The sequence below is a fragment of the Paenibacillus sp. FSL E2-0151 genome, assembly GCF_037993015.1.
Lineage (GTDB): Bacteria > Bacillota > Bacilli > Paenibacillales > Paenibacillaceae > Paenibacillus > Paenibacillus amylolyticus.
Window position 1 is genome coordinate 6,857,910 of record NZ_CP150308.1, and the last position, 57,671, is coordinate 6,915,580.

48 protein-coding genes (2 of these 48 cut by a window edge) are annotated in these 57,671 nt (G+C 45.0%); 19 read left to right on the forward strand and 29 right to left on the reverse strand.

The window, feature by feature from the left end; genetic code table 11:
* Positions 1-361 carry the 3' portion of a VOC family protein gene (locus MHI55_RS30385; protein WP_340388083.1) on the forward strand. Its footprint begins 101 nt before the window's first position, so only the last 361 of its 462 coding nucleotides appear in the window; the start codon falls outside the window, past its left edge; it ends in the stop codon at positions 359-361.
* A gap of 91 nt (positions 362-452) precedes the next feature.
* On the opposite strand, the gene MHI55_RS30390 is transcribed toward MHI55_RS30385, so the two are convergent.
* Positions 453-1,007 (reverse strand): hypothetical protein, encoded by a 555-nt coding sequence (locus MHI55_RS30390; RefSeq protein ID WP_340388085.1) that lies wholly within the window; start codon positions 1,005-1,007, stop codon positions 453-455.
* A 96-nt stretch (positions 1,008-1,103) separates the two neighbouring features.
* Here MHI55_RS30390 and MHI55_RS30395 point away from each other — a divergent pair, with 96 nt between their 5' ends.
* Positions 1,104-2,021, forward strand: coding sequence for a phosphatidate cytidylyltransferase (locus MHI55_RS30395; RefSeq protein WP_076252010.1), 918 nt, complete (start codon positions 1,104-1,106; stop codon positions 2,019-2,021).
* A gap of 315 nt (positions 2,022-2,336) precedes the next feature.
* Here MHI55_RS30395 and MHI55_RS30400 read toward each other — a convergent pair whose 3' ends face one another.
* Positions 2,337-2,909, reverse strand: coding sequence for a hypothetical protein (locus tag MHI55_RS30400; protein WP_340388087.1), 573 nt, complete (start codon positions 2,907-2,909; stop codon positions 2,337-2,339).
* Positions 2,910-3,086: 177 nt separating this feature from the next.
* Positions 3,087-3,464 carry a LysM peptidoglycan-binding domain-containing protein gene (locus MHI55_RS30405; protein WP_340388089.1) on the reverse strand — a complete coding sequence of 126 codons (378 nt, stop codon included), beginning with the start codon at positions 3,462-3,464 and terminating at the stop codon, positions 3,087-3,089.
* A gap of 304 nt (positions 3,465-3,768) precedes the next feature.
* Here MHI55_RS30405 and MHI55_RS30410 point away from each other — a divergent pair, with 304 nt between their 5' ends.
* From MHI55_RS30410 to MHI55_RS30425, 4 genes are all read left to right on the forward strand, one after another.
* Positions 3,769-4,833 (forward strand): trifunctional transcriptional activator/DNA repair protein Ada/methylated-DNA--[protein]-cysteine S-methyltransferase, encoded by a 1,065-nt coding sequence (locus tag MHI55_RS30410; protein WP_340388091.1) that lies wholly within the window; start codon positions 3,769-3,771, stop codon positions 4,831-4,833.
* A 65-nt stretch (positions 4,834-4,898) separates the two neighbouring features.
* The gene (locus MHI55_RS30415; protein WP_340388093.1) at positions 4,899-5,066 is read left to right on the forward strand and encodes an isocitrate lyase/phosphoenolpyruvate mutase family protein; all 168 of its coding nucleotides are present in this window, start codon (positions 4,899-4,901) and stop codon (positions 5,064-5,066) included.
* Between the two features lie 16 nt (positions 5,067-5,082).
* Positions 5,083-5,673, forward strand: a complete 591-nt coding sequence (locus MHI55_RS30420; RefSeq protein ID WP_340390660.1) for an isocitrate lyase/phosphoenolpyruvate mutase family protein — start codon at positions 5,083-5,085, stop codon at positions 5,671-5,673.
* Between the two features lie 50 nt (positions 5,674-5,723).
* The gene (locus tag MHI55_RS30425; RefSeq protein WP_076329362.1) at positions 5,724-6,242 is read left to right on the forward strand and encodes a hypothetical protein; all 519 of its coding nucleotides are present in this window, start codon (positions 5,724-5,726) and stop codon (positions 6,240-6,242) included.
* Between the two features lie 161 nt (positions 6,243-6,403).
* On the opposite strand, the gene MHI55_RS30430 is transcribed toward MHI55_RS30425, so the two are convergent.
* The 7 genes from MHI55_RS30430 to MHI55_RS30460 form a co-directional block, all read right to left on the reverse strand.
* A complete protein-coding gene (locus MHI55_RS30430) occupies positions 6,404-7,102 on the reverse strand; it encodes a hypothetical protein (protein WP_340388097.1) in 699 nt (232 codons plus the stop codon).
* Positions 7,099-7,893, reverse strand: coding sequence for an ABC transporter ATP-binding protein (locus MHI55_RS30435; protein WP_340390661.1), 795 nt, complete (start codon positions 7,891-7,893; stop codon positions 7,099-7,101). Before MHI55_RS30435 ends, MHI55_RS30430 begins: the two co-directional genes overlap by 4 nt.
* A gap of 77 nt (positions 7,894-7,970) precedes the next feature.
* Positions 7,971-8,351, reverse strand: a complete 381-nt coding sequence (locus tag MHI55_RS30440; protein WP_036611682.1) for a GntR family transcriptional regulator — start codon at positions 8,349-8,351, stop codon at positions 7,971-7,973.
* 99 nt (positions 8,352-8,450) lie between these two features.
* On the reverse strand, positions 8,451-8,621 hold the full coding sequence (locus MHI55_RS30445; protein WP_340388099.1) for an aspartyl-phosphate phosphatase Spo0E family protein: 171 nt from the start codon (positions 8,619-8,621) through the stop codon (positions 8,451-8,453).
* 240 nt (positions 8,622-8,861) lie between these two features.
* Positions 8,862-10,244: a transcriptional regulator gene (locus MHI55_RS30450; RefSeq protein ID WP_340388101.1), complete on the reverse strand. Its 1,383-nt coding sequence runs from the start codon at positions 10,242-10,244 to the stop codon at positions 8,862-8,864.
* Positions 10,245-10,517: 273 nt separating this feature from the next.
* Positions 10,518-11,435, reverse strand: coding sequence for an aldo/keto reductase family oxidoreductase (locus MHI55_RS30455; RefSeq protein WP_076213731.1), 918 nt, complete (start codon positions 11,433-11,435; stop codon positions 10,518-10,520).
* A gap of 147 nt (positions 11,436-11,582) precedes the next feature.
* Positions 11,583-12,473 (reverse strand): diacylglycerol kinase family protein, encoded by an 891-nt coding sequence (locus MHI55_RS30460; protein ID WP_340390662.1) that lies wholly within the window; start codon positions 12,471-12,473, stop codon positions 11,583-11,585.
* A 381-nt stretch (positions 12,474-12,854) separates the two neighbouring features.
* Here MHI55_RS30460 and MHI55_RS30465 point away from each other — a divergent pair, with 381 nt between their 5' ends.
* The 3 genes from MHI55_RS30465 to MHI55_RS30475 all read left to right on the forward strand — a co-directional run bounded on the left by MHI55_RS30465 (position 12,855) and on the right by MHI55_RS30475 (position 17,495).
* Positions 12,855-14,372, forward strand: coding sequence for a leucine-rich repeat domain-containing protein (locus MHI55_RS30465; protein ID WP_340388103.1), 1,518 nt, complete (start codon positions 12,855-12,857; stop codon positions 14,370-14,372).
* A 309-nt stretch (positions 14,373-14,681) separates the two neighbouring features.
* Positions 14,682-16,022, forward strand: coding sequence for a glycoside hydrolase family 30 protein (locus MHI55_RS30470; RefSeq protein ID WP_340388105.1), 1,341 nt, complete (start codon positions 14,682-14,684; stop codon positions 16,020-16,022).
* 312 nt (positions 16,023-16,334) lie between these two features.
* Entirely contained in the window at positions 16,335-17,495 is a 1,161-nt protein-coding gene (locus MHI55_RS30475; protein ID WP_340388107.1) for an MFS transporter, read from the forward strand.
* 140 nt (positions 17,496-17,635) lie between these two features.
* On the opposite strand, the gene MHI55_RS30480 is transcribed toward MHI55_RS30475, so the two are convergent.
* Positions 17,636-18,598: an endo-1,4-beta-xylanase gene (locus MHI55_RS30480; protein ID WP_100526707.1), complete on the reverse strand. Its 963-nt coding sequence runs from the start codon at positions 18,596-18,598 to the stop codon at positions 17,636-17,638.
* Between the two features lie 261 nt (positions 18,599-18,859).
* Between MHI55_RS30480 and MHI55_RS30485 the strand changes: the two genes are divergently transcribed.
* Positions 18,860-21,154, forward strand: coding sequence for a 5'-nucleotidase C-terminal domain-containing protein (locus MHI55_RS30485; RefSeq protein WP_340388109.1), 2,295 nt, complete (start codon positions 18,860-18,862; stop codon positions 21,152-21,154).
* Positions 21,155-21,259: 105 nt separating this feature from the next.
* On the opposite strand, the gene MHI55_RS30490 is transcribed toward MHI55_RS30485, so the two are convergent.
* Positions 21,260-21,949, reverse strand: coding sequence for a hypothetical protein (locus MHI55_RS30490; RefSeq protein WP_340388111.1), 690 nt, complete (start codon positions 21,947-21,949; stop codon positions 21,260-21,262).
* 337 nt (positions 21,950-22,286) lie between these two features.
* On the opposite strand from MHI55_RS30490, the gene MHI55_RS30495 reads away from it, so the two are divergent.
* The 5 genes from MHI55_RS30495 (at position 22,287) to MHI55_RS30515 (ending at position 30,181) form a co-directional block, all read left to right on the forward strand.
* On the forward strand, positions 22,287-22,643 hold the full coding sequence (locus MHI55_RS30495; protein WP_340388113.1) for a hypothetical protein: 357 nt from the start codon (positions 22,287-22,289) through the stop codon (positions 22,641-22,643).
* A 223-nt stretch (positions 22,644-22,866) separates the two neighbouring features.
* Positions 22,867-24,312 (forward strand): DEAD/DEAH box helicase, encoded by a 1,446-nt coding sequence (locus MHI55_RS30500; protein WP_340388115.1) that lies wholly within the window; start codon positions 22,867-22,869, stop codon positions 24,310-24,312.
* Positions 24,313-24,552: 240 nt separating this feature from the next.
* Entirely contained in the window at positions 24,553-25,326 is a 774-nt protein-coding gene (locus MHI55_RS30505; protein ID WP_105406518.1) for an SUMF1/EgtB/PvdO family nonheme iron enzyme, read from the forward strand.
* A 289-nt stretch (positions 25,327-25,615) separates the two neighbouring features.
* On the forward strand, positions 25,616-28,717 hold the full coding sequence (locus tag MHI55_RS30510; RefSeq protein ID WP_340388117.1) for an AAA domain-containing protein: 3,102 nt from the start codon (positions 25,616-25,618) through the stop codon (positions 28,715-28,717).
* Positions 28,718-28,933: 216 nt separating this feature from the next.
* Entirely contained in the window at positions 28,934-30,181 is a 1,248-nt protein-coding gene (locus tag MHI55_RS30515) for a TerD family protein (protein WP_340388119.1), read from the forward strand.
* Between the two features lie 145 nt (positions 30,182-30,326).
* Here the strand turns inward: MHI55_RS30515 and MHI55_RS30520 are convergent, their stop codons facing one another.
* Positions 30,327-31,739 (reverse strand): DKNYY domain-containing protein, encoded by a 1,413-nt coding sequence (locus tag MHI55_RS30520; RefSeq protein WP_340388121.1) that lies wholly within the window; start codon positions 31,737-31,739, stop codon positions 30,327-30,329.
* Positions 31,740-31,984: 245 nt separating this feature from the next.
* Here MHI55_RS30520 and MHI55_RS30525 point away from each other — a divergent pair, with 245 nt between their 5' ends.
* Complete coding sequence (locus MHI55_RS30525; RefSeq protein ID WP_340388123.1) at positions 31,985-33,853, forward strand: AbfB domain-containing protein; 1,869 nt, start codon at positions 31,985-31,987, stop codon at positions 33,851-33,853.
* Between the two features lie 136 nt (positions 33,854-33,989).
* Here MHI55_RS30525 and MHI55_RS30530 read toward each other — a convergent pair whose 3' ends face one another.
* The gene (locus MHI55_RS30530; RefSeq protein ID WP_340028037.1) at positions 33,990-34,598 is read right to left on the reverse strand and encodes a flavin reductase family protein; all 609 of its coding nucleotides are present in this window, start codon (positions 34,596-34,598) and stop codon (positions 33,990-33,992) included.
* 153 nt (positions 34,599-34,751) lie between these two features.
* On the opposite strand from MHI55_RS30530, the gene MHI55_RS30535 reads away from it, so the two are divergent.
* The gene (locus MHI55_RS30535; RefSeq protein WP_340028036.1) at positions 34,752-35,105 is read left to right on the forward strand and encodes a helix-turn-helix domain-containing protein; all 354 of its coding nucleotides are present in this window, start codon (positions 34,752-34,754) and stop codon (positions 35,103-35,105) included.
* A 315-nt stretch (positions 35,106-35,420) separates the two neighbouring features.
* Here MHI55_RS30535 and MHI55_RS30540 read toward each other — a convergent pair whose 3' ends face one another.
* From MHI55_RS30540 to MHI55_RS30560, 5 genes are all read right to left on the reverse strand, one after another.
* On the reverse strand, positions 35,421-42,029 hold the full coding sequence (locus tag MHI55_RS30540) for an InlB B-repeat-containing protein (protein WP_340388125.1): 6,609 nt from the start codon (positions 42,027-42,029) through the stop codon (positions 35,421-35,423).
* A 458-nt stretch (positions 42,030-42,487) separates the two neighbouring features.
* The gene (gene minD / locus MHI55_RS30545) at positions 42,488-43,357 is read right to left on the reverse strand and encodes a septum site-determining protein MinD (protein WP_340388127.1); all 870 of its coding nucleotides are present in this window, start codon (positions 43,355-43,357) and stop codon (positions 42,488-42,490) included.
* Between the two features lie 349 nt (positions 43,358-43,706).
* A complete protein-coding gene (locus tag MHI55_RS30550; protein ID WP_076320246.1) occupies positions 43,707-44,405 on the reverse strand; it encodes a response regulator transcription factor in 699 nt (232 codons plus the stop codon).
* A gap of 4 nt (positions 44,406-44,409) precedes the next feature.
* Complete coding sequence (locus MHI55_RS30555; RefSeq protein ID WP_340388129.1) at positions 44,410-46,554, reverse strand: sensor histidine kinase; 2,145 nt, start codon at positions 46,552-46,554, stop codon at positions 44,410-44,412.
* A 268-nt stretch (positions 46,555-46,822) separates the two neighbouring features.
* A complete protein-coding gene (locus MHI55_RS30560; RefSeq protein ID WP_340388131.1) occupies positions 46,823-47,416 on the reverse strand; it encodes a hypothetical protein in 594 nt (197 codons plus the stop codon).
* A gap of 268 nt (positions 47,417-47,684) precedes the next feature.
* On the opposite strand from MHI55_RS30560, the gene MHI55_RS30565 reads away from it, so the two are divergent.
* Positions 47,685-48,545: a GNAT family N-acetyltransferase gene (locus tag MHI55_RS30565; RefSeq protein ID WP_340388133.1), complete on the forward strand. Its 861-nt coding sequence runs from the start codon at positions 47,685-47,687 to the stop codon at positions 48,543-48,545.
* 51 nt (positions 48,546-48,596) lie between these two features.
* Here the strand turns inward: MHI55_RS30565 and MHI55_RS30570 are convergent, their stop codons facing one another.
* The 4 genes from MHI55_RS30570 to MHI55_RS30585 all read right to left on the reverse strand — a co-directional run bounded on the left by MHI55_RS30570 (position 48,597) and on the right by MHI55_RS30585 (position 51,773).
* Positions 48,597-49,130 carry a hypothetical protein gene (locus MHI55_RS30570; protein ID WP_340388135.1) on the reverse strand — a complete coding sequence of 178 codons (534 nt, stop codon included), beginning with the start codon at positions 49,128-49,130 and terminating at the stop codon, positions 48,597-48,599.
* A gap of 206 nt (positions 49,131-49,336) precedes the next feature.
* On the reverse strand, positions 49,337-49,606 hold the full coding sequence (locus MHI55_RS30575) for a CD3324 family protein (RefSeq protein ID WP_036611734.1): 270 nt from the start codon (positions 49,604-49,606) through the stop codon (positions 49,337-49,339).
* Positions 49,607-49,877: 271 nt separating this feature from the next.
* Positions 49,878-50,804, reverse strand: coding sequence for an oxidoreductase (locus MHI55_RS30580; RefSeq protein ID WP_047840963.1), 927 nt, complete (start codon positions 50,802-50,804; stop codon positions 49,878-49,880).
* Between the two features lie 60 nt (positions 50,805-50,864).
* Positions 50,865-51,773 carry a YafY family protein gene (locus MHI55_RS30585; protein WP_340388137.1) on the reverse strand — a complete coding sequence of 303 codons (909 nt, stop codon included), beginning with the start codon at positions 51,771-51,773 and terminating at the stop codon, positions 50,865-50,867.
* 69 nt (positions 51,774-51,842) lie between these two features.
* On the opposite strand from MHI55_RS30585, the gene MHI55_RS30590 reads away from it, so the two are divergent.
* Positions 51,843-52,409: a dihydrofolate reductase family protein gene (locus MHI55_RS30590; protein ID WP_340031498.1), complete on the forward strand. Its 567-nt coding sequence runs from the start codon at positions 51,843-51,845 to the stop codon at positions 52,407-52,409.
* A 117-nt stretch (positions 52,410-52,526) separates the two neighbouring features.
* Here MHI55_RS30590 and MHI55_RS30595 read toward each other — a convergent pair whose 3' ends face one another.
* From MHI55_RS30595 to MHI55_RS30620, 6 genes are all read right to left on the reverse strand, one after another.
* Complete coding sequence (locus tag MHI55_RS30595; protein ID WP_340388139.1) at positions 52,527-53,651, reverse strand: SGNH/GDSL hydrolase family protein; 1,125 nt, start codon at positions 53,649-53,651, stop codon at positions 52,527-52,529.
* Positions 53,652-53,811: 160 nt separating this feature from the next.
* Positions 53,812-54,753 carry an ABC transporter substrate-binding protein gene (locus MHI55_RS30600; RefSeq protein ID WP_076320253.1) on the reverse strand — a complete coding sequence of 314 codons (942 nt, stop codon included), beginning with the start codon at positions 54,751-54,753 and terminating at the stop codon, positions 53,812-53,814.
* 23 nt (positions 54,754-54,776) lie between these two features.
* Complete coding sequence (locus MHI55_RS30605) at positions 54,777-55,802, reverse strand: iron ABC transporter permease (protein ID WP_076320254.1); 1,026 nt, start codon at positions 55,800-55,802, stop codon at positions 54,777-54,779.
* The gene (locus tag MHI55_RS30610; protein WP_340390663.1) at positions 55,799-56,773 is read right to left on the reverse strand and encodes an iron ABC transporter permease; all 975 of its coding nucleotides are present in this window, start codon (positions 56,771-56,773) and stop codon (positions 55,799-55,801) included. Before MHI55_RS30610 ends, MHI55_RS30605 begins: the two co-directional genes overlap by 4 nt.
* A 260-nt stretch (positions 56,774-57,033) precedes the next feature.
* Positions 57,034-57,198 (reverse strand): hypothetical protein, encoded by a 165-nt coding sequence (locus tag MHI55_RS30615; RefSeq protein WP_340388141.1) that lies wholly within the window; start codon positions 57,196-57,198, stop codon positions 57,034-57,036.
* Positions 57,170-57,671, reverse strand: partial view of an ATP-binding protein gene (locus tag MHI55_RS30620; RefSeq protein WP_340388143.1) — the end only. 818 nt of this gene lie beyond the right edge of the window; 502 of the gene's 1,320 nt are visible here — the last part of the coding sequence; its start codon lies off the right edge, out of view — the gene reads right to left on this strand; it ends in the stop codon at positions 57,170-57,172. Before MHI55_RS30620 ends, MHI55_RS30615 begins: the two co-directional genes overlap by 29 nt.

Consider the following 57,671-nt stretch of genomic DNA (forward strand, 5'->3'; position numbering starts at 1 on the left):
CTGGAGTTTGCCTTCCTTCCACATTACCGAGGCATGTATGCTGATCTCTCCGGATCAGCGCACCTGTATTGAGGTATTTGATCCAAAAGCCGTCATTCCCGCCGAGGGTGAACCTGCCACCTCGCCTGAAGCGGTCCGGCACGGCGCACTGTTACATTTCGCCTTTTACGTGCATGATGTAGAAGATATCTATCAGCGAGCGCTCGCCTATGGAGCCAAGGCCTACGTTGAACCGGATTGGATATCGCTTGGCGAACCTGCACTTCGGGTTAGAAATGCGCTCGTCCACAGTCCGAATGGTGAAGTGATCGAATTCCTTGAAGAGGTTAATTTCGACCGATCCTCACCATCATCTACATGAAGTACACAAACAGCCTGTTGCCTCGTTATCCGTGGCAGCAGGCTATTTCATGATTGGATTTGCTTGGCAAGCACCAGCACACACACCTACCCTACTCTTGCTCTGCATTCCCCAGCGTATACTCACTTAGTTTCCCTTCATAAACCAGTTGCAATCGTTCACTCTGGCGAAAATCATTCGGTGTCACCAGCGCAGGCAGCTTGTTCCACAGTTTGATTCCCGAACGCTGCAGAATCTCAGCTACAAATTGGGAGCAGAAGTAGGAGTTGCTGAACTCCACCGGTTCCTTGAGTGTAATGCCGATCACGCCGAGCAGATTGTACATATATTTCTGGCGGCTGCGGATGAAGATGTGCAGCACACGTTTCATCTTTTCCACTTCACGATCCGTCACCTGAAGCTTGTATATGACACATGTGGTATTGGGATACTTGCTGTATGTACCTGTCTGAATATTTTCCTTCACAAACCCGCCATTCAGCGGATTGCTCGGATGCTTGCGGCCGAAGCTGTACAGCTCGGTTAACTCCCGGTCAAATGAGATCGATGCGTGATTATATGGCGCTCGGGTATAGCTCTGAATAACCTTGGTAAACAGCGTTCCTGTATTCGTAAGCAGGATATAGATGGAGCGTTCATCTGTCATAGCAAAATTTCCCCTTATCAAGTTGGCACTATTCCTTCATAATAACATAGGTACCCTATAATGGAATCTTACTTTGAATAAGCAGGTGATCGGTACGTGAGCAGTTCACTCTTTACACTAACGTTAATCTTCACAGCTTTACTTGTGATACATATCGTGTACAAAATTATTGCAAAGCTTCAGCCAAGCAAAGACTATTCAGGCATCGGCCAAAAAATCAAAACCTGGTGGGGTATGTTTGTGATTTTCTGCCTCGCCACCCTTTTTAACCCCATTGTGTCCCTCATCTCCCTCATGGTGCTTGCATTCTTCTCACTCAAAGAATACTTCTCCATGATTCGCAGTACACGCAAAGCCGACCGCAGACTGTTCCTGTGGGCGTATCTGGCGATTCCGGTTCAGTTTTACTGGATCTACATTGGATGGTATGGCATGTTTATCGTGTTTATTCCCCTATATGTGTTCCTGGTGCTGCCCTTGCCACGCCTGATTAACAAAGGTACGGTCGGTTTCCTGCGCAGTGTCAGCTCCACACAATGGGGACTAATGCTGATGGTGTTTGGACTGAGCCACCTGGCCTATTTCCCATTTGCCTCACCGGAGTACGGCTCCAAGCTGGTGCTGTTCTTGGTCGTGCTAACACAGCTTAATGATGTGGTGCACTATCTGGTCTCTCTCTATCTGGGCAAACGAAAAGTGGTGCCTACCGCCAATCCATTTGTCACCTGGGAAGGGTTTGCGTGTGCGTTTATTGTAACGACAGCTACGTCTTATTTCATCCATCCCTACCTGACGCCATTTGATTGGAAATTCTCGCTGTTCATCGGAGTGTTGATCAGTCTGGCCGGATTCTTCGGTAGTCTGACGGTGTCTGTACTGAAGCGCGATCTGTTAATCGGGGATGACAACAAGTTCGATTCGCTCAAAAAAAGCTACCTGAGCCGAGTCGACAGCCTGACCTATACCTCGCCGGTTATGTTCCACGTGGTCCGTTATTTCTTTGACTTTATGTAGCAACTATATAAATTGAACTAAAAAACAATATTTACACTTGCCACTCCGATGACAAAACAACCTTCAGATCGCTGTTATCCTCCGATTTTTTTAATTACTTTTTAAAGGTGAAAATCAGGGTATAAAGGCGAACGCTTTGCTTCTTCTGGTTATTTCTGTCCTCTACGTTCTAGTGTAAATCTTCAGTTCAATCTTTATAGATGTAGCGACAGATAGATCGGCGAGCTTGTAATTATATATGTCAAAAAAAGCAGCCCAAGTGGCTGCTTTTCCTGTTCAACAGGCTCTAGATGGAGCCTTCATGATATGCCTACGCTACTTCAACGTAATTTCTTTCTCGGACATGATTTCGTTCCCCTCATCATTTGTGAAGACAAATGTCGCTTTGCCCCGCTCGCCCTTCATCTCATCCGAATAGATAAAGCCGGAGAATTGTCCATTGCCGCTAAAGTAAAACCCCTCTTCACCATTTCCACCATGTTCAATGGCTTCCTGTAGTGAATTCACAATCGTCACCGTGTTAGACGTCCACCGCATCTCCGTTAGTGTATACCCCTTCGGAACCTGTTTAATTCCGAAATCAAAGCTGTTACCCTCGCTCGGTTTCTCCGACTGGTCAATGACGATATCAATCTTCTCAGACGGTTCAGTGGATTCCGATTGAGCCGTAGGCTTGCCCTCATCACCACTGGCACTGCCTTGGCTATTGTTATTCTTCGCATCCGCATTCGGTACAGAGTTTTCTCCAGCTTCCTCTACAGGTTGCTTCGATTCCGGATAGGCATGTTCCTGAACCGATTCACCACTAGTGCCACAGGCACTGACGAATAGCGAAATACAGAGCACAGACATGCAAAGTGCAGATTTCTTTATATTTATTTTCATCATCTAATTCTCCCTTCATCTATCTACAGCACGTATATCCAACACACCACTTACTAATCACTACACCATATCGTCCCACATGAAGCTCCATTATATGTAAATGATTAATAAATTCAGTATGTAACTGCACCTCGATGAGTAAAAAAAGAACTCTGTTCATGACGTCATGCACTGTTTAATTTATCGATCAAACCCAGGCAAGACCAACACTTGTCCAATCTGAATGGCGTTATGCTCGATTTTGTTCACTTTCTTGATTACTTCTACATACACACGAGTGTCCATCTGCTGAGGTTTATGTGCCAATGAAATGCCCCACAGTGTATCTCCCTGAGATACAACGATCTGGTCCCCCGACAACAATTGCTCATCTCCGGCAAATGCAGTGAATACAGCACTACACCCTATGATTATAATTAGAGTTATAGTGACGATCTTCATTAGCCAGGTTGGCGTCTTCACACGCTGCATGAATTGACCTTTAACATACATGGTGCGAGACTCGGACGTTTTGGTATAAACGGATTCATAAATACTTTTGTACGTAGAATATCTCATTCTATTCGACCTCCAGACTTTCATTCCACTAATCTTTAATTTCATGTTTACCTATGTATTTTTCCTATAACAATGAATTATCAATAACTCACTTTTTCACTATATAGGTATCTTTGCCTAAGTAACCCTACCCTGATAGGTCTATACTACCAGTTCACTCTAAACAAATTCTGAACAACCGAATTTAAATGTTATATCAGATTCAATTTATCCAATATTCATGCCTGATTTTCGGCGATGCTTGCTGCAACGTTTTTCTATAATAGGTATAGATAAAGATTCTAATGAGTAAGGACGTGCCCCCATGATTTCTGCTGATCTGAAGGAACAATATTACGAGGCGCTTGTGGCCAAGGATTCGGAATACGAGGGTTTATTCTATGTTGGAGTCCGAACCACAGGTGTGTTCTGTCGTCCCACATGCCCTGCGCGAAAGCCAAAATTCGAAAACTGCGAATTCTATGAGACGGCTCAACAGGCACTTCTGGCCTCTTATCGCCCTTGCCAGCGCTGTCGCCCGCTCTCTCACCCCAACCAAGTATCCGATGTGGTTCGCATATTAGTGGAAGCTGTGGAGAAAAATCCGGAGAAACGCTGGAAAGGACAGGATTTCAAGGCCCTCTCCATCGACGAATCCACGGCGCGCCGACAATTCAAGAAGCGGTTCGGCATGACCTTTGTCGAATATGCTCGCGCTCGCCGCATGGGACTTGCCCTGAAAAATATTAGCTCCGGCCGCACCGTGATTGATAGCCAATTATCTACCGGATATGAATCAAGCAGCGGCTTCCGCGATGCCTTTTCACGGATCATGGGTGCCGCCCCTACACAAGTCGATGAAGGACATATCCTAAAAGCGTCCTGGATTGACACCCGCCTCGGCCCGATGATGGCCATTGCAGATGAGGAGTCGCTATATTTACTGGAATTTGTGGACCGCAGAGGTCTGGAACGCGAAGTTGAGCGTCTGCGCAAACGAACCAAATCAGCGATTGTACCCGGCACTACAGCTCCCATCCAGTCCATTGAGCGTGAACTAAACGAGTACTTTCAAGGTATTCGGACAGCATTTGACACACCGTTGTTCTGTTTAGGAACACCATTCCAAAAGCGTGTGTGGGATGAGTTGCTGGCCATTCCGGCTGGTGAAACGAGGTCATATCAAGAGATTGCAAATGCACTGGGAAAACCGACTGCTTGCCGAGCTGTGGCACAGGCGAATGGAGCCAATCAGCTTGCGATTGTGATTCCATGTCACCGTGTAATCAATGCCAGTGGTGAGTTGGGCGGATACGGCGGGGGATTAACTCGCAAAAACTGGCTTTTGACTCACGAGAAACAGAGGCAGGAACAGGATAGCTGCGAATAACGGAATGAAGTACGCATCAAATGTCCAAAGGAATGCATGATATAACAAAGGAGAGTCAACATAATATGAGTACCTTAGAAGAAAAAGCAGCGTTGTTCCAACAATACCATGTGAAAGGAAAACCACTTGTTCTGGTCAATGTATGGGATGCCGGAAGCGCACAAGCCATCCAATCCGCTGGAGCAACGGCCATTGCTACCGGAAGCCTGGTCCGTTGCTGCGGCCCACGGTGAACGCGATGGTGAAGCCATGCCATTCCATCTGGTGCTTGCCAATCTCGCACGGATTACAGCGAGCGTGGATCTGCCTGTAACGATCGATATAGAGGGAGGGTATGGGAGGTCTGTGTCAGAAGTGAAGCGAAATATCCTGCAAGTCATCGATCATGGTGCTGTAGGAATCAACATTGAAGATCAACTTCCCGCTGGCTTGGGATTGTACACTGTGGAGGAGCAATGCCCGAGATTGTCCGCCGCCCGGGAAGCTGCGCAGCAGGCAGGCATCCCGTTGTTCATTAACGCCCGCACAGATATTTTTCTGCAACATGCACCTGAACACCATAACCACTCTCTCCTGGAGGAAGCACTTATACGTTCGAGCCATTATGCAGATGCAGGAGCCAGTGGTCTGTTTGTACCCGGTTTGCAGGATCACCAACTGATTCAGGAATTGTGTGAGCGTTCACAGCTGCCAATTAACGTTATGGTTACGTCTCCTGAGCCTTCACCAAAACAGCTTGCCACACTGGGTGTAGCACGTGTAAGCTATGGGCCATATCCCTATCTGCAAGTTATGGAACACCTGAAAGAACTGGGGAGAAACATTTTATCGGGAAATTAACAGGAGGGCATGTTATAATCACCTCTATTGAACATTTACAGGAGGCAATTATGCTTAACGTGGAACAAAAGCTAGAAGTGCTACAATCGTATCCCCAACTGCAACGCAAAGATGTTTCTCTCGGTCGAGTTAATTTCCACTACGAGGATAGTGCGTATGATAAAAAAATTGTTGCTCTCCATATTCATCCTAACGGAAACGGTTATATCTATGCAGGGCTACTGCCTAACTATGAGACCGATGCTAAAGGATTCGTCAATATTCGTGATTACTCCGAAGCAGATCTGCGCACATTGTTAGATGAAACGATCCAAGCGATGTCTCACAATCCCAACGCAGTTGAATTCGAAGAGCCAGAACAAGTAAAAGCTACTGCTCCTGTATTGTCTACAACCTCTACGGGTGGCGGAACGTGGATCGATGAAGATGGACATACGCTGACTTTAAAATACGAAGATGACATGTGGTATGTATATTCCGGTGATAATCTGGATATGGCTTTTGAGTCACGTAGCGAAGCCGGCGAGTACCTCAAAGACGAAGGATTCAAACCGCAGGCTCAAGCTTAAGGGATGCACCTTCATTTGGAATTACGTATAAAGATTGTTGAATAGGTGAATCCAATGATTTAGGATGATACAAAAAACACGAGGCGTGTTCGCACTCGTGTTTTCTAATTTCGGAGATTTCGCTTAGATTCCTTGCCCAGTTCCTTTATAACTGTTTCCTGTCAGTCTTTTTTGGATTTCATAGTAAGCGGCGCATTCTTCATCATCGGGTACGTAGATAGAAGTAGCGCACCACCAATACATCCCAGAACGGTGAACAGTGTCATCATATTCACATTCGCAAACCACTTCATCCACTCCCCAAGATCTGCGAAGACAACGATCAGAGTGATCATTAGGCCTACCCCAAAGAACATAATGAAGAAGTTACGCATCCCCAAGCGCATCCAACAAACCGTTGGGAAGACAGAGATTCCCAGTACGAGAAAGCCGCTCATCAGATCGATCCACAGGTAGGATAAAAAATGATATTTGTTTGAATACAACATGCCTGGTTGATAAAGGGTTACGTCAACAATTCCTTTTTCCTGAAGCAGGTGTATGAGGAAATACGCCACATGCAGAATGACCATGGTGCCTGCAACCATCCATACCGAGTTCATATAGAAGGATTTCATGAATTGAATTCGTGTACTGCCCATACCAATCGCAACCGGAAACAGTGTAATCATTCCCCCGATGGCAAACGCACATATCCCTCCGTACATGGGACCAAACAGTTGCGTAGCATACGAGACATCAAATATGAAGCCAATGGCCAGATATACAACGGCGAGCATTAGAGCGATGGATGAAAATATGCTCAGAAACAAACGCATATCATCGCGAATCAGTCGGTTCGTACCTTTTACTGCGTTCATGGTTTAACCCCCTCTTGATTACGGGTCCTGTTAACCAAATAATCTTGTAATGTCGCTTTCTCAATGGAAAGCCCCTGTGAATGAGCGATATCCTTCCACATTTTCGAGTAGGGCTCATCAATCATCACTTTTACAGTTGATCCCATCTGGGAAGACTCTATAACTTTAACACCTGCTGTAACTCGGTTAATATCATCAATTCCCCCTGTTAGAAGAACTCCTTTTTCGCGTATCTCTTCCATCGGTTGATTTAACAACACCTCTCCGGCTTGCAAAACGATAAGGGACTCACATAAAGGCTGAATCTCCTCAATATGGTGGCTGGATATGAGAATCAGACGCGGGTTATCTTCATAACTTTCCAGTAGCGCATTATAGAAGAATTTACGCTTCTCAGCATCGAGTCCATTGGTGGGCTCATCCAGAATGGTTATCTTTGCATTACTGGCAAGACCCAATATAATCTGGGCAGCAGTCTTCATGCCTTTCGAAAATTTAATGATCTTTTTCTTCGTCGGTAGTTCGAACACATCGATTAAACGTTCCGCCAAATCCTGATTCCACTGCGGATGAAAATATTGTCCCATTTGAACCATGTCACTAACTGTCCAATTTTTCCCCAGGGGATGATTCTCCTGGATGTAACACAGATGCTCTTGGGCAGCCAGATTATTATAGGGGTCTTGACCCATGATCTGAACGGTTCCACTGTCCGGGCGGTTATGCCCTGCAAGTAAACTCATCATGGTTGTTTTACCCGCTCCATTTCTTCCCCAGATTGCACTAATGATTGGCTCACTCTCATGTAGCGTAACCTAGTTCAGCACGGGCGTCTTCTGGTAGCTGTAGTTGACCTGCTCCATATGAATCATAACTCACTCTCCTTATCCTTCTTGCCACGAATCAGATCAATGATCATGTCTTCATTCATGTGAATCCGTCTGGCTTCTTCAAGTAAAGGCTTGATGTATTCTTCATAAAAATCTTGCTTCCGTTCAACGAGCAATGCTTCTCTTGCTCCCTTTGCAACAAACATTCCAACACCTCGCTGTTTGTATATAATCCCCTTGTCCACGAGTTCCTGCAGTCCTTTGCGGGCTGTAGCCGGATTGATATTGTAGAAGCGTGACAGTTCATTGGTTGAGGGAACCTGTTCTTCCACCTTCAATCTGCCCTCCACAATATCGTCCATAATCATCGTAGCAATCTGATGAAAAATAGGCTGAGATTCATCCAAAGTCGATTTCATGTGCTTCCAACTTTCATACGTATTCATTGGTCAGTTAGTCGGTTAGTTACTCATGCAACTAACTATAGTATACAAAAACGAAAATGTAAATAGGCGAACTTAATTCATCTCCTTTCCTACCTTGACTCTGTTGTATTGATTAATAAGCCCGTCCAGGACTACGGATTGCTGGATCACTTCCGGATGAAGCAGACTGCCGTATTCCATATGCATGCGATATAACAACTGTCTGGCATCTTCGATCCGTGATATCAAATCCAGGCGATCCATAGTATCCCTCCTTTTTGTCATATTTTAGTGTATTATGCCAATCATAAGCGCATGTGAGATACGACATACTTATTCTTCCACTTTGATACACAAAAAAAGAACGCTTCTGAATAACTCAGAAGCGTTCTTTACTTTCATTAAGTTCCAAATCCATGATCAGCGGGTCTCATAATTTCGGGGTTCGGGATTTCCTTGCCTGGGACAGGTTCCGTAGCAGGGGCTACGATGAATACAACGATACTACAGGTAGCTATCAGCAAAGCCAACTTTCTCTTCATTGAGTTTCTGCACCTCACTAATTATCATTTTGTATTGCTGTTTCGCCGTCTCAGATGCAAATTCCCGATATTGCTCGAACAGTCCGACACCTCTAAGCATACCTCGTCCACTGCTAATTTCAATAGAAAATTTTAAACTATCTAGCACAAATTCTATACCTAAATGAAACTCGTCTTTCTTTAAATAATATGCACCCAAATCTGCTAAAAGTCTTAAATATCGATCATCCGTAACCTGACTGCTCACTTTGCCAATTCGGTTACTCTGTTCCTGATAAGTGAAGTACGATTCATACTGTTTGAGAACATGATCAATATCCTTATCATAACGATTAGCCGCTGTTACAATATCACACAGCGCTGGGAATATCTCATTTTCCTTCGTTGAGATATACGCCAGATAATCAGGTAACACCTCAAAATGACCGCCCATTAAATGATATATATATCGATTTGCTTCAGCCCATTCCTGAAACTGATTCATAACAACGATTTCATCTTTATCCGGGTTCCTCACCCAGCGATTATCCGAATATAAAGAAACATATTTAAGTGCCCCAGTGTAGTCTTTCAAATGATAACAGGCACTTCCTGCAGCTAGATCGGAGTACAGAATATAGAAGACAATTGGTCTTTTGGTCTCTTCTTGTTTCCTTCGGCCATTCATCTCATAATGGATGGACGCTTTTACTTTCAATTTTTCAGATAACTCCTGAACCTTGTTCCATCTATGCAATGCTCCAAATGCATTAATTAGTTCGTTAAGCGCATCCAATTGATAGCGCTCATCCAGCCGATCCACATAATATTCGAACCGGGCTGCGATAATCAGATTCCGCTGCTGATCATTGGTCAGTCCCAATCTGAACAGCCGATACTGACAGAGTGCAAGCCGCTCGGAATGTTGCATTTTCTCGCTTTCAGCAATGTTTTCATATAGAAGAATGGCCGGTTTGAATTTACCCGCTTGGAAGAATTCTTCAGCCACATCAAATAATAAAGGAATATAGGATAGATTATCCATCATCAGACGAATAACCTCTTCAATACAGTCCAACTTGTCCAACTCGGCACAGCGATGAAGGAAGGGTCCCAGTCTTCGCCAGTCCGGGGTCGCGTGTACGAAACACTCATCTATGTATAACTCATAGAAGTAACCTTCTTCCAGTCTCATGGCGGAAGTAATGCGATCCAACTGCTGCATGGCAATCGGCCGATTTTTATTCAAAATATTGCTGAGCGTACCCGAATTAATCCCTGACGTTTCCGAAAAATGACTAATGGACATCTGTTCACGCTTCAGATAACTTTCCAAGTGATCGCGTATCGTGGTTGTCGACTCCAAACGAACACCACCCTCCAAAATAAAAAAACACAAACAGGATTATCGGTATGCAAAAGTAATTATATGTAATTAGAAAGTATCGGTCAATATAATAATTTCAACTAATTTGTATTAAAACCATTTTAATCCTTTTATAAAACAGACACTCCTATCTTTATTTTATATCGAAAACGCGCCTGACATCAAACCTGAAAATAGACAAAAAACACGAGCCATCTACGGGCTCGTGTTCTCAACTGACTCAGCAGTCATCATGCTCACTATAACTTGGATTTAAGGCAGTATGTTACCTGCCGCACGGTAAATTTCATACCACTCTGGACGAGTGAGATGAACATCTCCTGCTTTTACACAGTCTTGCAGACGTTCAATATTCATCGTGCCTGTCACAGGTTGCATCTGCGCAGGGTGACGAAGCAACCATGCGATTGCAATCGTTGTATTGCTCACGTCATACTTCGCAGCAATCTCGTCAATCTTTGCATTCAATTCCGGGAACTTGTCGCTACCCAGGAATACACCTTCAAAGAATCCGTACTGGAACGGGGACCACGGCTGAATGGTGATATCATGCAGACGACAGTAATCAAGAATGCTACCGTCACGGTTAACCGCGGCATCGTTCTCCATGTTCACATTAATGCCACTGTCAATCATCGTGGTATTGGTAATACTCATCTGCAACTGGTTGGCTACCAGTGGCTGTTTCACGTATTTTTTCAACAATTCGATCTGGTTCGGATTCTGGTTAGATACCCCGAAGTGACGCACTTTACCTTCGCGCTCCAGTTGATCAAAGGCTTCCGCCACTTCCTCCGGCTCAACCAATGCATCAGGACGGTGCAACAGCAGAACGTCAAGATATTCCGTTTTCAGACGTTGCAGGATACCATCCACCGAATTCAGGATGTGCTCTTTGGAGAAATCAAACATGCCTTTGCGGATACCGCATTTGGATTGAAGAATCATATTTTCACGAACTTGGGGATTCATCTGTACTGCTTCGGCGAAGATCTCCTCACATGTTCCTGTACCATAAATGTCGGCATGGTCAAAGAAATTTGCGCCAACCTCCATTGCAGAACGAACAAAATGTTCGGCTTCCTTACCGTCTAGTGAATTAATCCGCATGCAGCCCACCGCGACTACAGGTACTTCTAGTGCACTGCTGCCCAATTTAATCGTTCTCAAGATGTTTTCCCTCCATATTCGAATATTATCGTGTATCTTACCTTTGATTGTGACATATATCTGCAATCGGTTTCAATAGCTTTATCCTACATTCATATGGAGAAATGATAGGTTCTTCATTTCAGCCTATAGATCCAAAAGAATAAACTATACTTCTTCCGGTACAATGACCTCAATATGCCTTGGCAGGACACGGATATGAATCGGCAGGGCAGGACCTTCTTCCCCATCTACATTAGTGCGAATGGCTTCGTCTGAGCGAACATGAACTTCTTTGGCTGTAAAATAGTCCACGTCCTTATGGTCTTTCAGACTACCAAATAACAGGGAGGTGCCCAGGGTCAGACTGTTGAACACACTGATATTACGAACAACAAAACAATGTATCAGACCATCGTCCACCTCTGCATCCGGGGACAACTTCTCGAATCCTCCGACCGAGTTGGTCAGCGCCGCCAGAAAAAGTGGCGATTCCCCCTCCCAGAGCTGTCCGTCATATTCGATGGTTAGATGATTGGCTGGTGTATTCACCAGGTCTTTCAAGCCTTCTTTGAGATATGCGAATGATCCCAACTTCGACTTTTCTTCCGAGGATACGGAGAACAAAGCTTCTGCCAAAGAACCTGCAGCCACAACGTTGGCAAACAGGCGATCATTGATTTTCCCCAGATCCACGATATGGGTCTGATTCGAACGTAACTGCCTAATGGCTTCTTCCGGGTCAAGCGAGATATTCAGCGCACGCGCAAAATCATTCACCGTACCTAGCGGTATAACGCCTAATCGGGGACGATGATCCTGATCCATCATGCCGTTAATCGTCTCATGCAGCGTACCGTCGCCTCCGATGGAGATGACCAGATCACAGCCGTCTTTGCAGGCGCTCAGACAGTAGTTGGTGGCATCACCTTCCCCGGCCGTCTCATTAACCACCACCTCATACTGCTGTGACTCCAGAATTTCTCTGACTTGGGACACATACTGCTCGGCCTCTTCCTTACCTGACGATGGATTACTAATGATCATGGCTTGGCGCATACTCACATCTTCCCCTCCAAAATGGCATCTTTACTTCATCTTTACCCGTTTCAAGGGTGGGTTGAATAGGGTCTGCGGGAGATGTTTTATTTTTTTTGATAAACATGTCTCTGAAGAGTGCAGAGCAGGGTTTGTTTCATATAGAATAGAAGTAGAGAAATACCCATTACGAAATTCCTTGTTCCTTTTTCCCGTTGACGGGTTAATAACTATAGATGTGCTTTGAGCCGAACCTGCATATGTTAAACTCTTCAACTCACACTGAACACTCCCGTGGGCAGAACAACCTTCCGGTCGCTGTTATCGTGTAGATACTATACTTAACTAACTCAATCTGTTCGGATTATTTTATAATTCTAAAAATCGGAGGGAATGCATGCAATGAGAAGAATGACGCTATTATTTCTAGTATTCATCCTGAGTCTCGGGGCATCGGGGCAAGCCATGGCTTACACCACTACAGACTTGGGCGAGGGAATCATTGAAGATCCCGCTTTGGAGGACGGACTGAAGTTAATCCTGAACAAACCTCTGGATGTGCCATTAACTTCAACGGATCTGGAGCAGCTTGAAGTGGTAGATCTAAGCAATGCGGGTATTCACAGCCTGTCCGGTCTCGAATATGCAACCAACCTGACACACCTCCGATTATATGGAAATGAGATTGAGGATCTCACACCGCTGGCGCACCTAACCCAGCTTCGCGAGATCGATGTTCGCAATAATTACATTACATCCATAGACGCACTTACTGAATTAAAAGACTTGGGACGGCTGTATATCAGCAACAATTCCATTTCTTCCATAGAGGTTGTACGTGGGTTCAACCGATTACATACGTTCCACGCCAGTGGTAACCAGATTGCCAGTCTTGCGGCCCTCTCGGATGCGGATGCACTGAAGTGGCTTGAGATCTCGAACAATACGATTAACGATCTGACACCGCTCATGGGTAAAACCCGGCTCCAACAACTCAATGTAGCAAACAACCAGATTCAGACGCTGGACGTACTGGCTGAATTGCCAAATACACTGCGGAATCTGAATGTGGCAGGTAATCAAATCACGGATCTGACACCACTGGAGCATATGACACGCCTTCGGACACTTGATATCTCTGGTAACCAAGTACAGCATCTCAAGGGGCTTGAGGAACTGACTGGGCTGACAGAGCTGAATGCAGAGTCCAATCAGATCTATGATCTGGAACCTTTACGGCAGCTTTCCAGCCTGGACGTGTTGAAATTATCCAACAACCGGGTGTGGGATCTGACACCAATCGCAGGTTTTACGTTTACCCGTGATCAGTCAGCGACAAATGTTATACAGGATATCTCGGCGTCTACCTCGTTATCCTCCGGTATTCAGACTTCTGTCTCAGAGGTTGAGCCTGCCGGACTCACGGCGCAGAACAATTATCTGGATGTTGTGAGTGGCAGTCATACGATGCAGCTTCTGAACCGGATGAATGTGCGGGAGCAGAAACGAACGCCCCAGGGCAGCTTTCAGCGTCTAATCGAAGGGTCTACCACCGCCTATGTTGGGGATCGTGCTTACGCACTGGATGCTGCACCTTTTATCGATGAAGGCCGGACCTATGTGCCTCTGCGTTTTGTCTCGGAGCAGTTAAATGCCCGTGTGAACTGGAACAGCGGTACGCGCGAAGCTGTGATCACACAGAATGACAAGACTATCCGCTGGAGCGTGGGCAACAAACAAGTTGTCGTGAATGACACACTTGCGATCAATGATGCTCCTCTTCTGATGAAAAATGGTAAAGCTTTTGTACCTGTTCGCTTCATCTCGGAGCAATTCAATGCCTCTGTTGGTTACATCGGAAGTAGCAAAACAATTCTGATTTTTGAAAATAAACAGCTTGGTGAGAGTGTACAGCCTTAAGTTGTGTCTCACGTTCATTTTCAGTCATAAGAGAATATGAGAAACATAGCAAAGTCCCCGTCTGAATAATCAGCGGGGATTTTGTTGTGTTATGACAGTTGTGTTAAGACATTGGATAATGGTATATGGACATCGCCGATCACAAGCAAATACAGCATACGTTCTGTCTATGCGAATACGAACTCGTGATACTCCATCTTCGATTAGGGTAAATTTCACACGGTTTAGCATATCTTCTTTTGCCGTGGGAGTTGTTATACTGAACGTAATATATATGACAACTGAGGTTCAAGCGAGGAGGAAATTCACATGACATTCACACTCACTGGTTATTCCACAACCCAAGACAGCCCGTGGAGAGAGCTATCTTTTGTGCCAACTAATGAAAGCGCTAACTTAAAACTGACGGGTGAACAGCACCAACTTGTGGAAGGGTTTGGCGGCTGTTTCAACGAGCTTGGTTATATGGCTCTGTCTCACTTGAATGAGGAGCAGCGCCATGAGGTATTTCACTCTCTTTTCCATCCGGAGGGCGAGCACAAGTTTAATATCTGTCGCCTGCCGATCGGCGCAAGTGATTATGCAGAGCAGTGGTACAGCCACAACGAGGTGGACGGCGACGTGGCCATGGAACATTTTTCGATCAATCGTGATTTCAAATACCTGATTCCTTACATCAAGGAAGCTCTAAGTTATAACCCGAACCTGCAATTCTTCGCCTCGCCATGGAGTCCACCAACGTGGATGAAGTCGCCCAAAGCCTATAACTACGGGACACTGCGCTGGGAGAAAGATATTCTGGAGGCCTACGCCCTGTATTTCGTAAAGTTTGTACAGGCTTACCGTGACGCAGGCATTACGATCCATCAGGTGCATGTGCAGAACGAAGTGATTGCAGATCAGAAATTTCCTTCTTGCATGTGGACAGGCGAGCAGCTTCGTGAGTTTATTGCCGATTATCTGGGCCCGGCTTTTGACCAACACGGTCTGGATACGGAGATCTGGCTGGGAACGATCAACGCCCCTGATCCATGGGAGGAATTAATCAAGAAAAAAACGAATGACTTCGATGAGTACGCCGGGCTTGTCCTGAGTGATCCAAAGGCCTATTCCTATATCAAAGGTGTTGGATATCAGTGGGCAGGCAAAAATGCGATTCAACGTACCTCGGCGAGTTATCCGGAGCTGCGTTATATGCAAACCGAGAACGAATGCGGTGATGGCAACAACTCATGGAACTACGCCAAATATGTATATAACCTCTACCAGCACTACTTCAGCAACGGAGTGAACGCGTACATCTACTGGAACATGGTTCTGGAACCCAAAGGCCGCAGCACATGGGGCTGGGAGCAGAACTCCATGATTACGATAGATCCAGACACGACGGAGGTTACTCGGAACCCGGAGTATTATGTGATGAAACACTTCGCGCATCATATTGTTCCTGGTGCTCGAAGAGTCGGCTTGTCTGGCGCGTGGAGCGGGAAATCCGTCGCTTTCCGCAACCCGGATAACAGTCTCGTGATTGTCATCAACAATCCATTCCAGGACCGTCGTGACCTGTATCTGACCATCGAGGAAGGGCAGACCCTTCATATTGAGCTGGAGGCTGATTCATTCAACAGCATGGTTATTCAACCGAAATAACTAATCCAACACATCGTTAAAAACGCGGACATCAATAGCGTCAGGCCCCAAGGATTCCCTGGGCCGTCGCTATTTTTTTATGGGCCAGACCATGCTTATTGTCAGCATAATTACTCCTGTAGAACACAAGCAGAAGACGACTTAAAGATATGACGTTTCACCTTTTATATTTACAAATCTATAAATCTAGATATAATGTAATCCAGAGAACTTACTCTCATGTCCATTATATTATAGGAGGCAAGGCAGGCTCATTTCAGCATAACATATCTACTTATCTGTATATTTAAATTTATTGGAGGTACGCTTTACATGAAATCACAACAGGTCAATCCACTGCTTATCTTGATGCTGGCACTCGGGGTATTCGGGATTATTACAACAGAAATGGGAATCGTGGGGGTACTTCCTCAGGTTGCGCATAAATTCGGCATCTCGGCTGCACAGGCAGGTTGGCTGGTCAGTATATTTGCGCTGGTTGTAGCCATAGCAGGCCCTTTTCTCACCTTACTGGCATCCGGGATGAATCGCAAAATTATCCTTTTAGCCGCTGTGCTGATGTTTGCCATTTCAAACGTGGTCTATGCCTACGCCACAACATTTGATACCATGCTGATCTTCCGTATCATTCCCGCGTTATTCCATCCCGTCTTCTTTTCCGTAGCCCTGGTCACCAGTGCCCAACTTGTTCCGGCAGAGAAAAGCAGTCAGGCCGTCGCCAAAGTATTCACCGGAGTTACCGCGGGCTTTGCCTTTGGCGTGCCACTGACATCGTATCTTGCTGAACGCCTATCCCTCGAAATCGCCTTCCTGTTTGGAGCGATGGTCAGTGTGGTCGCTTTAATCGGCATATGGATCTGGCTACCCTCGATGCCCGTGAAGGAAAAGATGTCCTATGGCCAGCAGCTCGGTATTCTGCGCAAACCTGGATTATGGCTGAATGTTGCCGCAGTCATTTTTATATTCGCCGCCATGTTCTCCGTGTACAGCTATTTCGCCGAGTATCTTGGACAGGTCACCCACATGAGCGGATCATGGATCAGTGTCGTGCTGACCGTCTTTGGTGTCGTCATGATCATCGGAAATTTGGGGTTTGGACAGTTTCTGCGTAAGAGCGTGGTCCGAACTGTCCTCATGTTCCCCCTGCTGTATGTAGCAGCTTACGCACTTGTTTATTGGGCCGGTCCCCACTTCATGTGGATGGTTATTGTAGTCATCCTCTGGGCATCCGTGCATTCAGGAGGATTAATTGTAAGCCAAACCTGGTTAACCGCTGAAGCGCAGGACGCGCCTGAATTCGGCAACAGCTTGTATGTATCCTTTTCCAACCTCGGTATTACCCTGGGTACTGCTATCGGCGGATGGTTCATCGCAAACCTGGGAATACATCAACTGATCTGGAGCGGAATGATATTTGCGCTGATCGCTTTTGTCTTGATTTGGATTAAAATTAAATGCTTCCCTGCACCATAAATTGCCGAACACTGTTGAGAGAAAGCACTAACACAAATAGCGCCATGTTCCCATGCTTAACATGTGGAACAGGCGCTATTTGGTGTTATATAATAGGCATCGGAATCACAAGGGAAGCTCAGATTCGTGCAAACGCACGCTTAAGGATTGTTCGCCAGGTAATTTCTCAGCCATTGCATAGCTGGACGTTCTGTACCGTTGCTATTAACCAGATGTGAACCATTTACCCACGTTTGCCCCTGATTGTAGCCCCACAGCGTCACACCTTTAACGGCAGAATGCTTCCAAAGTACAGGGAATTTTTGTTGATAACGCTGCAATTGTGTATTATCATCGCCCGTCATATCCAGCTCGGATACATAGATTGGTAGCCCCGTAGCCGCGAGCTTGTTCAGTACCGTGTTCATCGTGTTCACAGAGACGTTGTCCATATTGAAGTGATGCGCTTGAATACCAATACCATCAACTAGACCTCTGTTTTTCAAAAGGTTAATGATCTGAATATATTGATCTGCTTTAGCCGGATCTCCGATAATACCATATTCATTGATCAGCAATTTCGCGTTCGGGAAAGCTTGTCTCGCCTGCTGGAATGACCAGATTACCCAATCCCAGCCAGTGGCTCCATCTCCACCTATCGCGTTGCGATAAGAAGGCTTGGCATGCAACGGCTCATTGACGACATCCACATATGCTGCCTTGGAATAGCGCTGTCCTGCGGCTTTAATCCATTGTGTCACTTCAGCCTTCTGATCTGCGGCTGAAAGACTGTTAATCCAATTTGGCTGCTGACTTCCCCATACGAGGGTATGGAACTTGAACGGGAACCCGTTGTTGTTAGCATAGTTGTAGGCCATATCCGCCTGGCCCCAATTCATTACGTTGCGTGTGCCTTCAACAGCATCCCACTTGGTAGAGTTCTCCGGAGTTACCTGATTCCAATACGGGCTAAAATTCGAAGGAACCTGGTTGGCAATAATATTGCCCAGAAATTTGCTACCTTTCGCCAGACCAGCGCTCACACTACCAACCGCAACAGAAGCAGCGAGAATCCCTACCAATGCCAGTGAGCCGACTGTTTTGAACCACTTAGACTTAATCAATGATTTTCCTCCTTAGTATTCTTTTTTTGTAAAGCGCTTACAAACATCATTTTACTGGATAATTTTGGTTTTTAACACCTGTCAAATTATAGTATTTTATTGTAAAAAAATAGATTTAAATGCTTTTTCTGAAGTTATTTATAGATTCACTCACTTAAATCCAACATAACTCTTACATTGGAGTTTACATTCACCACATGTTTATCTAGTATGAAATGATACATATCTTTACACACACTAGATAACAAGGGAGATTACAACATGCGCAAAATTTCAACGAAACGTTTCGCCGGATGGCCTTTATCTTTCCTCTTATGTGCCTCCATTTTGTTCGCCCCTTTTGCTTCCACTCCGGTTCAGGCTGCTGAGGCAGACAAGGAGACCAAGATTACGTTGCTGGGTACATCGGATATACATGGTCGATTCATGCCGTGGGACTATGCTCTGGACGGTCCAAACCCAACCGGTAGCATGACACAGCTCTACACCATTGTGAAAAAAGTCCGTGCGGAGAATCCCAATACGATCCTGCTGGATGCAGGAGACATGATTCAGGATAACTCGGCTGAGTTGTTTAATGATCAACCTCAATCTCCCATGATGGTTGCAATGAACGAAATGAAATATGACGCATGGGTTATGGGTAACCATGAGTTTAACTTTGGACTGGACGTACTGGAGAAGATCTCTTCCCAATTCAATGGACAGCCTCTCGTGGGTAACATTTTCAAAGAAAACGGCGACCGCTACATGCCTGCCTATACGATTATCGAGAAAGACGGAATCAAAGTGGGTGTTATCGGAATGAACACACCTATGATTACCGAATTTGAAAAAGGCACGGATCACCTGGACGGCATCATCGTCAAAGATCCTGTGGAAGAGACCAAAAAGGCCATTGCTGAGCTGAAAGGCAAAGTCGATGTCATGGTTGGACTCATGCATATGGGATTGGACAACGAGAACGGTAATCCGGGAACCGGAGTGACGGATATCGCTAACGCCAACCCGGAGCTGGCTGCCATTTTTGCCGGACACATGCATACTTTGATTGAATCCCAAACGGTTAACGGCGTATTGATCTCCGAACCGAATAAATATGGCTCACATATTTCACGAATCGATCTGACATTTGAAAAAGACGGCGACAAAGTTGTGCTGAAAAGCAAAGAAGCTCAAGCACTCGCTGTAAAAGCAACAGACGGAACATATGAAGTCTCCGATCCTGCGCTGGAAGAGACTTTGCACCCATTCCACGAGTTCGCTCGTGCCGATGCCAACATTGAAGTGGCTGAACTGAAAGGAACAAACCTGGTGCCTGCCGATGAAATTAAGGGTATCCCTGCGGTGCAGATCCAGGAAACACCTTTGTCTGATTTTTTCACCGAAGTGATGTTGCATTACAGTGATGCCGATGTGGTCGCGCACCAGATTGATAACGATAAAGCCAAGCTGGATGTAGGCCCGATTAAGAAAAAGGATATTGCATTCAACTACCAATACACCTTTGGTGAAGTGACTGTATATGAAGTAACCGGACGTGATCTAATGGATTATATGGAGTGGTCTGCGGGGTACTTCAACTCCACACGCCCGGGTGATGTGACCGTGAGCTTTGATCCGAAACGACGTGCTTCCAAATACAGCACCGATGATTTCTTCGGCGGCGTAACATATGAGATTGACCTGACCAAGCCATACGGTAGTCGGATTACAAATCTCAAGTACAGCAATGGATCAGTTGTCAAAGAAGACGATACGCTGAAGCTCGGTATGAATGCCTACCGGATGGAAGCCCTGATTGCCAAAGGTGGCGCCATGGAAGGGCGTAAGTTCAAGCAGCTCTGGTCCTCCAAGGACGCCTCGGCATTTGGTGAGATTCAAGGTACGATTCGCAACCTGTCCATCGCCTATCTGAAAGATGTCATGAAAGGTGTCTACGAACCGAAGATTCAACACAACTGGAAAATCACTGGCGTAGACCTGACTGCACCGGAACGTGCAGATGTGGTGGAGTTAGTTAACGATGGCATCATGTCTGTGCCAACAACGGAAGATGGCAAGTACACCAACATTGCCTCCATTAACATTTTGGATGCAGTGACTCAAGAAGAGATTGATACATTATCTGCCAAAGCAGGTGTGAATGCAGCACAATTTGCAGGCGTGAAAACCAAGGGAGCGTTCTATCAACAGCTGAACAAAGCTCGCAAATCGTCAGGCAATGGCGAGGGAGCAACTACTCCTACACCTGAGAAGCCGACAACGCCAACAGTACCAAAACCAACACCAACTCCAGGCACGTCGAAACCTGGTAAACCATCCACACCAAGCACTGGTAAACCGGGAACTGTCATCAAAGGCAAACAAGCCAAGGTTACTGCGGCTTACCTGAACGTACGCGCTGGCGCTTCATCCAAAGCGAAGGTCGTTGCTGCGGTACCAAAGGGCACCCTGCTTGAGGTGATCAGTACAGACAAATATGGCTGGGTAAAAGTGAAGCTGGATGGACGTGTAGCATTTGTATACGGGAAATATGTGAGTATTTTGAAATAAGTAAAATCGTTACGCACTACGCTTAACGAAAAACAAAAGGGCGATCCCTCCCACGGATATCATGGTGGGGATCGCCCTTTGTTATGTTAACGGCGAAAGAAACCGCTAGCCTTTTGGCAGGTTCTTGATTTTATCCATAAAAACGTCCAACTGTATGCCATTCGTTTGTTCCGTAAAATCGAGTATTTCCTCCGACTCTCCCTCATACGCGGCAAGCACATAGTCATCATCGACAATAAAGTATGTGCCATAACGGGTGAATGAATAGCCTCCGATTTGTTCTCCTGTTGTCCCTTTTTTGACTACAGCGATAATCTTCATACCTGGTTTAAGTTCAGGCTCCACACCTGCAAAGTCAGCATTGTAAAAGAGAAACGTATCCTTTTCTACATCCTCACCTGTTACAACTTCATTTACCTTCACCTGATAAGAGATGAATTCAGGTTGGTAGGATGTGATTCCATTAGCCCTATCCTTATCAGCCACCTTTCGTTCAGGCGTACCGGGTTTAGTCGATAGCTCCACACGAAAACTCGGCAACACCTTCAAGACCTCCGCCACAACGACCCCATCCCCAAACGCCATGACCTCATTGAAGCTAACTTCTCTCATGTTAATCGTCGCGGGGACGCCAGTGGATAGCGGATATTCCTTGCGGAGTTCATTCATTCGATCAGAGGATAACCTGCTCCCTGCGGCATTAAACGATTCGTAAAAAGGGGACGAGCACCCGGATAGGCTGACCAGAGCCAGTACGATACTTAACAACCAACATGTCATCTTGACTCGCGGCATACCTTATCTCCCTTTTCCTGATAAAAAAATAAAACACAGACATCCATGTCTGTGCAGTCCATTAAAATTTCGGTTGTATTCGCTCCGGCCGGGTAATACGTAGTATATAAAAGTACCACTATTATAAAAATTCTCTCATGACTAGCGACATACATGTAATAAACGATTGATTATCCTATAGCTTTTTTACGGGTACCCATATGCTACCATATCCCATTTTTCAGTTCCAGCCTCAATGGAGTGATTTTTGTTCTTTATTCCATTGATGTAAAGGAACTTTGATGTCTCTAAGACCGTCCATACTTATAGATGTATTAAAAAGGAGGTGAGCAACTCGATGTCCATTTTACGAAGATTATTCGTATTCCCGTTTATCTTGCTTCTGCTAACGCTCGGATGCGCAGATAAATCCGAGGAACAAGGGAAAGAGAAGCCACATGTGCGAGGAATTATTACGGATTTTGAGGAAGAAAGAGGTCAGGTACTCATCGAGAATAAAGAAGATGGCGGTGTTGATTCAGGACCGATTTGGGTCTCGCTCAGCAAGGACGCCGAACTCATCGTCGGAGGAAAGATTGTCGTCTTCTCTTTGGATGAAACACTCGTTGGTCGAAGTGCAGAAGTATGGATCAATGGAGTTATTGATCAATCTTACCCTCCCCAAACCAAAGCTGTAAAAATGGTCATTCATTAACACCAAGCAAAATACGCCGATACATTTCGTTTCACGTGGAACGTTATGATACACATACGAACAGCAACGGGTGGTTGCTACTAAAATCGGAAATGATGAAAACAATTTACACACTTGAAGCATTTACTCCGTTAGCCTGCCTGCATATAGAGTATAATGAAGAGGTATACGATAAATGTACGGTGCAATAATTGTACAAAAACTAACGCAAAAGAGGTAAACGATGAGCGAGCAACAATTTAAAGATTATGGACTTGGTGAAGAGATCGTAAAAGCACTGGACAGTCTGGGCTATGAGACACCAACCGAGGTACAGACTAAAGTTATTCCGGTAGCACTGGAGAATCAGGATCTTGTGGTCAAATCACAGACAGGCAGTGGTAAAACAGCCGCCTACGGCATTCCGCTCTGCGAGCTGGTGGATTGGAATGAGAATAAGCCACAGGCTTTGATTCTTACACCAACCCGGGAACTGGCTTTGCAGGTTAACGAAGATATTACGAATATCGGCCGCTTTAAGCGTATTAAAGCAACCGCACTATACGGACAGTCCCCTTTTCATATCCAAAAAGCAGAGTTAAAACAAAGAACCCACGTGGCTGTTGGTACACCTGGTCGGGTACTGGATCATATCGAACGTGGCACGCTGCCACTCGAACGGATCGCGTATCTCGTCATTGACGAAGCCGATGAGATGCTGAATATGGGCTTTATTGAGACGGTACAAGCGATTATTCAGAAACTGCCGCAGGAGCGAGTAACGATGTTGTTCTCCGCTACATTCCCTGAAGATGTAGCTAAGCTGTCACTCAAATACATGAACAAACCGGTCGAGATCGAGATCAAAGCAAGTGGACTCACAACAGCCACGATTGAACATGCTGTGATTAACGTACCCGAGGTGAACAAAACCGCACTGCTTCAAGACTTGTTCATTGTGGAAAATCCGGATAGCTGCATTGTGTTCTGCCGTACGCAGGAGAATGTGGACAAACTGTTCCGAGTCATGGCTGACCTTGACTACCCAGCAGATCGTATCCATGGTGGTATGGAGCAGGATGAGCGGATCGAAGTAATGAACGCATTCCGACGCGGACAATTCCGCTATCTGATCGCGACGGATGTAGCCGCACGTGGTATTGATATCACGAATATTACCCATGTCATCAACTACGATATTCCTTTGGAAAAAGAGGGATATGTTCACCGTACAGGCCGTACGGGTCGCGCAGGCAAAACAGGTAAAGCCATTACGTTGATTACACCGAAAGATGGCAGACGTCTCGCCGAGATTGAATCCTATATTGGATTCGAAATCCCTGTTGTAAAAGCACCTTCTGAAGAAGCTGTAGATCGCCGCAGAGAAGATTTTGAGAAACGATTGAAGATTGTGCCTGAACGCAAAAAAGACAAGCGTGAACAGCTGAACCAACAGATCATGAAGCTGAACTTCAACGGAGGCAAGAAGAAGAAACTTCGCGCCGTAGACTTTGTAGGTACCATCGCCAAGCTTGAAGGTGTAACCGCAGACGACATCGGGATCATTACGATTCTGGATAATGTGACGGATGTAGAGATCCTGAACGGCAAAGGCCCCCTCGTACTGGAGCTCATGCAGAATACAACGATCAAAAAGATGCAGCTCAAGGTTCGCAAAGGTCACAAATAGTTTGAGAAATAGGATCGAATAGATAGGGTACAATTTAGTATATTTTTTTAAAATTGCTCCTCTTTTTATGTCAATCAAACTTATGTTTCCATGCCTTCCTAAACGCTCTAAACAAGACAAGCAGACCTGCTAACATGATGTTATGACAGGTCTGCTTGTGAATCGTTGTTATTGGATTGTGTATTTATTTCCATAAAGAATCATTCGAGTTCAACCGATACAGTGAACAGGGGGCTTCATATGACAATCGAAAAGTACGGAAATAACAGAGAACGATTTATAAATGATTTAATGAATTTGATGGTACCAATAGAAGGTGGGACCGTTGAATTACGCGATTATATTAATACGAATAAATGGCTGAGTTCTAATTATACATTATCAAACCCTGGAAGAGAAAGTGATAGAAAGGTTATTACTTGGACTGAAACGATTGAACCTTTCTATGTAATGAAGTATCCGGTAACACACCAGTTGTATCATTTTGTCATGCATCATGAAGAAGAAGTAGAACCGAATACGAATAGTCTGCCAATTACGGAAGTTTCTTGGGTAGATTCGCTTATCTTTTGTAACGAATTGTCCAGAATACATGGCAGGACTGAATGCTACTTAATCACAGGTGAAAGTCAGAACACTATATATAACCAAAAAGCGAATGGCTTTCGATTATTATCAGACGCAGAATGGCAGTATGCGTGTAAAGCGGGAACCAAGGGATATCGGTATGAAAGTATCGATAAGATTGCATGGCATCAAGAAAACGCTAATGGATCAGTTCAACAAGTCGGAAAACTGCTTCCTAATCCATGGGGGCTTTACGATATGATCGGAAACGTTTGGGAGTGGTGCTGGGATTTGTATGATGCTAAACGATATGGGGACTATAGAGTCTTCCGGGGAGGCAGTTGGGCTGAAGTGGAGAACAACTGTGGTTCTACGAGTAGAAGGAAAAGCATGCCCGATTTCAAGATAGATGACCTTGGCTTTAGAATAGCACTTACAAAACCATGAGAACACGCGTTGAGCATGAAGTGAATTGAAATGGACTCGATGCGACCTTCATTTAACTGACATCGTATGCCTTTACGTTTTCTTCGATTTTAACTTCTATTCCCGTTGCTTTACCACAGAATTGCTCTGAACCGTATTACAAGTAGGGCGAAATGACAAACAGAGGAATGTCCATGGTATTATTAGAAGAAGTCAAATCGTATATGAATGATTGGTACATTAGTGTAATGAAGCTCTCTAAGGTTGAAGAGCTTTTCTTTTTGTCTTCAGATGATAATGGGGGGAGAACATGAATAAAAAGAAAGATATTTTAAATGCTTGGATTACGATAGAGCAGCTATCCGAAGGATCTATTAAGAAAGAAAAACCGCTAAAGCTCTTACATACCATGGAAGAAGACTGGAATACGTTTTTTTCAGACTTTTTAATTAAACAAAAAAAACAACAAAATGTAGAAGATAAGATCTATAAAAATTCGGGTTTAGTATTATATTTTGATATTTTCGAATTTGAAGAGGTTGTTGAAATATTGAGGGAGAAGCACAAGATCGAAAAAACCCACGAAGAAGTTAGTAAATCTGACAAATTCACCTTCGCTATATATTTTGATAACCAATTAGAATTTATAGCAGACAAATTATTCTTTACCATGAGCGGTTATATCCGCCAACATGGTGATTTACCAGAAGATTTTTCGAAATTTGAAAACTCATTTAGAGAAGATTTGAACAGTAAATTTGAAGATGGATTTAATAGTGCCATTTCTGAACTTTTGCAAAAGTATAATGTTTCCACTAATAATTTTCGCTATGCATTTGTGAAAAACTTAGATAATGGAGAAGTAAATTTACATTCGTTTTTTATTGAAGATCTGAATAAAGCCAAGGTAATCACTACTAAAAATTTAGATCGTTATTTTAATGGTTTTTCGGGATTCAGGCAGAATTTAGATGGAAATAAAAAGTCACTTCATTTTAACTCACAAATTTTTGAGACAAACAGTTTACAACCTAAATATTACCCGTTAGGACGTTTTCCAAATAACCCTGCTTTTGCACTCTCATTCATGCAACAGGTTGCGGTGAATCTAGCATTACACGATAAAAATGAGATTCGTAGTGTCAATGGTCCTCCAGGAACAGGGAAAACAACTCTGTTAAAAGATATCTTCGCTGATTTGGTGGTTCAACAGGCAGTGGAAATGGTGCAACTTTCTGATAAAACGATAAAAAGAAGTTTGGTTTATTGGCAAAGTGCTAAAATTGGTATTTTACCATCCTCCATTTCAGATAAAAATATTGTTGTTGCAAGTTCAAACAATGGGGCAGTCCAAAACATTGTTAAGGAGTTACCAAAGAAAGAAACGATTGCTGACGATTTTCAAAAGCAATTGGATGAAGCAGATTATTTCAAAGATATATCTAATTCTAAACTAACCGGTGAAGGTTTCGGAAAAAATCGTGAGATTAAAAGGGAAACTTTAGACGAGGAGAATTGGGGTGTATTCTCGTTAGAGGGTGGCGCGTCAACAAATGTGAACAAGTTACTTTTAAGCATAGAAGCAATTGAGAAAGATCTAGAAGATAATTATCAATCCAGTACAGGTGAAGGTGTATATCAAGAATTCTCCCGTCTCTATAAGGAATTGAAAATTGGAAGAGAAAAAATGCAGGATTATAGCGAGAAAATACATTCACTTCAAAAATTAAAAACTAAGCATACCAAGCAAAATATTGCTTTTGAACAAGAAGAAAAAAAGAAACGAACAAGTTTAATCACACAAGAAGCAGAAGCGACGCGTGAATTTGAAAGACTGAGACAAGAAAGTTTAAATCTTCAAGATGATATATCGAGCGCTTCTATTGAGATAGAAAACCTAATCGATCCACAAGCTCAAGCTAAAAGAAATTATGATGTAGTCATTTCACAAAAACCAAGCCCTTTGTGGTTTCATAAAATATTTAATCGACCCAAAGTTGAGCAGTACTTCAAAAATCTGAATGATGCGAATGATCATTTAAATGATCTATCTAAACAAAAAACGAAATGGTTGAATGAGCGCATCCGACTCGAAAATAGGTTAAAAGAAACTGCTACAAAAAGTAAGCATATTCAAAAACAAACCCGGGACACAAAAGCAGACTTCGAACGTTGGATGACTACTCAATATAACGCTTTAGGAAAATTGGCACAAGAAATTGCAGTACTGGAAAACCTCAAATCTCAAAGTGGCATTAAGGAACTAGATTTTTCACTATCCTATGATGAACTTCAAAAGTCTAACCCATGGTTTACAATACAATTTCGTAAATTACAATCAGAGTTGTTTATTTCAGCTTTAAAAGTTAGAAAGCAATTTCTGTATAAAAACAGAAAGAGTTTGAAGGCCGCGAGGATTATCTGGAGCAAACCGTCTGAATACATTGGAAAAGAGAACGGACTTCAGTTAATTTCGGAATCATGGCAATGGTTGAATTTGGCTATCCCTGTTATCAGCACGACTTTTGCTAGTTTTGGGAGAATGTTTAAAAATCTTAATGAAAACTCAATAGGCAATCTATTCATAGACGAGGCTGGTCAAGCACTACCTCAAGCTAGTGTTGGCGCAATCTATAGAAGCAAAAAGGTTATGGTGGTCGGCGATCCATCACAAATACAACCAGTAATGACGTTAGATTCAAATGTGCTGACCTTGATCGGAAGAATTTACAAAATTGATGAAAAATTTGTCTCTGCTGATGCTTCTACTCAAACCATTGTAGATGCCACAAGTCAGTATGGTTTTCAAAAAAATGAGGATGAATGGATTGGTATACCTCTTTGGGTGCACAGACGTTCGGACTATCCGATGTTTACGATCTCAAATAAAATATCGTATGACGATTTGATGGTACAAGGTAAATCAGAAGATGAGTCACAAGGTAAATCACGGTGGTATGACTCAACGGGGAAAGCAAATGATAAATTTGTTAAAGAACAAGCTGATTTACTGAAAAGTCTAATTGATAAACGTTTGCAAGAAGACCCGAATTTAGCGGATGAAATTTATGTTATCACCCCATTTAGCAATGTGGCTAATAAACTTGTACAAGTATTAGATGGAATTAACTTCACAAAACGAGAAAATGGAAAAACAACGAACATTGGAACTGTTCATACTTTTCAAGGGAAAGAGGCCAAGATTGTCTACTTTGTTCTTGGGGCTGACTCTGATAGCAGTGGGGCGGCAAGATGGGCTGTCTCTGTTCCAAATATGATGAATGTTGCAGCTACACGAGCAAAAAAAGAATTTTATATTATTGGCGATAAGAAATTGTATGCCTCCCTCGGTAGTGAAGTAGCAAATAAAACGATTTCAATTATTGACGACTATAACAATGTTGTGGTCTGAAATGATCCTACGCTGTACCAAAAGTGACAGTATTTTTGTGGAACAGGGGTTTCCTTGAGTTACTTTCTATGAAAATGCCTGTTACCGTAGATAATATAACTTCAAAGCGGGCAGAGTACCTCACTCTGCCTAATAATTATTGAGTATGTATTGATTTAATGGCACTATTAAAGAGTCTATTTATATTAAGAACTGTTATAGAATGGAGTGGTTTAAATGAATCAGTTTCTTCAAATGGGAGCAAACACAACCCTGAGTGCTGCAAAAGGTAGCGTTATAATTAGCCATGAAATTTCTAATTTGATAGATATTTCTTTAACAGCATTCCTTTTAACGGATTCGGATAGAGTACAAGGTGATAGTGGAATCATATTTTATAATCAACCTACAACTTCATCAGGTGTAGCTACCCTCATGCCATCTGAGCTAGTAGGCAATACAAAAGTACATAAAATCAATTTTGATATGAGTAAAGTTCCTGAAGGTATTACCAAAATAGCTATAACCCTTACAAAGGATAACAGCACTGGATTTTCAAATGTAAAGAATTTAACAGCAGAGATCGATAGCGGAAAGACGATTATTCAGTTAACCCCATCCAGTTTCACCAATGAAAATGGAATTGTCGTATTGGAATTATATTTAAGGAATGGTCAGACAAAAGCAAAAGCAATCTGGCGTGGATTTGATTCCGGGCTTGAAGGGTTATGTAAACTTTACGGTGTTGAGGTTGACGCGGATGAGCAGAACAAAATTTCTGAACCCCAGACTACTCAAAATTCAATAACAACAGAACCTGATCCAACTGTAACAGTTTCTGAAAATAAGAATAATAAACAAACCGTATCGTCGATAAACCTCGAAAAGGTAAAGGGAAATATCAATCTGGTTAAAGGGCAGAAATCCGTTATTATTGATAAAACACCGGAAATTACAGCGACTGTATCTTGGCAGACTGGGACAGATTATGATATATACGCTTTAGTCTACACAAAGAATGGTGAGCAGATCGATGTAGCGATGTTTGGAGCGGCAGGAACCCCACCCCTCAAAAGTTATGGTAAAGGGATAGTTGAGCATATGGGTGATGTTGGAAGAAGCAGCCAATCAACGAAGACAGAAGTTATTAAATTAAGGTTAAACGATGATATTCTTGCAGTTGTTCCTGTGGTTTATTCAGCTCAGTCCAATGGATCAGGCTCATTCTACAGATACAAGGTGTCCATGAGTATAGATAATCTGAATGGAACCTCCGTTACGATATCCGCTAAGAATGCAAATAATAACGATCGGATTTATACCTGTGTGCCCGGAATTCTTCATAATACACCAGATGGAGTAATTATTAGCCCACTGGAGCTTTACAGTAAACTGGATTCAGAGTTTAGACCTAAGCTCAAGATGGGATCTTCAAAGATGGTAGAAGTTGAAATGGATAAAGGCCCCCTAAATAATTATAAATAGTTTATCTGGAGATACAGATTAGTAACAGTAGACTCACCCTAAAATGAAGACAGCCGCAGTTTATGACTTGAAGTAAAGTCTTAGACCGCGGCTGTTTTAGGTACTGAAAACCAGTCTTTTTGAACACGCAATCTTACCGTTCAATTCATCTTTTCTTTTTCCGCACTGTACCGCCTTCCACCGTATACCGAAATAGCGTATCTTCGGCGCCCCCGATATCATCCGTAACCATAAACGTCGCTGCATCTCCCGACTTATAAACCCCACCCGTCACAAAGCTGAACACCACACGCTCATCTTTACCCCAATATTGATTCAGCATGACAAATGTACTACCGCTCACACCCTTTACCGTGCGGTTGCCATTGGCATTATACAGACCATTCTGATCCATTGCCCAACTCTGGGGATCAGCATCGAATAGATGTGTAAAGCTGGCTCGATCGATATGTTTATTTGGTTTACCCCATAGATACACACGATTGGCATCCACCGCCCAACTGCCGGAAGGTGTTATTAACTCAAACGTTGCAGCATCAGCTCCCTTGATGATCTGAAGCACATCGTCTGGATGACCGAAGGGCTGACTTGTCCGAACAACCTCGGCACGATACACATGTTGCTGATCCATGGAAAGTCCAAGATGCTCCGTCCCGGCAAACGCTACAAAATGCTGAGCATCTGCCTCGTCGACACGGTATCCGTTGTAATACACATGATTGCGGTCACGACCAAAAGGTCCACCTAGCGGCTCGAACGTATCCGGGTCTGCTCCTTTTACAGTACGCCACTGAAAATAAACACGTTCCCGGTCCCGTGCAAACTGCTCATCAAGCGGTTCAAAGGTAGACCTGTCTGCTCCACGAACAAGGTTGAATACCGCTTTTGCTTCTCGATGTGGGGTACGGCCCCATTCTGTTCTATAAAAAATGGACGACGCCGTCTCATACCAATTGCCTCTGATTTGCATAGCGCCCTCTGCACTGTGGGCATAATTCGCATGCCACCAGCCATGTACGTCGGGATGATGTTCTTGCAGCCATGCCCTCACCTCATCCTTTTCCCCATTCGCATAACGAAGAGAACTGGACAGATGGAACAGATGGTCCTTGTCGGTGCAATAGTCGTGATGAGCAATCACAGCATTCGTATCAATATCCTCAAATAGATGAAAATGCGTGCTGCTCTTTACATATAAATAACGTTGGTCCTGAGCAAAGTAAGGCGTATCCGGCAACAGCCGAAAGCTGCTCGGATCGGAGTCAGGCACGACCTGATCTTCTAGATAGACATACTGAGAGTCGAAGCAGTAATCTTCATCGATCACACGAAAAGCTTCCGTATCCCGACTGAACAAACTCGCCTTATTCTTGCGGGCATTGAACCACCATATTCCCTGACGATCACGCAGATAGGCGAAGGTCAACCATCCCTTTTGATACGTAGAGATGACTTCAAAATCCTGAGCAGTAATACCTCCCTTAATCGGAGTGTTCGTTCCATCCTCGTCATTATGCAATATCACCTGAAGGTCCTCATCTACAATAAACTTGTTCATGACGGTCCACCCTCCAACCATGATGTGAATTCAGTCTAGCTTTATTTTAACGTGTGTACCTGATCCTCTCTACATCATCGTACATGACATTTAGGAACATTTCCTCCGCTCTCACCGCTCAGCCACGATGAAATGAAGGTTTGTTCAGCAATGGATGGATTGTTCACTTGAAAAAGAGTCTAGCCGAACTACAATATAAATGAAAGCGCTACATTTAATCTGATATCTTTCGGGAGGTGTATGTAATGGGTAACAGGAAAGCCGTCTGGTTTCTGGTCTTTGCACTCACGTTCACCCTGTTTGGACTTCATCCTGAACGAACAAGCGCAGCAAGTGTCACGATAACCAACGGTACCGACTGGCTCGATACCGCAGGCAACCCCATCCATGCGAACAGCGGCAACATTCTGCAGGTAGGCTCGACGTATTATCTGTACGGTGAACATGCAGTGGGTGGCAGGTTCGACAGCGTGAACGTCTACACCTCCACCGATCTGAAGAACTGGACTTTCAGCAACGCCATCCTGACGAAAGATTCCGCAACCGAGCTGGCCTCCAGTAAGATCGAACGCCCCAAAGTCATCTATAACGCCTCCACCAATCAGTATGTGCTCTGGGCACACTATGAGAACGGTACAGACTACAACCTCGGGCGTGTAGCGGTCGCAACAAGCAATACCCCGAATGGCAAATTCACCTATGAGGGCAGCTTCCGCCCGCTGAATTATGAATCCCGTGACATGACCGTCTTTGTTGATACAGATGGCACAGGTTATCTGGTTACTGCTTCACGCAAAAATGGCGGTGCCAATGATACGATGGCTATTTTTAAAATGAATGCAAGTTACACCGGAATACAGTCCTTCGAGGGCTGGCTGTTCGAGAACGCCTACCGTGAAGCACCTGCTGTTGTGAAAAAAGGAAACCGTTACTACCTCTTCACCTCTCAAGCCGCTGGCTGGTATCCGAATCAGGGCGCTTATGCTACAGCAACTTCCATGACGGGTCCATGGGCTGCGCTTACGCCATATGGCAATCCATCTGCCTTCGGTTCGCAGATTCACGATATTGCCACGATTACAGGCAGCAACACCACATCCTTCATCTACATGGCGGATCGCTGGAATCCGATGAACCTCGGAGAGCACAAACATATCTGGCTGCCACTAACCTTGAATGATTCGAACGGAACAGCATCACTGGAATGGTATACCACATGGAATATTGATGCAGTAACAGGTGTAGTAACACTGCCTGCTCTCGTCAATCATGCACAAGGCAAAACAGCTACCGCCAGCTCCACAGCCTCCGGTTCGTCTGCATCCAACGTCAATGATGGCAACTACCAGACTTCATGGGTGGCTTCCTCCAATAGCTGGCCTGCCTGGTGGCAGGTGGACTTCGGCGCACCAAAGACGATCACCGAGATCGACACGTCCTGGTTTATGTATAAAGGTTCCGAAGGGTACTACAAATACAAAATTGAAATTAGCAACGATGGAGTCAATTACTCCACCTTGGATCGCACCAACAATCTGACCTATGGCTTTACAACAGATGCTGTGCATTTCACAGCCCGTTATGTACGGATTAATATGGTGAACGCGGTCTTGTGGAATAATCCGGGTAACTGGTACACCCCAACCCTGCACGAGGTCAAAATGTTGGGTCCTGCAACACCGGAAGCCACAGGTTACAGTCGGTTCAGTTCACACAACGTTCCGGATCGATACATCCGTCATGCCAATTACACGGCTCGCGTGGATGCCAACGTCTCCCCTGTTCTGGATTCCCAGTTCCGCGTCGTACCGGGTCTTGCCAGCTCCACGGGAATATCACTGGAGTCCATCAACTTCCCGGGTTACTTTTTGAAGCGCAATACCAGCAACAAAATTGTACTTGAAGCATATGCGGACACTGCAGCCTATAAGGGAGATGCTACGTTCCTAAGCAGCCCTGGTTGGGCTGACAGCACCAAAGTATCCCTTCAATCGTACAGTCAGCCCGGATATTACATCCGGCATTATGATTATGTTTTGCAGTTGGATGCTGTAAATGCAGCCAGCAGCGCAACTGTGAAGAGTGATGCCACGTTTGGGCGAACCAATTTCTAAACACATAAATTGGAGATAAGATTAGCATCTACATCTCGGGTACATTTTGGAGAAGGCCGTTTTTTCAGGAGTATTAACTGAAAAAACGGCTCTTTCTGTTTTACACCTTTTCAGATATACATTTCGTACCTCCCTCTCATACTGAAAATGCAGGTTTCATTAGGGCGTAATCTCCAGCCAGACTGGCTAGTGGCTGCCAGCTCTCAATTACTATTTTATAACGGCCAGCATACGCCTCTGCATCCACTCGTACATGCTCTACTTTTCCAAGGACCAGATGATCTGTACCCACTTGAATGACCTGATCCAGCGTAAGTTCAAAAGCAATCGGAGATTCCAGCACGGAAGGTACATTTACACGTATGCCCGCTCTGGGTGTAACGCCTGTCAGTTCAAACTCATCTTCTTCCGACGCTACATCTGCTGACGAACGCTGCATGGACGCTGCAAGTACAGCGGGAACTACATTGATCACAAACTCTCCCGTCTCTCGTATATTGACGAGTGTATCCTTCACTGTTCCTTCTCTCTCACCTACACCAGGCCCAATGGATAGGAGCAGCGTCGCCGGATTGCGTGAAGCAACGGTAAAAAAACTAAATGGAGCGAGGTTAAGCACACCCTCCATACTTCGCGTAGAAACCCAGGCAATAGGCCGTGGTACCACGGAACCGATCATCAATTTATACATTTCATCGATGGTGATATCACCTGTTGCAAACTCAAATACATTGTTTTTTTCCAATGACACTCGCTCCTTTTCCCCATTCCAACAGAAGCTCCTTCGGTTTACAAAGCCCCATGGTAAACATATAGTTGGTATAAGAATATACACTTGTTCACCACAAAAAAAGTACGCACTTTGAAGTGCGTACCTGCATAAAGGAGCTTATTCGTGATGGATAACCCGAGTAAAAACCCAGCGGAAACACTCACCCCATTCGACTACACCCTATCCATTATCGGCGGGAAGTGGAAGATGAAGATCATGTACCAACTCGCCTTTCATGGGGTCACACGCTACGGAGAACTCAAGAGGCGTGTACCCGGAATCACGTACAAGGTATTAACCTCTCAACTGAACGATTTGGAACGTCAAGGCGTGATAAAACGAGTTGAGTACGATCAAACCCCGCCGAAGGTGGAGTATTCGTTAACCCCACGAGGGAGAAGTCTTATGCCCATTCTGGAAGAAATCTGCAAGTGGGGTGTGCATCATGTGCCGGAGACACAAACGCTGCATGAAATATAGTGAATTGGGTTGATAAGTGCGAAGGGCTTCATCCAGAACAATGCTTCCCAAGCAGGATTTCCACCTGCTAAACTTCGCAACCTAAGCTTGGTCGCACCAAAGGTTGAGTTATTAATAAAAAAAGCAGGTATAGAAAAACAATTTGTTTTTCTTCACCTGCTTTTTTAGTGCCATATAAGACAGTCTTGTTTCACATTCTGTGTTACCAAAATTTTCTACAAAATTGGAACATACGATCTAATGACGAATGATTTGATTTGTCTATCGGGATATATCATGTATGATCCCAAAACTCGCATATCGTGGGCTTTGACATCACTGGTATTTCATAAAGTTCATGGGAATCGTTCTCTTTTGGTCTGCATACCAACCATCATATATATAGGAATCCATTACTGATTTAAAAGCTAGCGAAACAACACTGTCTTCCGCCACCGTCTTATCATCTGTTAAAAAATTCATGTCATTATTGATGGTCTCATTATTGTCGAGAGGCAGCCACTTTGCATACAACGGCAAAGTAGTAGAACTGATTCCCAAATCTGAAATCTTCAATTCAAAATCATATGCTGTAGTAAATATTTTATTTCTATACCAACCTTCGAACACAAATCCTGGTTTCACTGGAGGTTCAGGTACTTTGACTTTATCTATACCTCCAAGGATCTGGGAAGCCACCGCTGAACCACCATTAGACTCGAAGTTCACCGTATAGGGACGTCCATAATATGCGTCTAACTCAAAGTTTCCTGTCACTGGCGTCTCGAAATTGTAAGCATCTGCCCAAGGCTTACCCTTTACGTACCACCAGTAGACTATCCATCCATCACTTCGTGGAGGAAAGGCCTCAGGTCTAGTAACCATATCGCCCTCTGCCACTGTCTGTCGGATCAATTCCTGTGATGAACTTAAAGATACTGTATATAAGACCTTCCATTTTGCATACAGCGTGATGTTCGTCGTCACCGGTGTTTCAAAATGATAAGCATTGGTCAAATCTTCATCGCTATACCAACCGATGAAGGTATAACCTTCTCGCTGTGGTGCGGCAGGTGCAGAAACCACTTCCCCTTCCAGCACCGGCTGCTGATCTGTCACCGCTGAACCATCCTTATGGTCGAAGATTACTGTGAAGACGGGTGTCCATTTCGCATACAACGTGAAATTTGTCGTTACCGGTGTCTCAAAATTATAGACACTGGTCAAACCTTCATCACTATACCAATTGCCGAATTTATAACCTGTCCGCTTCGGAGATGCAGGCACCGCAATTTTAGTATTATACTCCACTGTCCCGGCATTTACTGCTGAGCCGCCTTTACTATCAAATCTCACGGTGAACTCAGGCATCCACTTCGCATACAACGAAATCTCACTCGTCACCTGAGTCCTGAAATCGTAGAGTATCGTCAGATCACTGTCACTGTACCATCCTTTAAACACATAACCTGCGCGCGTTGGCCTTGAAGGCTCTTTAGCCGATTCTTGATGGTTAACGGACTGACCACTCAACTTCTTGCCGTCGCTTATGAAGCTTACCTCATAGTTATTCAGTATCCATGCCGTGTGTATCTCATAATTCCTCATTATTGGTGTTGTGAAATCAAATGCTTCATTCCGCTTCTCTTTATCTCTCCAGAACAAGAACGTATGATTTGGTTTTGTTAGTGGCTCAGGTGCCACTGCCACACCACCTTCAGTTACCAACTGATCGATTGGCTCAGTCTTTTGTTCATCAAAGAAGCGAACTCTATACTGCGTTTTTTGAGCAACTACCCATTTCACATACAAGGTGATATCACCCTTCACAATTTCGGTTGTGAAATTATATGCCTTTGTCAAATCTTTGTCGCTAAACCAACCTCCGAACACATATCCCTCACGCGTTGGTGGTTGAGGTGCCGCAGGTTTTGTTCCTTCGTAGACCGCCTGGTCGGATATCTCTGTCCCACCATTACTGTTGATGCTCATCGTATAACCACGCATCCACTTCGCATACAACGTAATGTTACTCGTCACTGACGTTGCAAAATTGTAGGTTTTTGTAAGATCACTGTCGCTGTACCAACCTCCGAACGCATGATCTTTCTTCGTTGGTGTTGCTGGTTCGATGGCAGTTTTTCCATAAGCTAATGTTTGATCAGGAACTTCTTCCACTCCACCATTACTGTTAAATTTGACAGTATGCTGGTCTATGTCCCACTGAGCGATATACTCGATATCTTGTGCAGGCATGGTTACCGCTGGGACAGATGACCACCCCTTGAATTCATGACCTGCCCAAGTTGGATCACCGAAATGTAATGAAGTCGTTGATCCGTATTGTACATCGATCTCCTTTGCAGGTGTATTCAGGTCATTGTAATCTATGGTCAACTTATACATATTACGCGTATAGTACACCCTTAGAACCGTTGTACCATCGCTCGCAATATCGGCATCTAACACAGTTCCCGGAAGAGCTGTATCTACCGTGAATCCTTCATAAGACCTGAGTGATTCTTTAGGCAGGATTGCCCTCGTATTGGTTATACCCCGATGCGTTTCTTCATCTACAACCGTATAGGTTGGATGCCCTATATTTTGCTGCAAGTATACGACTTTGTAAGGCGTATCATCCCTGACTGTCCAGTTTGCGGTATAGGTGGCGTTATCCGTTGGCATCGTATTTGGGACATTCGGTGACCAACCTGCAAACGTATATCCCGTTCTTGTCGGAACTGGAATTCGATTAACGATATTTTTATAAATTAGATCCGTTAGTTTACCCTCTGGTGCTCCCTCATAACCTAAATTAAAAGTTAATGTCCGACTTATCGGTTTGTAATAAATATTAACAACCGTCGAACCATCGCCCTTAATATAGATACCTTTTACTACAACTTCATTATAGCCACGATCCCTATATTTGTTAGAGGTTATACGAATCTCTGTATTTGTTGTTCCCGTCTGCGTTTCGGAATCCGTAAGCACAGATAATTTCTGTGAGTTTGCATCTATCAAATAATGATTGACTTTGTACGGTGTGTCTGTGTCCACAATCCAATGTGCATACAGTTTTGGAATACCTGTAGGCATCCGATTGGGAATGTCCACTTTTGTACCACCATAGGCAGAAGTATACCAGCCATCGAAAGTATATCCCGGATTTACTGGGACTTTGTTTTTCACTTGAATTGCTGCATTAAAGGCAGCAGTTACAATCTCAGATGGTTCTCCATTGCTTGGATCGAATTCGATCGTAAGATCACCATCCGCACTTTTAATCCAGTTCAGTGGGATCGTACGCTGAATCGGAGCTGACGTGAATGACATCGGCGCTCCCTTCCAAGTAATAACTAATTTAGCCGCACTCGATGGAATCGTCTTGTTTCTAACTTGTACCCCTTTTTTATCAAGCAAAAATCTGAAGTTATCACCGCTTAATTGAATATCAAATTGTGAACTATCATATGTTTCTTGCGTAGTTATACCTGTTTTCAAATCTAAAGTATCCATCTTGAAAAATGACTCTGGTAAATTGCGAGAGTCAGCATCTCCCCTGAAGAGCAACCCGAGCTCATCATCCTGTGGATAGGCGAAGTCGTAGACGTTCTTTTCTTCCCCTATCGTATACAGTGGCCACTCTTCATCGACCAGCTCTACGCCGCCGGAAAGCCCGCCATCACCTAATTGAGCGCCGAGTTCGACCTCCAAATAGATGCCAATCTCGACGAACAGGGCACCTAAAGACTGGGTGGACCGCACTCCGCTTATGTTTTTCATCTGGTAGTAGAAGTAGCCCCACAGATTCACATACACACCGGGTTCTACAGCAAGCCCGATACTATTCAACTTGACGCTTCCAATCCCCGCTTTGACCTCCATATGAATACCAGCTCGTAAACCGATCGTCCCCATTACATAGAAGGTAAATTGGTAATCTCCGTCTCCAGGCAAGCTGACCGTATTGCTCGAACCACTAAAACTCAATACGCGCAAGCTAACCGAGTAGCGCTTGGCCATCTTATAGTAGAAATCTGCTCCCACCGTCAGGTTCACTTGGGCGCTGACCACAAACTCCGCTTCAAATTTGACTTCCACAATACCTAAAGCCACGCGTACGCTCTTTTCAAAGAGCTCTTTCTTGATTAACGGAACCCACTCCGTGTCTTGCTCCAACATCTCTTGATACTTTTCCTTCAACGATTCCGCATCTACGGCAGTATCTTGCACACCCGCCATTACCGCTTTAATCTGTGTCGCAATGTCCTGAACCTTGCCCAACCTGCCAGCGTTCTTCTCGCCCACCCAGTCATTCAGTGCATCATTTAACTTATCGTGTTCAACGAGAGCTATCTCTGCCGTGATGTTCATCCCGGTATAGCTATAAGCATCCAGATTCGCCGTAATTACATAATCATCAATGCTGTACCAGTAAGGAATCCCCCACTTTTTCAGCCAGTGCCCTTTCATATCCCCATTGATACCGAGGTCCAGACTCATCTCCTGAACGAATGTACCCGTCATATGGATGACAAGATCGCTGTCTTCATTGATATTAACAACAATATCAGCACCCACTTGTAATGTAGCGCTTACGCCTGAGGTTCGGCCGTCAATATTCTTCAGCCTCGTGCCGAGTGAAGCAACAACGGTCAGCTTCTCCACACTTACCCGGCTCCCTTTACCGGACGCTAGGGAGGACTGAGCCTTGATCTCCTGAATTTCCTTTGTCTCCATGGCGATGTCAGACAGATAATCCGCGGCTTCATTGACGAATCCGCTGTCTCTCGCTTGCTGCTCAATTTGCTCTTCGAGCTGTGCAATCTGTTCTTCCGAAAACAGATCGTCGCCGTCAATTGCTTGCTTCTGATAGATGTTGAAGACATTCTCAATATCTTCAATGGTGGCATCGGTATACGTAATGACGTCCATCTCCGCCTCAGGCGTAATCGACGTAATGCGTCCATAACCGGTTACCTTAGAACCTTCTTCGGCGAATTCACCTTCATAGAACCCGATAAAGTCTCCCACATCGACCGTGGTCAGTTGATCCAAACCAAAGGGCTCGTACAGGCCGTCGCTGTAGTTCATCGCGGTATGATCTACCGTGATGGAGTGGTTACTGGGATCTCCATCCGTATCTGCCTCTACGCTCACCGGTAGCACATCTGGCTTGAGCAACACTTGTTTGGCATCTGCGTGATCATAGGTATAGACACTTCCATCTACCGACGTGATCTGGACATAGGCCACATCACCATCGTCTTCACCAGTCGTTTCGACTGTGCGCAGTTTGGGACTAATTCCCTCATAGATGGCTACGGTATCACCAACTTGAATCACCGTGCCAGTGCTTCCGGTGTACTTGAACGTTCCACTACTCGCATTCACTTCGGCGAGTGCATTTTCGCCGCCTACCGTCGTAGTAACGACTGAAATCGCGGGCGAATCGACATCTGCTCCATTTATCACCATATCCGTGACATCCGTGAACGGAATGTAGATCATGTTCGGATTGAGCGGAACATTCATGACTTCTTGTTTAGCAACGCTAAATACATAAATACTTGTCGTCGCGTCTTGGCCTTGGAAGGACAAACTGTCATCCGTCAACGTAAGTTGATATGTGTTACCTTCAACGAACTTGCCATTTTCGGCTGCTGACGATACCGTGAAAACTCCGTTCCCGCCAGAGACGGTAACCCCTTCGAATTCGGGATTCGCCGTATCCACGAAGTTCATCCCCTCTTTGACCTGGGATTCCGTTAGACTGCCCGATGAATCCTGCACCTTAATGGTGAAGTTCGGCGCGACATCCAGTACCGAATAGCTTGGTACGCTCTGTACGGCACGATCTATGCTATCCGTATACTTCGCATACAACTTCGTATCCGCAGTCAAGGTAGTGCCACTTGCGAAGATGAGTGAAAGATCACTATCCACAAACCACCCTTGAAATATATATCCTTCTTTTGTTGGAGCAGGTAGATTATTTAGCACCTGGCCTTTTCGTACCGTCTGCGCAGCAACTGCCGTGCCTCCGTTGCTCTCAAACGTGAGCGTATACGCAGTGGAACCGGCGCCAGGGCTACTTTCGTTGTCTCCAGGCGTTCCGCCACCGCTATTACTGCCGGGTGACGGTGTTGGCGTTGATGTCACCGGCGATGTCGGTGTTGGTGTCACTGGCGATGTCGGTGTCACCGGCTTTTGATTCTGATTTTTCCACGCCTCTACAACCGCGTTGTTGCGCATGAAGAGAACCGCTGCTTCCGCGCGAGTCGCTTGCGCACGCGGATTGAAGTTCCCCTTTTCGTCCCCGGTGAACACACCGGCTTGCCACAGCTTGATGACCGCGTCAGCCGCCCAAGGCGATACATCCGAGAGATCGCCCGGCTCTGTCGTGACCGGATTCTCGGTCTGATAAGGGATCTGTTCGCTTTCGAAATACCGCAACGTCATCGTCGCCATTTGCTCCCGAGATACGGTAGCATCCGGCGAATATTTCCGATCCCCCGTGCCATCGGTAATTCCCTTCTTAACCGCCCATTCGACATATGGCGCATACCAGCTGCCCGCCTGTACATCGGCAAAGCTCGAAGTGGAGTACGCCCCCACATCGACTCCGGCCATCCGTCCAAGTGCCGTTACATACATGGCACGTGTCATTGTCCCCTTAGGAGAGAAGCTACTCGCGTTCGTTCCGCTGAATATGCCCTTCTCCTGCACATGGACGACTGCATCATAGAACCAGTCGGTGTGACTCACATCCTGGAATCCAGTGGATGTGATTACTTTTGTCTTCTGCATCGGCAGTTCAGCCGCTACTGCCGATTGCGCTGGTAATAGGGGCACGGCAGAAACTATTAAGCTGATCACCAGCATCCACATTAGGATCTGCCGGCTCACCTTCCATCCCTGTCTTACTTTCTTCACTTTCATTCATCCCTTCTATGTATAGATCAAACTAAGACCATCCAAAATTGGTTTCTAATCAAGCTAATCAACAAAGCCAGACTAATAGCGGATACCACTGACCCAGATCGGGATCATTGGTCTCCTGCAAGTCAGTTCGCTCGACACGCGGAGATCAAGCGAAAAAAATTTACAGATTGAATTCGTTCACCGACCTTTCTGATCAGTTGCAGTCGAATTGTGACACCGACACAGCAAATTATGTCGTTTTTTCTTCCGTATTTTATCATGCGAGATAGGGGCGCTTGTGAATTATAAAGAAAACTTTAAGTAAGCAACCACTCGCAAGTGAGAACATCAATGACATCAAAAAATAGCGGCGTAGGGAAGGTAACTCCCACACCACTATTTTTCATGAATTCTTAAGCTAGTCTGCAATCCATTCCAGATGATTCTCTTCTCAACGATTCATCTACCAGAAGCGACTATAACGAACTGTTCTTCCCCCAACGCAGTCTTGGAGGAAGTGAAAAAACACTAATATGCCTCTTGGGTTTCAATGAGATAAACGGCTCCTGCTGATTCTTCGCCACATTGTGGGCGATATGCCTGAAGCGCAGCCCGCTTTCGAACTCGGGATTAAGCGCAATCGGGATGCCCTTATGTACGGAACGTATAATTTCTACATCGGCATGGATCACGCCAATCACACCGATATTGAGAATATCGATCATATCCTGCATCTTTACCGTTGCCGAACGGGCTTCCTGTCCGTCGGCCATATTAATGATGAGCTGTGGCGGAGCCGGAATCATATCTTCTAATAATCCGATTACGCGATCCGCGTCCTGAAGCGATGTACGATGAGGTGTAGTAACGACAATAGCCTCATCTGCTGCCAAAGCCGCATTCCAGAATCCATTTTCAATGCCTGCCGGCGAATCGATCAGCACATAATCATAGCCCTGGGCTATTTGCTGTACAACCTCGCCAAAAACTTGCGGATCATCGTGATGCACCGCGTCGTTACTACAGGAGATAAAGGACAAGGTACTGATTCGCTTATCTTTGACGATCACTTGATGTAAAGCACATTGACCCGTCAGAAAATCAGAAATATGATACCTTACCCTATTACTCAAACCAAGCGGAATATCCAGATTTCTCAATCCAAAATCAGCGTCGATCAGGCAAACGCTGCTCCCCGATAAGGCAAGGGCAGTCCCGAGATTAGCCGTGACCGTTGTCTTGCCAACTCCACCTTTCCCTGATGTGATACATATAACTCGTGCCATCGGAGCCACTTCCTTCTCTTCAAGTACTAATGCGGGACAGCAAGACAACCATTTCTTCACGTATTATCGTTTGATCCGGCTTGAATGTAACGTCCTCGTAGCTAATAATCAGTTGCAATTTGATGAAATATGTCGTTATATCGACCACAGTGATTTTATCATGATGGATTATCCTACTTGAGAAATCTAAAGAAAACTTTAAATCCGTGCGTATTGGAACGTTTAATTTTTCGGAGAGATGGCACATCATTTTGACGAGGATGGAAAAGCGCAGACTGGTGTTGAGGGATTCAATATCTTGAGTCGATTACGAAGCTATTGGAAAGAACAAAAAATGGGCCAATAGCGTCAGGTACTGCTCCAACGCCATTTTCCCATTTATAATAGACTACCACCCTTACTGCTATATTCATGCTTGTGACGTACTGTTAGAAACCAGCATATATCCGCTCCCCCGAACCGTAATGATTCGCTCGGGGTCGGCAGGGTCAGACTCAATTTTTTTGCGTAAATTACTGATATGTACAGCAACCGTTCTTGTATCCTCCAGACTTTCCATTCCCCAGATGATTTGAAACAACGTATCAACACTGACGACACGATTTACGTTTTGTGCCATATAGGACAGCAGACTGAATTCTTTTTTCGATAAAGAGATAGGTATGTTCCCCATGTTGACGGACTGCGTGTAGAAATCCAGTGTCAAACCCGGTAACTCCAGCAGTTGTTCCCTTCTACCCGTCGACACTCTGCGAAGGTGAGCCTTGATCTTGGCCATGAGTACTCCCGGACTGAACGGTTTGGTCACATAATCGTCCCCGCCATAGGATAATGCGCTAATTTTTATTTCGTCTTCCTCTTGACTGCTCAGAAACACAATCGGCGCACTGGTGAGATTACGCGCATTCCTGCACCAGTCAATACCGTTTTCATTAGCCAGCAATATATCCAGTATAATTAAATCCGGCTCAAACGATGCAAGCAGCTCCATCGCTTCTGACCCGCTATGACTGCAGGTGGAGACAAATCCCTCCCTATCACAATACACCTGCACAATCTCGCATATATGAGGATCATCATCAACGATCATGATTTTGTGCGTGTCCATCTCATCACCCCTTTCCTTCAATCACCGTACAAGGAAACGTTACATAGAATGTCGCCCCCATCTTGCCGTCGCTCTCCGCTCGAACCATGCCTCCGTGCGCTTGTACGATTTCCCTGCAAATTGCAAGCCCCAGTCCACTGCCCTCTATGCCCATTCCCGGCCGATCATATCTGTAATTACGTTCGAAGATTTGCTCAAGCTGATCCGGAGGAATCCCCATGCCAGAATCCTGTATGCTAATGGTCGCATAGCGAGCATGATTCATCACTTCCACAACTAGTGCAATACGCACCAGCCCCCCGCTGGAGGTGAACTTCATGGCGTTGGATACTAGATTAAATAAGGCCTGCTCTATTCTTTTCGCATCCATCTCGACAACTGGCAAAATAGATCGTCTATCCTCGGTATCTCCGATATCCAGTATGAAGTCTAATCCTGCGTCTCGCACTACCAACTCATATTGTTCAAAAAAACCATGCAAGAAAGGAATCATCTGAATCGGCTCCATTCGGTACGAGACCTGTCCGGTCTCCAAATGCGACAAGAAGGACAACTCCTCGATCATACGGTTAATCCTTATCGTGTTCTCTCGGATGTACTTCAGATATTGCTCATTGCGTTCCGGCTTGACCCTGTCCTGTATAGCTTCTACATATCCAAGCATGCTGGACAACGGCATACGCAGATCATGCGTAATATAAGCAAGAAGCTTCTTCCTCCCTTGCTCGGAGTGAAGCAGTCGGTCATACGAGGTTTGGAGATCATCATGCACTGTAGATAAGGCCTGTGTTCGCTCCTGAACGGTCTGTTCCAGATTCATATTCATTTCAATCAGCTTGTCATTAACGTCCTGTAATTCACGTGTAATTCTCTCTTCGTTCGATGCCGTCCTCGTAGATCGCGAAGACAGCAGAATCAGCTGCGCGATCGTAAATATCAATAAGCCAAGCGGAGATGTATTTCCAACTAGTGACCATCCGTTAAAATACAAAAAATCGTTGACAACCGTGACCAAAGTAACCACCGACACCAGCAGGAAGATCAGCGCTCCCTCCATACGTCGCACAGCCGCCTGAACCAGCCCGATCATCAGATAAATCATATGTAGAACTACCATCACACCGATTACCAGCAAAAATTTTGTATATATAATTGCAGGGGTTACCACTACAAGGATACAGAATGCACCAGTTACGATCCGGGTGCCAAGACGAAACCATCGCGACACATAATTCGGAAAAATACAATCAAAATACATGGTGATGATATAACCGCTGAGGCAAAGAATCAGATATTCGATCTTGAACTGCAATTCCCAAGGAAAATGAGGCAACCATTGTGTAAAGATAAGCTCGCCGTTGAACAAGGATCGAATACCAAGCAGTACAGTAAACAGGCCAAAATATAACGGAGCTTTATCCTTACGTCGCAGCATGAACAACAGCAGATTATACAAACCGATCACTAGCAAACTTGCCGTGATGAACATATCCCTGGCAAGACTCAGATTGGTCTGGGTCGTTAGTACGTCACTGCCACCCAGCTCGATATTCTTGGTAATGCCGCCCCGATGATGTTGGAAGTTGGAGACTTGCATGACCAGCTCTAACGTGTCGCTTTCAGGCTGAAAATACACCAGCTTTGTTTCCAGTTGCGGGGTCATGCTGTGCTTGTCCTGACCAACATCACCAACTTCTGCCAGCAGCTCGCCATTGACCCATAATTTGTACGCATTAAAAATGCTAGGGAGCCGCAGAGCAAGCATCTTATCTCGATCCTGTTCGCTTAGATGAACGACCAGTCCAAAGGTTGCATAGCCTGTACCGCTCAGCCGCTGACCTTCTAACGGGTAGCCCAGCCAGGAGCTTGGGATGTTAATCCAGTGGTCCTGATTTCCTTCCCTTGCCGAACGAACCCGCATATCCTCAGGCGACAGCAGTTCTTGCCAATAGAACGCCCACTTCCCTATTAATTTTTGCGGATTCGTACTGAGCTGAACCTGCCTTAAATCCAGAATACCTTTTTCACTTTGGAACTTAGGAGAATCCGGCTCAGAGAGGACGACATAGCCTGCAACCAAGCCAACAATAACGGCAACAACGATATAAAACCACACCTTACGAGAACCGACTCGGAGAATTCCCCTCATGATGAATCCAACCCCAATCTCTAAAAGCGCAATAAGTAAGTTTATTTATCCAAATGATATCATCATTACAGGAGAATGTACCCTGCAAATTTCTAGGAAGAGACAAGAACAATCATCACGATGAAGCCCTTTTGACGACGCACGCTTAGCTGGACACACCCACAAAAAAGTACGCACTTTAAAGTGCGTACTTAATATGAAAGAGCTTATTCGTAATGGATAATTCGAGCACAACCCCTATGTGCCGGAATCACAGACACTTCATGAACTATAGAGAATTATTAATGATGTCTGCGAATGCATCCCTGTTGTACGTATCATCCTGAATGCGCCATTCTCCCTGATCCTGCAAAAAGGTGATATCGCCCGATAGCGGAATGGACTTGAACTCCTTGCCGTTCTTGTCTGTAAATTTCAGATCAAGCGTGTATTCCACCAGAATCCAGTCGCTCTTGTTATCTTTGATCTTGGTTTGTATATTTTCAGGATGCAGTTTCGCTTGTTCGATGTGTGCAACCTGAAGAGGCAAGACAATATATCGATTAGCCATGTAAGCCTCATAATTCCTGGAGGTCAGGAACGGCTTCATCGTCTCTCCTTTGGCCAATAACCCTTCCATCTCTAACGTATCCTCATAGTCCTTGCCATCCACAGTGAGTTCTGTTGTCTTATACTCCAGCGACATTTCGAGCGCTTGTTGCTGCTCCTCCGCAGTCGCCTTCTGGTCCCCCGTATCACTTGGCTGTTCCGTTGCTGGTGGAGTGACGGGTTCAGTGCTTTCCGCTGGTTCAGATGATGTACATCCTATTAACATGGCGGCGGAAAGAAATAATATACCCATCACATATGCCAACTTGCGCATGGTTAACCCCTCCCTTTCTCGTCAGTATTACTCTCAATTATCCCTTCAATAGGATATAATGTCCAGTTATTAGGTGCATCTGAACAGACACCCAGTGAATTACATCCATTGGGTGTCATCTTCATCATAGATTGTGTTATAGTCATCGGGAAGTGATTTGGAGGAGATAATGATGATGATTAAAATTACTACTGGACCAACTCTCGAAGGATAGCGCCTGCGGGTCCAATAACTGCGTGTTTCCTTCAACAATGAAGGTGTGAAAGCTATGTCAACTTATCAAGTCGTTCCTATGATCTATGATTCCAAGGAACAGATTGAAGCTATTATTTTACTCGAACAACAATGTAAACAGCTTGATTCCATTCATCTGAAAGCAGACCTTGACCATATCAGCAAAAAAGACGGAGACCATGCACTCCTCTGTTATCGCCACGGTGATTTGGTAGGACTACTCAGTTGGTATCCATCCGACGGCGTAACGGGAAATATTAATGCCATCGTACACCCAGATTTTCGTCGCCAAGGTGTATTCAGCAGCCTACTGAACAAGGCCATCCTGGATATGAAACCACAAGGAATCAACCAACTCAGTTATCGCGTTCCTCAGGGCTTATCTCCGGGTGTTCATACCGCCCAATCCCTTGGAGCCATTTATGATCGTGCGGAGTACTCGATGCAACTTGTGAATGAAGTCCTTTCGGTTGTGGAGCCACCTGAACTAACGTTGTCCGTGGCAGAAACCGAGGATATGGAATTTATGGTCACTTGCTCCTCCCAAGCCTTTGGAGATTCGGAGGACTGGACACGCGAGTACTTTATGCAAACAAATGAACCCAGCCGAGTCACCTATATTGCGTGGCAGAATCAACTGCCTGTTGGGCTGGTACGGGTCAACTCCATTAATGCAACAACCGCATTTATTCATAACTTCTGTATCTTGCCTGCTTATCAGGGACAGAAACTGGGGCGCACTGCGCTTAGCATCCTGGTTGATCTCCTAAGGAAACAAAGTTACACAGATATTCGCTTATCCGTTGTTACCGAGAACAAACGTGCTTTGAATCTGTACCGCAGTGTTGGTTTTGAAGTGAATTCTGAGTATCACTATCTCAACGGCAATCTATAAAAGGCAAAGGAGAAAGAGATCGTTATCCTCTAAGGGAGACGGTCTCTCTTTTTATATATTGGAGAATTGAAAAATCAATTTATAACCATCGAACGTTTGCCCGTACATCTCACGATAGTTACCTTTGGTATAATTATTCACTGTTTTTCGCCAGAAAGATTGGCCAATCTTATTTTTCTCCGATGGATTGGTGAACAACTCCCAGTTTCCTCTAAACATGCCGAAGATCGTCGATGCCGCGTGTTCAGCAACGCCTACACCTCGAAACGGCTGCATCAGAAAGAAGTCATGTACAAAGAAATCCGTGCCTTGTGAGCAATATGGCGGAGTAGCCACAAACGCAAATCCTGCCGGTATGCCATCCACAATCATGAGGAACGGATAAAGACACTCCGGTTTTTCCCACCAAATGTTCTGTACATCATACTGATCCTGTAACGTTGTATAATCAGGACTTGGCTCAAAAATGCCATGTTCGTTCGGGGTATGCTCTCCACCCAGACCATAATGTCCGGATAGATCATGAAGGTATAGCGGGTACATATTTTTAATCACATACGCCTCGTCTTTATTCGTTAATTTCACTTCTATATTCATATTATTCATATTCACCAACCTTACCAGATGATTTAAGGAGTTATTTTCAAGAACTCTCAACGCATATCCTTGTACCGTCAAATGAATTGTACGCGTAATTAACAACCTCGAATATGTAAAAAAGCTTTAATAACTATTCTTTATTCTTACAGGAAAAAGCCACATTCGATTGCTCGAACATGGCTTTTATAGTTTCATCCCTTTTTGCAATACACAATTTTCTTGATGCTATCGATGGATAAACAGTATTGGTCCGCAAGCTGATCGATGGTTGTTCCGGCAGCAAAAAGCTGGCGGATCTCGTCGTTCCGCTCCCGGACAATCCTTCTGCCACCCGAATTCTCGCCCCACTTCTTGTGGGCATCCTTGGGCCTCGGAATATAGATCAAGCCACCAGAGATATGACGCTGTATTTCTTTGAGTAATTCTTCCGGGAAGATTGTATCCGCATTAATATATTTCACGTTGCTCCACTCCTTAAAAGTTAAAATCTTTAAGGCAGCAGAGTCGTACAATGAACACATTGGATATGCACTACAATGATATGGCGGAAAAGAATTTCAAGCTCTATGCAAACAACCGCCGTTGTTCATCACATGGACTCTGCATAGAGCGGATCGTGAAACTTCTTATGAAACGAATCATGGTAGCCCCCCATTCAGTTAATCTTATTCGTGCTGAAGAACTTTTAACTGTCTATACCATAATAAGGTTTACTTTCCCTAATGGCAAAATCTACACGTCGAATCTGTAATATACCCCTGTTAATTCTTCTGATACGCTCCATAGCTTGTTTGAAATGTTAGCGTCATATAATTTTTCGATGATCTTAGCGCTCTTGGGATAGCCCTTAGTGCCGCCCATACCGCTGGGAGCAATATACTCCCCTCCCGTGATCGTCGGATCTGCTGCAGCATATAAGGTAGGTAATGCCCCCATATGTGCCGGTTGACTAATGATTTTCAAAAGACTGCGCATGAATATATTGGTCTGTTTCCCCGAACCGAAGGAAAATAGGTTGGTATGCGAAATTCCTGGATGAGCGGCGATACTCATGGAATCAATATGGGCGGAATTAAATTTATTCTGCAGCTCTCTCGCAAACATCAGATTGGCTAGCTTGCTTTGACTGTAGAACTTCATAGGATTATATCCTTTGGAGCCATCTAAATTATTAAAATCAATCGCACCATTATGAGCTGCCATACTACTTACAGTGACTACTCTCGATTTCGGAGTAGAGATCAATCGAGGCAATAGTAGACCCGTAAGCGCAAAATGGCCTAGATGATTACTACCAAACTGCAATTCAAAGCCATCTTTCGTCAACTGGAATGGAGGGTTCATAATTCCTGCATTATTAACGAGAATGGACAAAGAATCGTATTGCTCAAGAAAAGCGGCTGCGAACTTACGAATACTAGCTAAATCGCTAAGGTCGAGCTGCATAACGATTACCTCTCCAGCTACATGCACAGACGACTTTATTTTATTAGCTGCCTTTTCACCTTTTTCCAGATTACGAACTGCAAGGATAACTTTTGCGCCTTTTTCAGCTAACGCTAATGCCGTTTCATACCCTAACCCGCCGTTCGAACCTGTCACAATCACTACTTTATCGGATACAGTCGGGATGATATCTTTAGTCCAAACTTTGCTCATTTGTCTACACACCTTTCTTATCTCTTCCTTGATACCCTAATATCCAGCGTTTGAAAGCTCTTATCCCCCACCATACTGGCTTAAACTCCGTTCCAGCATCCCTCTAACCTGCTGCTGTAGTTCGAGCGGAGACACCACCTTCACTTCCGGCCCATAGGAGAGTAACTTTCGTGCTGTAAAAGAGAACTCTTCAGGCGGAATCAGTCCGCGCCACTCATGGCCTTCAACTGACTTGAACAATACATCTGACGCAGCAATCCTCGCTCCAAATTCCGTGAAATGCAGCACCACTTCTACGCTTGCTCTATCTTCTTTGGCAGCTAACCATGCCTTTAGACTTGGAACAGATTTATCCACTGATTCCATAACCGTCAACTGCTGCATGCGATCCACCCGATACAATAATACGCGGTCCTTATTCCGGGCTGGCATGTACCAATGTCCCTGCTCATAGTAGATGCCATAGGGAAAGACCTGGACTTTTTTAGGACCACTGCGGGCATGATACATAAATTCGATTTCTCTCTTTTCTACCGCTGCACCCAATATCGCTGTTGTTAAAGGCTCGGAATGCCCACCGGGGTGCTGGACAAAGGTGATATGCTCTCTCATTCGCATAATGAGATCCTGTACATCTTCGGGTAAAGTAGAGAAGTATTGCTCAGCCAGATGCTCACGCATTGATCCATATGGAAAATCCGGTACTTGCTGTAGATATTCCAGCATCATAAACAGCCCTAATGCCTCCTGCTGTGTCAGTTGAAGGGGTGGCAAAATCCGATTGGGCAACACCCGGTATCCTCCGTTCACGCCAACTTCTGTGTACAAAGGGAAACCCAGCGCCTGCAATGCATCCAGATCTCGCTGGATCGTACGAATCGATACGTCGAACCGTTCTGCCAATTCCCGGGCAGTGAACTTTTGTCTGGAATCCATCAGGCGCATGATCGCCAATTTCCGATGATTCATTTATTCAACATCCTAACTACGTCAACTTTTGTCATAGTTAAAGTGTATCATACATTTTAGAAGGGAGCGATGAACATGTCTGATAACAAAACAATTTTGTACATTGCTATGAGTTTGGATGGATATATCGCAAGACTGGATGGTTCGGTCGATTGGTTATTTGATGTGGAGGGTGATGGTGGAGACAACGGGTATGCTGCATTTTATAAAACGATCGGTAGCGTTATTATGGGACGTTATACGTATGAAGAGGTGCTCACACTGTCTGAAGAATTCCCCTATGCGGATCGGCCAACATATGTGCTTTCTCGTTCGGAACAGCTGCTCGCTCCGCATGCACAGTTTACAACTGAGGGGGTAGAGACACTCATTCCCCGGCTAAAGCAAACTTCTGATGGAGACGTGTGGATTGTGGGTGGCGGCATATTGGTTCAAGCTGTGTTAGCAAAAAAATTACTGGACGAGATTGAAGTCGCCATCATTCCCAAAATTCTTGGCGAAGGCATTCCTTTATTCCCGACAGGCACTGTGCCAAGTCAATTTAAAATGCTCCGAACCCAGGCGCTCGGACAGATCATTTCGATTCGTTATGAGGTACAGAACAGCGGCCCAGCGGACACACCTTCGAATGTCTAGATAAGTAGAAAGGGAAAAGACCATTCTTATGATGAAGGGACCTCATAAAGTTAGACACCATCTAACCATTGGGGTACAGTTCATAAAAGAGTGGTCTTTCCATTACCATATTTCAAACTATCCTATCATTCCTCGTACATATTCCGCTAACACCTCTGCCGTCCTACGGTGAGATAAATCGCCAGGATGGGTACGCGCCCCTACCGTCTCTTCGGTTGTATCGGGAAGCTGGATAATCGTAACCTTGCGGTCTCCTGTCCCCTTTGTATACGTATCAACCGCGCGGTAGATGGCAGGCATCATGGGAAAACCAAGCATGCCATAAGCCCATACGAGTTGTGCATCTGGATTGTTTTTCCGAAGTTTGAACAGGAACTGTTCCACCGCTTTCTCAAAAGCAGCCAGATCCTCTTCATGATAAGTACCATCTTCATTCAAACGCTGCTTGTACACCTTGCCCGTGTCGGGGTCTTTCCATTCCGGTGACTGAAATGCACCCCCATCATTGCTACCCAGATTCATGACTACCACATCCGGCTGCCAGGAACTAAAATCATGCTGATCTCCTGCGCCTAGCGCATCGTTACGTTCACCAGTAAGCAAGCCACAGACCTGTTCGTAATACTCGGGGATGTTCCCTTTTGGATTGTTATCCCAACTTGTCAGCACACCCCAGCCACTTTGCGAGATGACCCGATATTCTGCATTCAATGCCTCTGCTGTCATAAACGTATAATTATGTATGGCGCTGAACCACATCGGAATCCAATCTTCCTCCGCTTTCGCTCCAATCGCACCTTCGCCAGATGTAATACTGTCACCAATGAACTCGATCTTGTACGGTTTTTCCTGCACAGGCAGGAACGCTCCATCGGATTTCAACGCATGAATCTGCAAGGCACAACCCGGGTCACCACTCATCGCTTGAACATCTTTGACGATCCGTACATTCTTCACCACATCTGCGTTCATACCTCGTAATACACAGACCCAGTACCTTCCCGCCGTTAACATCTGTCTGCTCACCGGAACACCGTTGATCAGAATGCTGATCCATGACTCATACATGTCATACTGCGACTCTACCTCAACCCATAGTTCGGAGCCCCGTACATTGAGTTCGACTGCACTCCCCGTCCAAAATAACGTCAGCGGTAACAATTGACCCGTTGTTCTCCCATGTACTTTGAGATGTTCAACCTCAGGCAGACTATATACCTGTAACGGCTCATTAGTCTTCACGGTGCATTCCTCCTATATCGTTAACTGATATCCTGTAAGCTTATTTTCGCTGAACATCCCATATTCCCTTTCCCTGGATGCAGAAAAACCACAACATTCCCATTCAGGCACAACAAAAACCCTGTGCTAATCGAATAGTCACAGGGTTTTCCAATTGATCTTATTGGGACAAGATGCGCTCCAGATCTTCCAGAGCCAGCTTATTGCCCGAAGCGGAATAATCGAGCCAAGGTTGTTCTGTAATGACATATACTTTATCATTCTGAACGGCCTTCAGTCCCATCCAGATCGGATCAGACTTCAGTTGTTCGAAAACTTCTTCGCTACCTTCATCTACGGAAGAAACCAGTACAAAGATGGCATCTGCGTTGAAATCAGGCAACACTTCTTTGGAGATATTCTCCCAGTTCTTCGTGATGGCTTCGACTCCCTTGGCTGGGGTTAAAGCCAGATCCTCAAACAGAATTGGTCCCAACGGACGTTCCATACCATATACGCGCAAACCTTTGGCCGAGATGCGGACTGCCATGACCGTTCCGTCTCCTATTGCCTGTTTGGCCAATGTAGATACTTCCTTCGCTTTAGCATCATACGATGCAATAAATTCCTCAGCCGTTTCTTCACGGTCAACGACCTTCGATATGTTACGGAGCTGATCCTTCCATGAACCTTCATCCAAATTGATCACATGAGTTGTAGCGATTTTCTCCAACTTTTCCAGACCCAATTTCTCAGCAAATTCTGCGTCTATGAAGATCTCCTCTGGTTGCAAACCAATCAAAGCCTCCATATCCGGGTCTTTTGTGAAGCCTAGGTATTCGATATTCTGATACCGCGCCTCTGTGATGGGCAGATAGTCACTCGTTGTTGTGCCATCCGGTTTAATTCCAAGAGCTATCAGGTCTCCCGTCAGGAAAATAGAGATGGAAGCAACCTTTTTGCCATAAACGCCCTTTGTAGTTTCAGTCGTACTTGCAGTTTGTGCTGTTTCCGTCTTTGCGGTTGTATCGTCTGTCACCTGCTTCAGATCTTTATCCGACCCGCAGGCCGTCAGAATAAATACCATACATAAGCTCATCACTATAGCTGTTAAATTTTTCATTTCATTTTTCCTCTCGGCATCTTCTAGATGGTTTTATTGGACTTGCGTAGTAAATATAAAAAATAGGGAGCACCTACAGCAGCCACTACAATTCCCGCCGGGATGGATTTGGGATCAAAGACTGCACGCGTTACCGTATCCGCCACAACAAGAATCAACATGCCTAGCAGAGCCGATATGGGGATAAGGTACTGAAACGCGGGGCCAACCAGCCTACGTGCCATATGCGGGGCCACCAGTCCGATAAATCCAATACCTCCAGCCATAGAAACACTCACCGAGGAGAGCGCAACGGCAATACATAAAATCTGAATTCGTTCTCTCTCCACCGGCGTACCGATGCTAACTGCGGACGAATCCTCAAGCGCTAGCGCATTTAAGCTTTTACTCTTGGCCCAAGCCAGTGGTATGAGCAGAACCATCCAAGGTAGCATTGCATAAACGTTAATCCAGTCTCTTCCCCAGATGTTCCCCAGTAGCCAACTTGCGGTAAACGAATACGTCTTCTCATCCAGTTGCAGTGATAGATAAAGGCTTGCCGCATTAAAGCCCGCAGCTACCGCAATCCCGATCAGGATCAAACGAGCTGGTATGAATCCCTTTTGCCGATCCCACACGAACAGAATGATAAGGGTTGCCGCCAGTACCCCTCCCACAAAAGTAAACAAGGGTATCATGAGCACTGGAAGTGTATTTAATGATTGAAAAAAGCTTACATAGATTAACAAACCAAAGGATGCTCCAGCGTGAATCCCGAGAATTCCCGGGTCTGCCAGTGCATTACGGGTGATACCCTGCAACATAGCGCCCGCAATACCGAGCCCCATTCCTGCAAGCATCGTAATAAGTATACGAGGTAAACGATAATCAAAGAGCACCATGTGATGCATATCCGTGCCTTTACCTAGCAACGTCAGAACAAGATCGGGCAATGCAATCTGCATAGAGCCTGTATTCAGTCCGATCGCAATTGAGGTCAATACGATAAGGACCAGAATTCCACCTGTTAACAGTGTGCGTTGGTAACGATGAATTGCTTTGTTTTTCATAAATTCCGCTGTTCCTTTCGGGCAACATAGAGGAAGAAAGGTACGCCGATCATGGCGACAATAACGCCAATAGCCAGTTCATTGGGAGGATCAGCAATTCTTGCACCCAAGTCAGCTAGAACAAGTAATATACTTCCCAGCACTGCTGAGATTGGAATGACATATGTATAGTTCACCCCTACAAGCTTTCTTGCAATATGCGGAATAACCAGTCCCACAAAGGCAATTGAACCCACGGCTGAAACGGATACTCCCGCTAGTACCAACGCAATTATGATGGCGTACACACGAATTCTTGCTATGCGAACGCCCAGATTGGATGCAACCTCTGCTCCCAAAGCCATAATCGAAATGGATCTGCCCAAGGTTATGGAGAGAATTAGTGCAGTCAGAATAACCGGCAATACGATACGAAGCTGCGCCCACGATACCCCAGCTACTCCTCCAGCATACCAGAACGCCAGATCCTGACTGAGTTCAAAATAGATAGCAATCCCTGAAGTCAACGAATGCAGCAAGGCCGCAACAACGGTACCTGCCAACGTGAGCTTCATAGGTGTTAATCCACCTGGAGAACCGGAACCCAATAGATAGATGAGCAACGTACTCAGAACAGCACCCGTGAATGACAGCAGCATTAATACAGAGAACGGAAGCTGTGGTAAAAACACAAAGCTTAGTGCAACCACAAACATGGCACCCGCATTGATTCCAAGTACACCAACATCAGCCAGAGGGTTGCGGGTAACCCCTTGCATCAGAGCACCCGCTACAGCAAATGCGGCTCCGACCAGAGCAGCAGCCAGCACTCGGGGTAGACGAATTTCCTGAATGATCTGGTGAACACTCAGACTACGGTTATAGTTAAAGACTGCATCCCACACGGTATGGAGTGTTAACGATTTTGCGCCCATAGAGATTGCTATAAACATGGAGAATAACAATAGCGCAATTGCTGAAAGTAATATCAGCGTGAAACGAAGAGGGGTTCCCGTTTGCTTCTTCACTCGAATGTCTCATTTCTCATTGATAATCATTTTCAATTAATGAATTTTACCCTGCTCTCTCTATGAAGTCAAGCAAAATGACCTTTTTCCTGCCATTTCAAAAAGCTAGCTCCTCCTTCAATTGGCGAAAAAAAACCTACAAGCACACCATGTTCAAGTCCATCACACTAGATGTGCTTGATGCATCGTCCGCCCATAGGGGATTATTTTCATTCAAGTATGCGTTATAAAATTTCACCCAGAAATGCCTTGGTCCGCTCATGCCGGGTATTCTGAAAGAGCTCTTCAGCCATGCCCGCAAGCTCACCGATACCACAGGATTCAATGATATCATGCAGCATGCTCCGACTCACCACATCATCATCCACGATCATGATAGAAAGTGTCATCGACATCGGCCCCCTTGATCAGTTTTATTTTGGGAATAGCTATAACAAATGTTGTCCCTGTCTCTCCCGGAGGCGCCGACTCTACCTTAATTTGTCCCGCCAACGACTGAACGATATCACGTACATGGGACAAGCCAATGCCCGTCGCAGCAATGCCAACTTCATTGAACTTTGTTGTATAGCCTGGTTCAAAAATAACATCCCGTTTGGCTTCAGGTACACCTTTTCCAGTGTCCATCACGACGAAATGCACGTCATCTTCTTGCTCATATACATGAATTCGGACCGTCCCGTCATGCTCAATCGCCTCTACCGCATTGGCAATCAGGTTATTCATTACCGTGAGAAGAGGAATGTAATACGGAGACTCACAATCATACTGTTGCTCAATATCGATCTCGACCTGCTTATGAAGCATTTCGCTATATTTTCGGTTTGCTTTGCTGGCAAAGTTCAGTACTTCAGATAGGCTC

Coding starts and splice junctions, on each gene's coding strand:
- MHI55_RS30390 (WP_340388085.1), bottom strand. CDS start 1,007: ATGACAGATGAACGCTCCATCTATATCCTGCTTACGAATACAGGAACG.
- MHI55_RS30400 (WP_340388087.1), bottom strand. CDS start 2,909: ATGATGAAAATAAATATAAAGAAATCTGCACTTTGCATGTCTGTGCTC.
- MHI55_RS30405 (WP_340388089.1), bottom strand. CDS start 3,464: ATGAGATATTCTACGTACAAAAGTATTTATGAATCCGTTTATACCAAA.
- MHI55_RS30410 (WP_340388091.1), top strand. CDS start 3,769: ATGATTTCTGCTGATCTGAAGGAACAATATTACGAGGCGCTTGTGGCC.
- MHI55_RS30415 (WP_340388093.1), top strand. CDS start 4,899: ATGAGTACCTTAGAAGAAAAAGCAGCGTTGTTCCAACAATACCATGTG.
- MHI55_RS30420 (WP_340390660.1), top strand. CDS start 5,083: ATGCCATTCCATCTGGTGCTTGCCAATCTCGCACGGATTACAGCGAGC.
- MHI55_RS30425 (WP_076329362.1), top strand. CDS start 5,724: ATGCTTAACGTGGAACAAAAGCTAGAAGTGCTACAATCGTATCCCCAA.
- MHI55_RS30430 (WP_340388097.1), bottom strand. CDS start 7,102: ATGAACGCAGTAAAAGGTACGAACCGACTGATTCGCGATGATATGCGT.
- MHI55_RS30440 (WP_036611682.1), bottom strand. CDS start 8,351: ATGAAATCGACTTTGGATGAATCTCAGCCTATTTTTCATCAGATTGCT.
- MHI55_RS30445 (WP_340388099.1), bottom strand. CDS start 8,621: ATGGATCGCCTGGATTTGATATCACGGATCGAAGATGCCAGACAGTTG.
- MHI55_RS30460 (WP_340390662.1), bottom strand. CDS start 12,473: ATGCGCCAAGCCATGATCATTAGTAATCCATCGTCAGGTAAGGAAGAG.
- MHI55_RS30465 (WP_340388103.1), top strand. CDS start 12,855: ATGAGAAGAATGACGCTATTATTTCTAGTATTCATCCTGAGTCTCGGG.
- MHI55_RS30470 (WP_340388105.1), top strand. CDS start 14,682: ATGACATTCACACTCACTGGTTATTCCACAACCCAAGACAGCCCGTGG.
- MHI55_RS30475 (WP_340388107.1), top strand. CDS start 16,335: ATGAAATCACAACAGGTCAATCCACTGCTTATCTTGATGCTGGCACTC.
- MHI55_RS30485 (WP_340388109.1), top strand. CDS start 18,860: ATGCGCAAAATTTCAACGAAACGTTTCGCCGGATGGCCTTTATCTTTC.
- MHI55_RS30490 (WP_340388111.1), bottom strand. CDS start 21,949: ATGCCGCGAGTCAAGATGACATGTTGGTTGTTAAGTATCGTACTGGCT.
- MHI55_RS30495 (WP_340388113.1), top strand. CDS start 22,287: ATGTCCATTTTACGAAGATTATTCGTATTCCCGTTTATCTTGCTTCTG.
- MHI55_RS30500 (WP_340388115.1), top strand. CDS start 22,867: ATGAGCGAGCAACAATTTAAAGATTATGGACTTGGTGAAGAGATCGTA.
- MHI55_RS30505 (WP_105406518.1), top strand. CDS start 24,553: ATGACAATCGAAAAGTACGGAAATAACAGAGAACGATTTATAAATGAT.
- MHI55_RS30510 (WP_340388117.1), top strand. CDS start 25,616: ATGAATAAAAAGAAAGATATTTTAAATGCTTGGATTACGATAGAGCAG.
- MHI55_RS30515 (WP_340388119.1), top strand. CDS start 28,934: ATGAATCAGTTTCTTCAAATGGGAGCAAACACAACCCTGAGTGCTGCA.
- MHI55_RS30520 (WP_340388121.1), bottom strand. CDS start 31,739: ATGAACAAGTTTATTGTAGATGAGGACCTTCAGGTGATATTGCATAAT.
- MHI55_RS30525 (WP_340388123.1), top strand. CDS start 31,985: ATGGGTAACAGGAAAGCCGTCTGGTTTCTGGTCTTTGCACTCACGTTC.
- MHI55_RS30535 (WP_340028036.1), top strand. CDS start 34,752: ATGGATAACCCGAGTAAAAACCCAGCGGAAACACTCACCCCATTCGAC.
- MHI55_RS30540 (WP_340388125.1), bottom strand. CDS start 42,029: ATGAAAGTGAAGAAAGTAAGACAGGGATGGAAGGTGAGCCGGCAGATC.
- MHI55_RS30550 (WP_076320246.1), bottom strand. CDS start 44,405: ATGGACACGCACAAAATCATGATCGTTGATGATGATCCTCATATATGC.
- MHI55_RS30555 (WP_340388129.1), bottom strand. CDS start 46,554: ATGAGGGGAATTCTCCGAGTCGGTTCTCGTAAGGTGTGGTTTTATATC.
- MHI55_RS30560 (WP_340388131.1), bottom strand. CDS start 47,416: ATGCGCAAGTTGGCATATGTGATGGGTATATTATTTCTTTCCGCCGCC.
- MHI55_RS30565 (WP_340388133.1), top strand. CDS start 47,685: ATGTCAACTTATCAAGTCGTTCCTATGATCTATGATTCCAAGGAACAG.
- MHI55_RS30580 (WP_047840963.1), bottom strand. CDS start 50,804: ATGAGCAAAGTTTGGACTAAAGATATCATCCCGACTGTATCCGATAAA.
- MHI55_RS30585 (WP_340388137.1), bottom strand. CDS start 51,773: ATGAATCATCGGAAATTGGCGATCATGCGCCTGATGGATTCCAGACAA.
- MHI55_RS30590 (WP_340031498.1), top strand. CDS start 51,843: ATGAACATGTCTGATAACAAAACAATTTTGTACATTGCTATGAGTTTG.
- MHI55_RS30600 (WP_076320253.1), bottom strand. CDS start 54,753: ATGAAAAATTTAACAGCTATAGTGATGAGCTTATGTATGGTATTTATT.
- MHI55_RS30605 (WP_076320254.1), bottom strand. CDS start 55,802: ATGAAAAACAAAGCAATTCATCGTTACCAACGCACACTGTTAACAGGT.
- MHI55_RS30615 (WP_340388141.1), bottom strand. CDS start 57,198: ATGACACTTTCTATCATGATCGTGGATGATGATGTGGTGAGTCGGAGC.